Source organism: Enterobacter hormaechei subsp. xiangfangensis, assembly GCF_001729785.1.
In the GTDB taxonomy this organism is placed as follows: domain Bacteria; phylum Pseudomonadota; class Gammaproteobacteria; order Enterobacterales; family Enterobacteriaceae; genus Enterobacter; species Enterobacter hormaechei_C.
Genome location: NZ_CP017183.1, coordinates 1,435,353 through 1,493,023, shown reverse-complemented (window position 1 = coordinate 1,493,023; position 57,671 = coordinate 1,435,353). Strand labels below are relative to the sequence as shown.

The following is a 57,671-nucleotide window of genomic DNA, read 5'->3' as shown; positions in this document are numbered from 1 at the left end:
TCTGCTCAACCATCGGCTGGCGAAATATGTGGCCATTGCCCTGGCCGTCATCGCGCTGGTTTACGGGACTTACAGACGCAATGCCCGGCTGGTGACAGCCGCGCTTCTGATGGGTCTGGGCGCGCTCGTTGTAGGAGCCCTGAAAAGCATGAGCCACCACAGCTGTCCGTGGGATCTGGTGGAGTATGGCGGCAAAGCCGTCTCGTATCCCCTGTTCAGCGCGATTCCGGCAGACAGCGGACCGGGACGCTGCTTTCCCGGCGGCCACGCCTCAAGCGGGTTTATGGTGATGGGGCTGTTTTTTGCCTTCTGGCGTGAACGTCCACGCCTGGCCTGGACCTTTGTCGCGTTGGGCGTTGTTATGGGGCTGCTGATGGGATTCGGGCAGGTCATGCGCGGCGCGCATTTTTTCTCTCACAACCTGTGGGCCGGGTGGTGGGTCTGGTTTTCCCAGGTGCTGGTTTACGGGCTGGTTTCCGCCTGGTTTGCTAAAGAGTAACGAGATTATGTTAGAAAATCTGAACTACGAACTGTTTTACCTGCTCAACGCCACGCCGTCGTCACCGGAATGGATGATCGATCTCGCCACCTTCATTGCGAAAGATGTGATCAGCATCGTACCGGCGCTGGCGGTGATCCTCTGGTTATGGGGACCTCGTACACAGGTCACCGCCCAGCGCCATCTGGTGATCAAAATGGCGATGGCGATCGGCGTCAGCGTGCTGGCAAGCTACGTGCTGGGCCACGCCTTCCCACACGATCGTCCGTTTGTCGATCGCGTCGGCTACAACTTCCTGCACCATGCGCCGGACGACTCGTTCCCGAGCGATCACGGCACGGTGATCTTCACCTTTGCGCTGGCCTTCCTGTTCTGGCATCGCCTGTGGTCCGGCGTAGTGCTGATGGGCGTGGCGGTCGCCATCGCCTGGTCCCGCGTCTACCTGGGCGTGCACTGGCCGCTGGATATGGTCGGCGGTTTCCTGGTGGGACTGATGGGCTGCGTCAGCGCAGCCATCCTGTGGAGCCTCTTTGGTCCGGCGCTTTATCGTGGATTATCACAGGCCTATCGCGTTCTGTTTGCCCTTCCGATCCGCAAAGGCTGGATACGTGACTAACCCCGGTCCGTCAGGTTACACTTGAGCCCCCGCCCTGCGGGGGCTCACTTTTTTAGCCCGAGGATCTATGGAAACACGTCGCGATGACCGCATTGCTCAGCTGCTCCAGGCGCTGAAGCGCAGCGATAAGCTGCATCTTAAGGAAGCCGCTACCCTGCTTGGCGTGTCTGAAATGACCATTCGTCGCGATCTGAACAGCGACAGCGCCCCCGTTGTGCTGCTTGGCGGGTATATTGTTCTGGAGCCGCGTAGCGCCAGCCATTATCTGTTAAGCGATCAAAAAACACGCCTGGTGGAGGAGAAGCGCAAAGCCGCGCGGCTCGCCGCCTCGCTGGTGCAGCCGCATCAAACGCTTTTTTTTGACTGCGGTACGACAACCCCGTGGATCATCGAGGCCATCGACAGCACCGTTCCCTTTACCGCCGTCTGTTATTCGCTAAACACCTTCCTGGCCTTGCAGGAGAAACCGGCGTGCCGGGTGATTTTGTGTGGCGGCGAATTTCATGCCAGCAACGCCATTTTCAAACCGCTGAATATTCAGGACACGCTGAGCAATGTATGCCCGGATATCGCCTTTTACTCTGCGGCGGGCGTGAATGTGAAACAGGGGGCAACCTGTTTTAATCTTGAAGAGTTACCGGTGAAACAGTGGGCGCTCAACGCCGCACAGCAGCATGTGCTGGTGGTTGATCACAGTAAATTTGGCAAGGTCCGTCCGGCAAGAATGGGAGAGCTGTCGCGCTTTGACGCCATCGTCAGTGATTGCCGCCCGGATGACGAGCTGGTGGCATACGCGAAAGCGCAGCAGGTGAAGTTGATGTATTGAGGTTATGCCGGGTAAGGCGAAGCCGCCACCCGGCAAAAACTTAGCTGAACCAGCTGCCAAACCAGCCGTGGAATTTCATTAACACAAAGTCCCATATCCGGCTGAAGAAGCCGCCCTCTTCCACCGCTTCCATTACCACCAGCGGACGCTGCTCAATGGATTTGCCGTTAAGCTGGAAATCTATCGTCCCGACCACCTGGCCTTTTTTTAACGGCGCGGTCAGCTGTGGCTCGGTCAGGGTATAGCTGGCTTTCAGGTTTTTCAGCTGGCCGCGTGGAATGGTGACGGACCCCGCTTCACCTGCCCCCAGGTTTACTTCACTTTTATCACCAAACCAGACGCGCTGGCTGACGAAGGTGGCGTCCGGCTTAATCGGCGTGACGGTTTCAAAGAAGCGGAAACCCCAGGTCAGCAGTTTTTCTGACTCGTTAAAACGAATGCGGTCGGTTTTCGTGCCCAGCACCACCGAGATCAGGCGCATATCGCCCTGCGTCGCAGAAGCCACCAGGTTGTATCCGGCCCCGGCAGTTGTACCGGTTTTCATGCCGTCCACGTTAACGTTACTGCTCCAGAGCAGGCGGTTACGGTTAGGCTGGCGAATATTATTGAAGGTAAACTCTTTCTCTTTATGGATGGCGTACTCATCCGGAACGTCATGGATCAGCGCTTTGCCCAGCAGCGCCATATCGCGCGCGGTACTGAACTGACCCGGCGCATCCAGGCCGTGAACGGTTTTAAAGGTGGTATTGGTCAGACCCAGTTTTTTCGCGTAGCCATTCATCAGCCCAATAAACGAGTCCTGACTGCCCGCGACGTAATCGGCCAGCGCAATACAGGCATCATTTCCCGACTGAATAATGACCCCTTTATTCAGATCGGAAACGGAGACCTGATCACCGGGCTTCAGGAACATCACGGACGAGCCGCGCAGCGCCGGGTTACCGGTCGCCCAGGCATCTTTCCCGACGGTGACCATGTCATTCAGCTTGATCTTGCCTGCTTTTAACGCCTGGCCGACCACATAGCTGGTCATAATTTTCGTCAGGCTCGCCGGGTCGAGTTTTTCGTCGGCGTTACCTTCCGCCAGCACTTTCCCGCTGGCGTAATCCATCAGGATCCAGGCGCGCGCATCAACAGGCGGCGCTTCGGGCGCTGTCTGTTCCGCCGCATGAAGCGTTGGGGCAAAAAGGAAAAGCAGCGCCGAGCCTGCCGCCAGGCTGCGCAGAGAAGAAGTTTTTTGCGTCATAAATGCCACCCGAGTGTCCATTCTAAAAATCACGTCACAATCACCGTGTCGCAAGAAGCGATGAGTAATAGCGCACTACAGCCTTCAAAGAAACCTGTTCCAGGTAAAGTTTTTAAAGTTTATGCAATAACATTCAGATACGCTTTGATTGCGGCGTTTTTTTTAGCATCTGTTGCGTAATTGTTAGGTTTATCTCACCATGGCGAAAAGCTGACTCGGATTCACATCTCATCGGGAGTAAATATGATTACGCTGTGGGGCAGGAACAATTCGACTAACGTGAAGAAAGTGCTCTGGACGCTGGAGGAGCTGGATTTACCGTTCAACCAAATTATGGCTGGCATGGCGTTCGGGGTGAATAAAGACGCCGACTATCTGGCGATGAACCCAAACGGGCTGGTGCCGTTGCTGCGCGATGACGAGACAGACGCCACGCTGTGGGAGTCCAATACCATTGTGCGTTATCTCGCCGCGCAGTACGGCCAGGGTCGCCTGTGGGTTGAAAATCCGGCCCAGCGCGCGCAGGGCGAAAAATGGATGGACTGGGCAAACCAGACGCTTTCCCCCACGCACCGCGTGATCCTGATGGGGCTTATCCGTACGCCGGAAGCCGATCGTGATTATCCCGCCATTCATGCCGCCCAGGATGCGTGCGAGTCGCTGTTTGCGATGATGGACGACGAACTGGCGAAGCATACCTGGTTCTCCGGCGACACGTTCGGCGTGGGCGATATCGCCGTCGCCCCCTTCGTCTGGAACCTCACTAACATAGGTCTCAGCTGGACCCCGCGCCCTCACCTTGAGCGCTGGATCCAGCAGCTCAGCGAGCGCCCGGCGTATCGCAACGTGGTGATGATCCCGGTGACCTGATTACGACCCGGACGGGCTGACTTTCCAAAGCTGCCCGTCCGTCTCGTCGGTCAGCACGTACAGATAACCATCCGGCCCGACGCGCACATCGCGGATACGCTGATCTTTATCCCCAAGAATTCGCCCATCCTCCGTCACGCTATTGCCCTTCACGCTCAGCACGATGACGTCTTTCTCCTTCAGCGCGCCGATAAACAGCTTGTTTTTCCACTGCGGGAAGACGTCGCTGTTGTAGAACGCCATGCCGCTGACGGCGGGCGACACTTTCCAGACAAACAGCGGTTTTTCAGTGCCCTCAACGTGCTCGCCTTTCGCTTCCGGGATTTTCAGGCCGCTGTAATTGATCCCGTGCGTCGCCAGGGGCCAGCCGTAGTTTTTGCCCTTCTCAGGAATGTTAACCTCATCCCCACCGCGTGGTCCGTGTTCGTTGAGCCACAGCGTGTCACTCCACGGGTTCATCGCCATTCCCTGCGGGTTGCGAATGCCATAGGACCAGATTTCCGGGCGCGCACCGGCGGTGTTCACAAACGGATTATCCGGTGGCACTTTTCCGTCCTCCGTCAGGCGCACCACCTTGCCCTGAAGCTTGTCCAGATCCTGCGCCGTCGGGCGCTGGTTGTTTTCACCCAGGCCAATAAAAAGATGGCCTTTGCCGTCGAACACCAGCCGTCCGCCAAAGTGGTTGCCGGTAGAGAGCTTCGGCATCTGTCGGAACACCACCTGGAAGCCCTCAATGCGCGACAGGTCATCGCTCAACCGCCCGTAGCCCACCGCGGTACCCGCTTTGCCATCATTACCTGCCTCGGCGAAGCTGAGCCAGACCCGCCGTGATTGTGCAAAATCCGGGGCCAGCGCGACGTCCAGCAGTCCGCCCTGGCCGCTCGCCCACACTTTCGGCACGCCGACAATCGGATCGGAGAGCCCTTTCCCTGCCTGCCAGTGCTTAAGCTGCCCGTCTTTGAGCGTGATGAGCAGCCCCTTGTTATCTGGCAGAAACGCCAGCGACCAGGGGTGATCCAGTTTTGTCTGTAGCACGTCGACCTTAACCGTCTCAGGCGCTGCAAGCAGTGAAAGCGGGAATAACAAGACTGGAAGGAAAATCAGCGAGGATCGAGGCATAACGCACTCCTTTATCGACATATGGCTTAAAGATTAGCCACTGTTCCCGGGTGCGTTACCACTTTTACAAAAGCTTAATCAGAAGGGGGAGTTGCCTCCCCCGCGTTCAGTGCCGGGCAAGCGTTTCCGGCTTGTTCAGACACATAATGCAAAGCGCGAGCGTGGTCAGGCAGTTTTCAAGCTTCTCCGCGTTAACGGCAATAAAATTCGGGCAGTCGTGACGTCCGTTCATCAAACAGACCCCGGCGATGGAGAGCACCTCGGCAGCGCGGCGCAGCGCCACTAATTCGCTTTCAGCGTAGTGCGCTTTCAGGATGGGTGCTTTTTCACGCATGAAATTGCAAAGTTCAAAGAAGTTATCACGCAGATTTTCGCTTTCGCTGACTGACATATACCCTTTCGCCTTGCGGAGTTGCAGATATGCAGCCAGGTCGATTCGGGCGTTGATCAGCTTGTTAAGCAGATCGCGTTTCAGTCTGTCAACGGACATGCTATTCCTCCTCTGTCAGCCATGTTACCTCATTAAGAATAAGGTCATTTTTTGTACAATGTAATGCCTGGGATCAATAAACGATAACTGATTAACATTCTTTACAATGTTACAACGATTGCCGGCCTCAACTGCGCCATCAAGAGTGTATAAATCCCCTGCGATACGCTGTAAAATCCCGCCCTGATAACTCCATAATTGATGAATTTTTAACCTATGAGCAATGTTACGCACCCGCCGAAAATCGGCTTTGTCTCCCTGGGCTGCCCGAAGAACCTGGTGGACTCCGAACGCATCCTGACTGAACTTCGCACTGAAGGCTATGACGTGGTGCCAAGCTACGACAACGCCGACATGGTGATCGTCAACACCTGCGGCTTTATCGACAGCGCGGTTCAGGAATCCCTGGAAGCCATTGGTGAAGCCCTGACGGAAAACGGCAAAGTGATTGTGACCGGCTGCCTGGGCGCAAAAGAAGACCAGATCCGTGAAGTGCACCCGAAGGTGCTGGAGATCACCGGTCCACACAGCTACGAGCAGGTGCTGGAACATGTTCATCACTACGTCCCCAAACCAAAGCACAACCCGTTCCTGAGCCTGGTGCCGGAACAGGGCGTGAAGCTGACGCCGCGCCACTACGCCTACCTGAAAATTTCCGAAGGCTGCAACCATCGCTGCACCTTCTGCATCATCCCGTCGATGCGTGGCGATCTGGTGAGCCGTCCGATTGGCGAGGTGCTGGCAGAAGCCAAACGCCTGGCCGACGCGGGCGTGAAGGAGCTGCTGGTCATCTCCCAGGACACCTCCGCCTACGGCGTGGACGTTAAACACCGTTCCGGTTTCCACAACGGCGAGCCAGTGAAAACCAGCATGGTCGGCCTGTGCGAGCAGCTGGCTAAGCTCGGGATCTGGACGCGTCTGCACTACGTCTACCCGTACCCGCACGTTGACGATGTGATCCCGCTGATGGCGGAAGGCAAAATCCTGCCGTACCTGGATATCCCGCTACAGCATGCCAGCCCGCGCATTCTGAAGCTGATGAAACGTCCTGGCTCCGTTGACCGCCAGCTGGCGCGCATCAAGCAGTGGCGTGAGATCTGCCCGGATCTTACCCTGCGCTCCACCTTTATTGTCGGCTTCCCGGGTGAAACCGAAGAAGATTTCCAGATGCTGCTCGACTTCCTGAAAGAGGCGCGTCTGGATCGCGTCGGCTGCTTCAAGTACAGCCCGGTTGAAGGCGCAACGGCCAACGAGCTGGCGGACCAGGTACCGGAAGAGGTAAAAGAGGAGCGCTGGAACCGCTTTATGCAGCTGCAACAGCAGATCTCTGCTGAACGCTTGCAGGAGAAAGTGGGCCGCGAAATTCTGGTGATTATCGACGAAGTGGACGAAGAAGGCGCGATTGGCCGCAGCATGGCGGATGCGCCTGAAATCGACGGCGCGGTGTACCTGAACGGCGAAACCAACGTCAAGCCGGGCGATATTATTCGCGTGAAGGTCGAAAACGCCGACGAGTATGATTTGTGGGGCAGCCGGGTTTAATCTCCCCACGCCTCTGTTCCAGGCCGGGTAAGGCGTCGCCGCCACCCGGCACATTCCACAGCACTACCCTTTTATCCGCGGATCCAGCGCGTCGCGCAGCCCATCCCCCAGTAAATTAAACGCCAGCACGGTCAGGAAAATCGCCAGGCTCGGGAAGATCGCCACGTGTGGCGCAATCACCATATCCGCCCGCGCCTCGTTCAGCATCGCGCCCCACTCCGGCGTCGGCGGCTGTGCGCCTAACCCCAGAAACGACAGGCTGGCCGCCGAGATAATCGACACGCCTATGCGCATGGTGAAATAGACCACGATAGACGAGACCGTTCCCGGCAGAATATGGCTGAACAGGATGGTGGCATCGCTGGCTCCCATGCTGCGCGCCGACTCGATAAAGGTCTGCTGCTTCAGCACCAGCGTGTTGCCACGTACCAGACGCGCGAAAGCGGGAATCGAGAATACCGCCACGGCGATGATGACGTTCGCCATGCCGCTGCCCATCACCGCCACCACGGCAATCGCCAGCAGAATACCGGGAAAGGCAAACAGCACATCGCAGATACGCATGATGATGCGGTCCCACCAGCCTTCGTAGTACCCGGCCACCAGCCCCAACACGGTGCCAATTGCTGCGCCCATCAGCACCGCAAAGACCCCGGCCGCCAGCGAGATCTGCGCCCCTACCAGCACGCGGCTGAAAATATCGCGCCCGAGCGAGTCCACGCCAAACCAGTGCATCATCGACGGTCCATCGTTCAGCCGGTCGTAATCGAAGTAGTTTTCCGCATCAAACGGGGCTAACCAGGGGGCGATAATCGCCACCAGGATCAGCAGTAACACAAACAACCCGGCGACCATAGCGACGGGCTGACGACGGAATCGACGCCAGAACTCAATCCACGGGGTGCGAATATGGTCCGGCCTGATCCCCGGCATAGCGTTTAAAATGGCCTGGCGACGCCAGTTCAGTAATCGCATCTTACTTATACCTGATGGCCGGGTTAATGGCGGCGTATAGCACATCCACCACTAAGTTGATAAGAATAAACTCCAGCGAGAAAAGCAGGACTTCAGCCTGAATGACCGGATAGTCACGCATATCGACCGAGTCGACCAGCAGGCGCCCCAGCCCCGGCCAGTTAAAGACCTTCTCAACCACAATAGAGCCGCCCAGCAGGAAGCCGAACTGTAGCCCCATCATCGTGACCACCGGTATCATCGCATTACGAAAACCATGCTTCAGAATGACCCATTTCTCACTCACCCCTTTTGCCCGCGCGGTGCGAATGTAATCTTCGCTCAGCACGTCGACAAACGAGGCGCGGGTAAACCGAGCCATCACCGCCGCAACGGCCGCGCCAAGCGTCATAGAGGGAAGAATGTAGTGCTTCCAGGTGTCGGCCCCGACGGTCGGCAACCAGCCCAGCTCAACGGAGAAAATCTGCATCAGTAGCATGCCCAGCGCAAACGCCGGGAAAGAGATGCCGGTGACCGCCAGCGCCATACCGAGCTTATCCGGCCAGCGGTTGCGCCAGACGGCGGCGACAATCCCCGCTCCCAGGCCAAACACTACCGCCCAGCTCATACTGGCAATCGTTAACCAGAAGGTAGGCATAAAGCGGCTGGCAATCTCCTCCGACACCGGACGACGCGACACCATTGAGATGCCGAAATCGCCCTGAAGGACATTGCCAATGTAACGCAGAAATTGCCTGTACAGCGGCTGGTCAAGACCGAGCTGTTTACGCACCAGTTCAATAACCGTCGCATCCGCTTCCGGTCCGGCAATCAAACGCGCTGGATCGCCGGGCAGCATATGGACAAACAAAAACACCAGCACGGCCACAATCAGCAGCGTCGGGATAAGCCCCAGCAGGCGTTTACACACATAATTCAGCATGAGTTTTATTTTAAATCCGCGTCATCAAAGCTAAAGCCCGTATCCGGCATGATGTAAAAACCGGTCAGCGCTTTGTTGTGGGCTGAGACCAGTTTTTCCACCACCAGCGGCACCCACGGCGACTCTTTCCAGATAATGTCCTGCGCCTCTTTGTACAGGCGCGCTTTCTCTTCCGGTTTGGTGGTTTTCAGGGCATCGGCCAGATCTTTATCCACCTGCGGATTACTGTAGAACGCGGTATTGAACAGCGTTGGCGGCCAGTTCTGGGAAGCAAACAGCGGCGACAGGGACCAGTCCGCTTCACCGGTTGAAGCCGTCCAGCCGGTGTAGAACATCCGTACGCCGCTCTCTTTCTGTCCTTTGCCTTCCACTTCCGCCGCTCGCTGTCCGGCATCCATCGCCGTGACCCTGGCTTTAATGCCCACCTGCGCCAGCTGCTGCTGGGTAAATTGCAGCACCTTCTGCGCGGTACTGTGGTTATGCGACGACCACAGCGTGGTGCTAAAGCCGTTCGGATAGCCCGCCTCTTTCAGCAGCTCCCGCGCTTTCGCCGGATCGTACGGCCACGGCTGGTAGCTCTGCGCATACTCGATGGCTGGCGGCATCACGCCCGTCGCGGGAGTGGCGTAACCGGCAAAGGCCACCTTCACCAGCGCCTGACGGTTAATGGCGTAGTTGATGGCTTCGCGCACCTTCGGGTTATCGAACGGTTTCTGCGTGACGTTCATGCTGATGTAGCGCTGCATAATCGACGGGCTGGCCACCAGCTCCAGCTTACTGTTTTTCGCCAGCAGCGCCGCCTGTTCGTAAGGGATCGGGAAGGCAAACTGCGCTTCGCCGGTTTGCAACATCGCGGCACGGGTATTGTTGTCCACGACCGGACGCCAGGTGATTGTATCCAGCTTCGGCAGCCCCTGCTGCCAGTATCCGGCGAATTTTTTCACCTTCACAAAATCGGTCTGGTTCCAGGTAAGCAGTTCGTACGGCCCGGTTCCCACCGGGTGGAAGCCAATCTCTTTGCCGTATTTTTTCAGGGCGGCGGGCGAAATCATCGCCGTCGCGGGATGCGCCAGAATATTGATAAACGCCGAGAACGGCTCTTTCAGGACGATCTTCACCGTCGCCGGGTCAACCGCCTCGGTGCTGGCGATATTTTTATACAGGTTGTAGCGCTTAAGGCCGTTCTCCGGATTGCTGGCACGGTCCAGGTTGATCTTAACCGCCTCGGCGTTGAAGTCGGTGCCGTCCTGGAACTTCACGCCGGTACGGAGCTTAACGGTATAGACCAGCCCATCGTCCGACACGGTATAGCCTTCCGCCAGCACGTTTTTCAGCTTCATCTCGCGGTCCAGGCCGAACAGCCCCTGGTAGAAAGATTTTGCCACCGCCTGAGAAAGGGTGTCGTTAGCATCATACGGATCCAGCGTCGTGAAGTTAGACCCCACAGCCACCACCACATCTTTCGCCGCGAACGCGGGGGCGGCGGCCAGCGCAGCCGTCACGCTCGCGGCAAGCAGCCATTGACGAGCAACAAAAGGAACCATTGTGTTCTCCTGCCTGTTGTAAGTTATAACCGCGAGAATGCATTGCCCTGACGCGGTGGTGCGACAAAATGACCGGGACCCACCTCACGCAGCGCCACGCGCTCAAGGGTTTCGCCCCGTTTACGAATATTGCTCGGCATTTCGTCCTGCAACAGCACGCGCTGGGCGTGACGATGCTCAGGATCGGCAACCGGTACGGCGGCCATCAGCTTGCGGGTGTACGGGTGCTGCGGGTTTTCAAACACCGCCCGACGGGGGCCGATTTCAACTATTTGCCCCATGTACATCACCGCCACGCGATGGCTGATCCGCTCCACCACCGCCATATCGTGGGAGATAAACAGAAACGCAATGCCTAAATCCCGCTGTAAATCGAGCAGGAGATTGATGATTTGCGCGCGGATGGAGACATCCAGCGCTGACACGGACTCATCCGCAATCACCACCTTCGGATTCAGGGCTAATGCCCGGGCTATGCAGATACGCTGTCGCTGACCGCCAGAAAATTCGTGCGGATAACGCCAGGCATGCTCCGGCTTCAGGCCCACGCGCTCCAGCAGCCACGCGACGCGGCGCTGCGCGTCTTCACCGTCGAGCAGGTTATGCACCCGCAGCGGCTCCATAATCGAGTACCCCACCGTATGGCGCGGATCGAGCGACGCATAAGGATCCTGGAATATAAACTGAATATCCCGGCGTACCGCCTGCAATTTACTGTTAGGGAGCGTGTCGATGCGCTCACCGTTGAAGGTGATGCTCCCCTCCTGCGACGCCACCAGCCTGAGCAGCGCCCGTCCGGTGGTGGATTTACCGCAGCCGGACTCCCCCACCAGCGCCAGCGTTTCGCCCGGCCAGAGATCAAAACTGACGTTTTCAACCGCATGCACTTCGCGCTTCACGCGATTGAGGATCCCGCTACGCAGCGGGAAACGGGTCACCAGGTCACGCACTTCGAGGATTGGCCTGCCGGGAACCACCGTATCCTGCTCGGTTTCGTCTTCCTGCTTACCCTGTTCGGTCTGTGAGATCAGCGGAAAACGGCGCGGAAAATCACTGCCATTCATGGCCCCCAGACGCGGGACCGCCGCCAGCAGCGCTTTGGTATAAGAATGCACCGGCGCATGAAAGACCTGCTCCACCGTGCCGGTTTCCACGGCATTGCCCTGATGCATAACCAGCACCCGATCGGCAATGTCCGCCACCACCCCCATATCGTGGGTGATGAAAATCACCCCCATCTCCATCTCCTGCTGCAACACCTTAATCAGTTGCAGGATCTGGGCCTGAATGGTGACATCAAGCGCCGTGGTGGGTTCGTCCGCAATGAGTACCGCCGGACGGCACGACAGCGCCATCGCAATCATCACCCGCTGGCGCATGCCGCCGGAAAGCTGATGCGGGTAGCGGGACAAAATCGCGTGCGCCTCAGGGATACGCACCAGCTCCAGCATCCGTTTTGCTTCGTTGAGCGCCTCATCACCGCTCAGTCCCTGATGCAGGCGGATAGATTCGGCAATCTGCTCGCCCACCGGGAAAACCGGGTTCAGGGAGGTCATCGGCTCCTGAAAAATCATCGCAATATCTGCCCCGCGCACACCCTGCATCCGGGACGCGCTCAGCTCGTTGAGATCGATAACCTGACGGTTGCGACGGCGCAACAGCATCCGCTCGCTGGTGACCTGCCCGCCCGTCTGCTCAAGCAGACGCATCAGCGCCAGCGCGGTAACGGATTTACCGGAACCTGATTCGCCAACAATCGCCAGCGTCTCGCCGCGCCTGAGCGAAAACGATAAATTCTGTACTGCGGGGATGAACTGCCGCTCTTCCTGAAACGCAATATTCAGTTGGTGGACAGCCAGCACTTCGCAGTTGTCCAGCTCTTCACGGTGCGGCACGCAATGCCCCCTTATTCACGATAAATGCCTGTGCTGGGCGCATCGCCGGCATACCCCCACGCCCGGTACATCCCTTCACTGTTGAACGGCAGAGCCACGTTGCCCTCCCGATCCACCGCAATTAAGCCGCCAATCCCGCCCAGCGCCGGCAGCTTCTCCATCACTACCCGCTCGCAGGCTTCACTCAGGCTTAATCCGCCGTAATCCATTAGTGCGGTAATGTCGTAGGCCGCCAGCGCGCGGATAAACACTTCGCCGGTGCCGGTGCATGACACCGCCGCGGTGGCGTTATTGGCGTAACACCCGGCCCCCGGCAGCGGGCTGTCGCCGACGCGACCGGGAAGTTTGTTGGTCATGCCGCCTGTCGACGTCGCGGCGGCGAGGTTACCGGCTTTATCCAGCGCCACCGCGCCTACCGTGCCCATTTTGCTGCGTTCATCGAGCGGCGCGGCATGGTCCAGCTGCGTCATCCCCGCTGTACGGGCCTCCAGCAGTTGCCGGTAACGCTCCTCGGTGGAAAAAAGCTCGGGCGAGACCGTGTCCATCCCGTGCTCGACGGCAAATTTTTCCGCCCCCGCCCCGGCCAGCAGCACATGCGGGCTTTGTTCCATCACCAGACGCGCGGCCAGCACCGGATTACGCAGACGGCTGACGCCCGCTACCGCGCCCGCTTTCAGGGTGACGCCGTCCATCACGCAGGCATCCAGCTCGTGCGTTTCATCGCGCGTAAAGACCGAGCCAATACCGGCATTAAACAGCGGACACTCCTCCAGCAGGCGCACCGCTTCGGTCACCACGTCCAGCGCGCTGTCGCCCGCTTCCAGCATCCGCTGGCCTGTTTCCACAATGGCGTTCAGCGCATCGATATAACGCTTCTCCTGCTCGGGACTGAGCTGTGCACGGGTGATTGCCCCGGCACCGCCATGAATTGCGATAACCGCTTTACTCATTTCGCATCACCCATCAGCCTGGCTGGCTGCTTTTTCTATAAATATCATTATCGTCGACGAATCTTCAGATGATTTTTGAATATAGAAAGACGCAACTGTGATGTAAAGCGTACACCCATCGGGTCATACAGTTAGCCGCACTTTTCTGCCATAATGAGCGCTTTCGTTGTTACTCCGCAGGAGCCCACCATGGATTTTACCGCCGGACTGATGCCGCTTGAGACGGCACTCTCGCAGATGCTTGATCGTATTACTCCCCTGCACGACGTTGAGACGCTGCCGCTTGTGCGCTGTTTTGGCCGTATTGCCGCGCGCGATATCGTCTCGCCGCTGAACGTGCCGGGGTTCGATAACGCGGCGATGGACGGCTATGCCGTACGTCTGGCGGATCTGCAAACGGGTCAGCCGCTGCCGGTGGCAGGTAAAGCGTTTGCCGGGCAGCCGTTCAACGGTGAGTGGCCAGCGGGCACCTGCGTGCGTATTATGACCGGCGCGCCGGTGCCAAAGGGCTGTGAAGCCGTGGTGATGCAGGAAGAGACCGAACAAACGGACGACGGCGTGCGCTTTACCGCCAGCGTCAAAGCGGGACAAAATATCCGCCACATCGGGGAAGATATTACCCTGGGCGCAACGGTCTTTGCCGCCGGGCAAAAGCTGACGGTCGCCGAACTGCCGGTGCTGGCATCGCTTGGCATCGCGGAGATTGACGTGGTCCGCAAAGTGCGCGTGGCGGTGTTCTCCACGGGAGACGAGCTACAGCTTCCGGGTCAGCCGCTGAACGAGGGGCAGATTTACGACACCAACCGTCTGGCGGTGCACCTGATGCTTGAGCAGCTGGGCTGCGAGGTGATTAACCTCGGTATCATTCCTGACGATCCGCAAAAACTGCGCGCGGCGTTTATCGACGCTGACGCCTCTGCCGACGTGGTGATCAGCTCCGGCGGCGTTTCGGTTGGCGAAGCGGATTACACCAAAACCTTGCTTGAAGAGCTGGGTGAAATCGCCTTCTGGAAGCTGGCGATTAAGCCGGGCAAACCGTTCGCGTTTGGTAAACTTCCGCACAGCTGGTTCTGTGGCCTGCCGGGTAACCCGGTCTCTGCCGCGCTGACCTTCTACCAGCTGGTGATCCCGCTGCTGGCGAAGCTTTCAGGCAACAATGCCAGCCCGCTGCCGGAACGTGTGCGCGTGCGGGCGGCAACGCGCCTCAAAAAATCACCGGGCCGTCTCGATTTCCAGCGCGGCATTCTGGCGCGCAACGCCGACGGCGAGCTGGAGGTGAGCACCACCGGGCATCAGGGTTCGCACATCTTTAGCTCCTTCAGTCAGGGTAACTGCTTTATCGTGCTGGAGCGCGATCGCGGCCACGTTGAGGCGGGCGAATGGGTTGAAGTGGAACGCTTTAACCACCTGTTCGGAGGCTGACATGACGATGGAACTGAGCGACCCGGAGATGATGCGCTATAACCGCCAGATCGTGCTGCGCGGATTTGATTTCGAGGGTCAGGAGGCGCTCAAGGCGGCCAGCGTGCTGGTTGTTGGTCTTGGCGGGCTGGGCTGCGCGGCAGCACAATACCTGGCTGCGGCGGGCGTCGGCAGCATGACGCTGCTGGATTTCGACACCGTGTCGGTGTCCAACCTGCAACGCCAGACGCTGCACAGCGACGCGACGGTCGGTCAGCCTAAAGTGGAATCAGCACGCACGGCGCTGGCGCGCATTAACCCCAACGTTCAGTTCACCCTGATTGACGCGATGCTGGATGACGACGCGCTGTTTGCGCAGATTGCACGGCATGACCTGGTGCTGGACTGCACCGATAACGTCGCCATTCGCAACCAGCTCAATGCGGGCTGCTTTGCCCATAAAACGCCGCTGATTTCCGGCGCGGCCATCCGCATGGAGGGGCAAATCACCGTCTTCACCTACGCTGAAGGAGAGCCCTGCTACCGCTGCCTGAGCCGTCTGTTTGGCGAGAATGCCCTCACCTGCGTCGAGGCGGGCGTAATGGCGCCGCTGGTTGGCGTTATCGGTTCCTTGCAGGCCATGGAGGCGATCAAAGTGCTGGCGCACTATGGCACGCCCGCCGCGGGTAAAATCGTGATGTATGACGCGATGACCTGCCAGTTTCGCGAGATGAAGCTAATGCGTAATCCCGGGTGTGAGGTATGCGGAGGTTAAAGCAAACGGCAACCTTGAGGTTGCCGTTTTAGTGTTTGCTCCCTCTCCCTGTGGGAGAGGGTTGGGGTGAGGGCATCAGGCCACACCCATCAAATAGACGTCCGCCCAAACGCCCCCTGCCAGTCCTGCTCAAACTTCACAATTGCCGCATCCACCGCCGGAGAGGTAATAAACTGCTGCGCCACGTCCAGCGGCAGCGTGATGGACTCGCACCCTGCCAGCAGGCAGTCCAGCGCCTGGCGCGGGGTTTTAAAGCTCGCCGCCAGCACTTTTGACTGCGGCGCGTGCAGGGTCAGCAACTGTTGCAGTTCCACCACCGTCTGGATCCCGTCCCCGCCCTGCGCGTCCACGCGGTTCACGTAAGGGGCCACATACTCAGCCCCCGCCAGTGCGGACAACATCCCCTGCGCGGCACCGTACACCGCCGTGCCCAGCGTCGGGATCCCTTCCGCTTTCAGCATCTTGATCGCCGCCAGCCCTTCAGCGGTCACGGGCACTTTCACCACCAGGTCATTGATTATCGCGCGCAGCTTACGTGCGTCTTCCACCATCCCCTCGGCAGTCTTCGCCATCACCTGAGCGAACAGCCGGCCCTTGCCGCCCAGCGCGTCGTGCAGCGCGGGCAGCAGCTCTTCCAGGGGGGTTTTACCCGCCGCCACAATGCTTGGGTTAGTGGTCACGCCCGCCAGCGGGAAGATACGCGCCAGCTTTTTGACTGCCGCAACGTCAGATGTGTCGAGATAAAGTTCCATGATGTCACCCTCAAATTTAGCCTGCACTTACCCTATCACAGCAAAACCTGCTCAGGAATTGACCCACATCAAGATAACTTTCATTCGAAAGTAATTTAATCTTCATATGTAATCAGAGGGCAAAAAAATGATCTTCAATATACAGCGTTACTCCACCCACGACGGCCCAGGTATTCGAACCGTGGTATTCCTGAAAGGCTGCTCGCTGGGCTGTCGCTGGTGTCAGAACCCGGAAAGCCGCTTCCGCAGCCGGGATGTGCTGTTTGATGCGCGTCTGTGCCTGGACGGCTGTGAACTGTGTCAGCAGGCCGCGCCGGGGTGTGTTGAACGCGCGCTGAACGGGCTGGTCATTCATCGTGAGAAGCTTAACGACGAGACGCTCACTGCCCTCACCGACTGCTGTCCGACCCAGGCGCTTACCGTCTGCGGTGAAGAGAAGCAGGTGGAGGAGATTATGGCCACCGTGCTGCGAGACAAGCCCTTCTACGACCGCAGCGGCGGCGGGATCACCCTTTCCGGCGGCGAGCCGTTTATGAATCCTGACCTGGCGCACGCCCTGTTTAAAGCCAGCCATGAACAAGGCATTCATACCGCCGTTGAAACCTGCCTTCACGTGCCCTGGCACTATATCGAGCCGTCATTACCGTACGTCGATCTGTTCCTCGCCGACCTGAAGCATGTCGACGGAGATGTTTTCAAGCAGTGGACGGACGGTTCGGCTAAGCGCATCCTGGACAACCTGAAACGCCTGGCCGCCGCCGGGAAAACGATCACCATCCGCGTGCCGCTGATCCAGGGCTTTAACGCCGATGAAGCGTCCGTTACCGCCATTACCAATTTCGCCGCCGATGAACTCGGCGTCCACGATATTCATTTTCTGCCGTATCACACGCTGGGCATGAACAAATACACCCTGCTCGGCCAACCCTACTCTGCCCCTGACAAACCGCTGGATAACCCTGCCCTGCTGGACTTCGCGCAGCAGTACGCCTGCCAGAAAGGGTTAACCGCGACATTACGAGGATAAACTTATGACCACCCTGAATCTCAACACCCTCAGCGAGCGCATTAAGGCGCACAAAACGGCCCTAGTGCATATCGTGAAGCCGCCGGTCTGTACCGAGCGCGCCCAGCATTACACCGAAATGTACCAGCAGCACATGGACAAGCCGATCCCGGTGCGCCGCGCCCTGGCGCTGGCGCATCACCTGGCCAAGCGTACCATCTGGATCAAGCACGACGAGCTGATCATCGGGAACCAGGCAAGCGAAGTGCGCGCCGCGCCGATCTTCCCGGAATATACCGTCTCCTGGATTGAGAAAGAGATTGACGACCTGGCGGACCGTCCGGGCGCGGGCTTTGCGGTGAGCGAAGAGAACAAGCGCGTGCTGCATGCGATCTGCCCGTGGTGGCGCGGCCAGACGGTGCAGGATCGCTGCTACGGCATGTTCACCGACGAGCAGAAAGGCCTGCTGGAAACCGGCATCATCAAAGCCGAAGGCAACATGACCTCCGGCGACGCGCACCTGGCGGTGAACTTCCCGCTGGTGCTGGAGAAAGGGCTGGACGGCCTGCGCGCCAAAGTGGCCGAGCGCCGCTCACGCATCAACCTGACGGTGCTGGAAGACCTGCACGGCGATCAGTTCCTGAAAGCCATTGATATTGTGCTGGAAGCCGTCAGCCTGCACATCAAACGCTTCGCCGATCTGGCGCGCGAGATGGCCTCCAGCGAAACCCGCGAAAGCCGCCGCGACGAGCTGCTGGCAATGGCGGAAAACTGTGACGTAATCGCCCACGAGCCGCCAAAAACCTTCTGGCAGGCGCTGCAGCTGTGCTACTTCATTCAGCTAATCCTGCAAATTGAGTCCAACGGTCACTCCGTATCCTTTGCCCGTATGGACCAGTATCTCTATCCGTACTACCGCCGCGACGTGGAGCTGGGCCAGAGCCTGGACCGCGAGCACGCCATCGAGCTGCTGCACAGCTGCTGGCTGAAGCTGCTGGAGGTGAACAAAATCCGCTCCGGCTCGCACTCCAAAGCCTCTGCGGGCAGCCCGCTGTATCAGAACGTCACCATCGGCGGCCAGAAGCTGGTCAACGGCGAGCCAATGGACGCGGTCAACCCGCTCTCCTACGCGATTCTGGAATCCTGCGGTCGCCTGCGTTCCACCCAGCCTAACCTGAGCGTGCGCTACCACGCGGGCATGAGCAACGACTTCCTCGACGCCTGCGTGCAGGTGATCCGCTGCGGCTTCGGGATGCCGGCGTTCAACAACGATGAAATCGTCATTCCGGAATTCATCAAGCTCGGCGTTGAACGCGACGACGCCTACGACTACGCGGCCATTGGCTGTATCGAAACCGCGGTGGGCGGCAAATGGGGCTACCGCTGCACCGGTATGAGCTTTATCAACTTCGCCCGCGTGATGCTGGCCGCGCTGGAAGGCGGCCGCGACGCCACCAGCGGCAAGGTGTTCCTGCCGCAGGAGAAAGCCCTCTCTGCCGGTAACTTCGATAACTTCGAGGAGGTGATGGCGGCGTGGGACACCCAGATCCGCTACTACACCCGCAAATCCATCGAAATTGAATACGTGGTGGACACTATGCTGGAAGAGAACGTCCACGATATTCTCTGCTCGGCGCTGGTTGACGACTGCATCGAGCGCGCGAAAAGCATTAAGCAAGGCGGCGCGAAGTATGACTGGGTTTCCGGCCTACAGGTGGGGATCGCCAACCTCGGCAACAGCCTGGCGGCGGTGAAGAAGCTGGTGTTTGACCAGGGTGTTATCGGTCAGCAACAGCTGGCGGCGGCGCTGGCGGATGACTTCGAGGGGCTAACCCACGAGCAGCTGCGCCAGCGCCTGATCAACGGCGCGCCGAAGTACGGCAACGACGACGACAGCGTGGACCTGCTGCTGACCCGCGCCTACGAAACCTACATTGAAGAGCTGAAGCAGTATCACAACCCACGCTACGGCCGCGGCCCGATTGGGGGTAACTACTACGCGGGCACGTCGTCTATCTCAGCAAACGTGCCGTTTGGCGCAGCGACCATGGCGACGCCGGACGGGCGTAAGGCGCATACCCCTCTGGCGGAAGGGGCCAGCCCGGCTTCCGGTACCGACCACCTCGGGCCGACGGCGGTGATTGGCTCCGTGGGTAAACTGCCGACGGAAGCGATTCTCGGCGGCGTGCTGCTTAACCAGAAGCTGAACCCGTCGACGCTGGAAAACGACAGCGATCGCCAGAAGCTGATGGTGCTGCTGCGCACCTTCTTCGAGGTGCATAAGGGCTGGCATATTCAGTACAACATCGTCTCGCGCGAAACGCTGCTGGAAGCGAAGAAACACCCGGACCAGTACCGCGACCTGGTAGTGCGCGTCGCGGGCTACTCGGCGTTCTTCACCGCCCTGTCACCGGATGCGCAGGACGATATTATCGCCCGTACTGAGCATACGCTGTAATAGTGTATCCCCTCTCCCTTGAGGGAGAGGGAGAAAACACTAAAAACGGCAACCTCGGTTGCCGTTTTGCTTTTACTTTCGAATGAAATTAAATTTGTGCTCCCCGTCACCTTGTTATTAGAATGTTTCAAAACGCAGTGACCCAGGAGCATAGTATGACCGTAAAAGTTATCGTCACCGATATGGACGGAACTTTCCTTGATGATGCCAAGCAGTACGATCGTGACCGCTTCCAGGCACAGTTTAAACAGCTTAAAGCCCGCAACATTGAATTTGTTGTCGCCAGCGGCAACCAGTATTACCAGCTCATCTCGTTTTTCCCGGAACTGAAGGATCAAATCTCCTTCGTGGCGGAAAACGGCGCGCTGGTCTTCGATCACGGCGAACAGATTTTCCACGGCGAACTGACCCGCCATGAGTCGCAGATCGTGATTGGCGAACTGCTGAAAGACAAAGGGCTGAACTTTGTGGCCTGCGGGCTGGAGAGTGCCTACGTCAGCGACCAGGCCCCTGACGCGTTCGTGGCGCTGATGTCAAAGCACTATCACCGCTTAAAGCGCATCAGCGATTACCGCGAAATTGACGACGTGCTGTTTAAGTTCTCCCTGAACCTGCCGGACAGCGATATTCCTAATCTGGTGGATAAACTCCACGTCTCCCTGGACGGCATCATGAAGCCGGTCACCAGCGGCTTTGGCTTTGTCGATTTAATTATCCCCGGCCTGCACAAAGCCAACGGCATCAGCCGCCTGCTGAAGCGCTGGAAAATCTCTCCGCAAGAGTGCGTGGCCATTGGCGACAGCGGCAACGATGCCGAGATGCTGAAGCTGGTGAAATATTCCTTTGCGATGGGCAACGCGGCGGAAAGCATCAAAGAAATCAGCCGCTACAGCACTGACGACAACAACCATCAGGGCGCGCTGAACGTCATTCAGGCCGTGCTCGACAACCACTCTCCTTTCGACGTCTGATCCTTTCCTCGCCGGAGTCCTGCTCCGGCACCCTCACTCATTTTCCCGTCCTGTGGCGCAGGTCAAGTTTTTAAACTTGCATTAACTTATTTTTAACTTAAAGTATCGCTTGTAGACATTTTTACTTTCGAATGAAAGATGCGAGGCAGTTATGACCTTTACCAGTGAAACCTTGCCGGCGGATCACAAAGCGGCAATCCGTCAGTTGAAACGTGAGTTACGCGCGCAGATCGGCGACGTGCAGGCGGTGTTCGACAAGCTCAGCGACAGCATTGCCACCCGCGTGGCGGAAATTAACGCCCTTAAAAATAAAGGTGAATCCGTCTGGCCGGTGATCCCGTTTAACGATGTGAAAAACGGCACGATTACCGACGCACAGCGCGAGGCCGTTAAGCGCCGCGGCTGCGCGGTGATCAAAGGTCACTTCCCGCGCGAGCAGGCGCTGGCGTGGGATCAGTCGATGCTCGACTACCTCGATCTGAACAAGTTTGATGAGGTGTACAAAGGGCCAGGCGATAACTTCTTCGGCACCTTGACCGCCTCCCGTCCGGAGATTTACCCGATCTACTGGTCGCAGGCGCAAATGCAGGCGCGCCAGAGCGAAGAAATGGCGCAGGTGCAGTCGTTCCTGAACCGCTTATGGACGTTCGAGAGCAACGGCAAGCAGTGGTTCGACCCGGACGTGAGCGTGATTTACCCGGATCGTATTCGCCGCCGTCCGCCGGGAACCACCTCGAAGGGACTTGGCGCACACACTGATTCTGGCGCGCTGGAGCGCTGGCTGCTGCCCGCTTATCAGCAGGTCTTTGCCCGCGTGTTTGACGGCAACGTTGAGAAATACGATCCGTGGAACGCCGCGCATCGTACCGAAGTGGAAGAGTATACCGTCGATAACACCACCAAATGCTCGGTGTTCCGCACCTTCCAGGGCTGGACGGCGCTGTCGGACATGATCCCCGGCCAGGGGCTGCTGCACGTGGTGCCGATCCCGGAAGCAATGGCCTATATTCTGCTGCGTCCGCTGCTGGACGACGTGCCGGAGGACGAGCTGTGCGGCGTGGCGCCGGGGCGCGTGCTGCCGGTTTCCGAGAAGTGGCACCCGCTGCTTATCGAGGCGCTGACCAGCATTCCTGCGCTGGAGGCGGGTGATTCGGTGTGGTGGCACTGCGATGTGATCCACTCCGTCGCGCCGGTGGAAGATCAGCAGGGCTGGGGCAACGTGATGTACATCCCCGCCGCACCGATGTGCGAGAAAAACCTCGCCTATGCGAAGAAGGTCAAGGAAGCGCTGGAAACCGGCGCGTCGCCGGGAGACTTTCCGCGCGAGGATTATGAAAAAACCTGGCAGGACCGCTTTACCGTGAACGATCTCAACATCCACGGCAAACGCGCGCTGGGCATGGTCTAGCTGTCATACAGCCCTTCCCGCTCCACGGCGGTGCGTCGTTTCCCCTGACGTATCCGCCGTACCGATTCCCGCACGGCCAGCGTGCCGTTCAGCAGCAATGTGCCTACCGGCGCGTCCAGGCGCATGAGCCGCTGCTGGAGCATGTGTACCGCTTCCGTTCCCAGCTCATCGCGGGGAACATGCACGGCCGTTAATGGAACATCCTGAATCGCCGCCAGGTTAAAGCCGTCGATGCTCATCACCGAGACGTCCTGCGGCACGCGCAGGCCGTGGTTTTGTAAGGCGCTGATGGTGCCCGCCGCCATAAAGTCGCCGCCAACCAGGAACGCCGTCGGCAGGTCTTTTCCCTGCTGCTGATTTAGCCAATCGCTCACCAGCTGCTCCGTCTCTCTGGCGCTGAAGCTCGGCACCACCAGCAGATCGCGCTTGTCGTTGAACGCCAGGTTGTGGGACTGCCACGCGTCGCGGATCCCCGACAGGCGCAGCTCCATCGTGTAGCGACGCAGGCACAGCACGTTCATCACCTCGCGGTGTCCCATCTCGAACAGGTACTCCGCCGCCCGCTCGCCGATGGCGCGGTGATCCGGCGCAACGGCAGGCAGACGCATGTGCCGGTCGCGGCAGTTAATCAGCATGCAGGGTTTGCCCACGTCCACCGCCAGATCGTGGATATGCGGATCGTCAATACCGAGAAGAATGGCCGCCTGCGTGTCCGGCTCGTTCATCCGCGCCAGAAACAGCTGGGCGTCGCTGTCGTTCTCCTCCAGCGCGCAGTAGCGCAACCGGACCTCGTGGGAGGCAAGTGCTTTGCTCACGCTCTGGATCACGCGGTAGTAAAAGATGTCGGACCGCTCGTCGAAAGCGCGCTGCGGGGCAAAAACCACCAGGCTGTTAAGCAGCAGACGCCCTGCCGCCATGCCGTCCATTACCCCCAGCTCGCGCGCGCACGCCAGCACCTTTGCACGCGCTTTTTCGCTGGTATTCGCTTTCCCCGCCAGCACCCGCGAAACGGTGCTGATGGAGAGCTGCGTACGGGCCGCGATTTCGGTGATTTTTAGCCTTTTGTCCATTTTGTGATCTGGCTCCATTTGCGAAATGAAAAAATTTTCATAGCGTGTGTGTCAGGCAATAACTGACGTGAATGCCATCATGCCAGAGTGTTTTCGTCGGTTATGAGAAATTTTGCACAAAATCCACTTTTGCCCACTCATTTTCTTCCTTAAGGTGAACTTGTCACACAACTTCCATACTAGTTGTATAGCAACTTAAGCATTATAAGCGGATTGAAATCAAAGGCATAACAATCTGTGTGACACCTGAACCTCCGTCCCCTTACCGTCCGTCTTGTGGAGAGTAAAATGAGTCAGGACATCAATAACACCATTGCGACAAGCAAAACCCGTCGCGTCATCAAGAACCTGCGCTGGTACGTGCTGCTGCTGTTTTTGCTGGGCGTCACCGTTAACTACATCACCCGAAATTCCTTAGGTATTCTCGCTCCGGAACTGAAAGAGAGCCTCGGGATCACCACCGAGCAATACTCCTGGATCGTCGGCGCGTTCCAGATCGCCTATACCATTTTCCAGCCCCTGTGCGGCTGGCTGATTGACGTCATTGGCCTGAAGATTGGCTTTATGGTCTGCGCCGGGATCTGGGCGCTGATGTGTATTTTCCACGCGGGCGCCGGAAGCTGGCTGCACCTGGCCATACTGCGCTTCTTTATGGGGGCTTCAGAAGCCGCTGCCACCCCGGCGAACGCCAAAACCATCGGCGAATGGTTCCCGAAATCAGAGCGTCCCGTTGCTGCTGGCTGGGCGGGCGTGGGCTTCTCCATCGGCGCGATGCTGGCTCCGCCTATCATCTACTTTGCTCACGCCTCGTTCGGCTGGCAGGGCGCGTTTATGTTTACCGGCGTGCTGGCGCTGCTGTGGGTGATCCTCTGGTGGGCGTTCTACCACAACCCCGAGCAGCACCCGAACCTGAGCAAGGACGAGCTGGCGTTTATCAAGCAGGATAACGAACCAGCGCCGGTCAAATTGCCCTTCCTGACCGCGCTGAAAACCGTTTCAAAAAACAAACGTTTCTACGGTATCGCCATTCCGGCCTTTATGGCAGAACCCGCCTGGGCGGTGCTGAGCTTCTGGGTGCCGCTGTACCTCGCCAAAGAGCACGGCATGGACCTGAAGCAGATTGCGATGTTTGCCTGGCTGCCGTTCCTCGCCGCCGACCTCGGCAGCGTGGCGAGCGGCTACCTGACGCGTCTGTATACCCGCCTGTTCGGCTGCTCCCGCGTGAACTCGGTTGTCGCCAGCTCCGTGACCGGCGCGTTCCTGATGATCTCGCTGGCCATCGTGGCCATTACCCGCGACCCGTATATCACCATCGTGCTGATCTCCATCGGCGGCTTCGGGCACCAGATCATCTCCTGCATGCTCAGCGCCCTGGTCGTGGAGTCATTCGACAAAGGCCAGATGGCGACCGTCAACGGCATGCGCGGCTCGGCGGCGTGGATCGCCAGCTTCCTGTTCTCGCTGTTAATCGGTGTGACCGCCGACAAAATCGGCTTTAACCCGCTCTTTATCGCCATGGGGTTCTTTGACCTGATTGGCGCTCTCTTCCTGGTAGCATTTATTGCTGAACGTCGCGCGAAGCGCGCCTGATAGTGGATGTATTGCATATGAAAACCCTGAAAAACTGGACCCTTGATACGCAGTCGGCAAACCATCTGGAACTGCTGGTCGATAGCCAGCACCGCCTGTGCCTGTATGTGCTGGAAGAGAACCTGTTCCGCGTGCTGATCAAGCGTAAAGGCGAGCTGGCGCTGGACCGCACCTGGAGCATCGCACCGGAAAAAGACGTGCCGTGGGAAGGTCGCCGTCGTGACGATATCAGCGGCTTCTCCTGCCCCGCCTGGACGCTGACGCAGCAGGACGATACGTTAACCGTGGCAACCGAGCAGCTGCGCGTCACCGTCCACCAGCCGCTGTGGCTGGAGTGGCACTACCGCAATGACGCGGGCGAGTGGCAGCCGCTGGTCAATGACCGCCCGACCAGCGCCTACCTGCTGAACGCCCACGGTGACGGCGTGGCGCACTATCTCAGCCGCCGTAAGGATGAACGTTTTTACGGTCTGGGTGAGAAAGCGGGCGATTTACAGCGCAACGGCAAACGCTACGAGATGCGTAACCTGGACGCGATGGGCTATAACGCAGCCAGCACCGATCCGCTGTACAAGCACATCCCGTTCACCCTCACCCGTCGCGACGACGTGAGCTACGGTCTGTTCTACGATAACCTGAGCAGCTGCTGGCTGGATCTGGGTAACGAGATCGACAACTATCACACCGCCTACCGCCGCTGGCAGGCGGAAGCGGGCGATATTGACTACTACCTCTTTACCGGCAAGCGCGTGCTGGACGTCACTAAAGCCTTTGTTCGCCTGACCGGAAAAACGCTGTTCGGACCGAAATGGAGCCTGGGCTACAGCGGCTCAACCATGCACTACACCGACGCGCCGGACGCGCAGAATCAGCTGATGAACTTCATCCGCCTGTGCGAGGAGCATGCCATTCCGTGCGACTCGTTCCAGCTCTCCTCCGGCTATACCTCGATTAACGGCAAGCGCTACGTCTTTAACTGGAACTACGACAAAGTGCCGCAGCCAAAGGTGATGAGCCAGGCGTTCCACGACGCGGGGCTGCGGCTTGCGGCCAACATCAAGCCGTGTCTGTTGCAGGATCATCCCCGCTACGGCGAAGTGGCGGAACGCGGCCTGTTCATTCGCGATTCAGAAACCGATGCGCCTGAACGTTCCAGCTTCTGGGATGACGAAGGATCGCACCTCGACTTCACCAACCCGCAGACGGTGCAGTGGTGGCAGAACGGCGTGACCACGCAGCTGCTGGAGATGGGCATCGACTCCACCTGGAACGACAACAACGAGTATGAAGTGTGGGACGGGGAAGCGCGCTGCTATGGCTTCGGCAAGGAGATCGCCATCAAGCACATTCGCCCGGTGATGCCGCTGCTGATGATGCGCGCCTCGCTGGAAGCGCAGCAGCGCTTTGCGCCGGAAAAGCGTCCGTATCTGATCTCCCGCTCCGGCTGCGCCGGGATGCAGCGCTACGTCCAGACCTGGAGCGGCGACAACCGCACCAACTGGGACACCCTGCGTTATAACATCCGTATGGGGCTGGGCATGAGCCTGTCCGGGCTGTTCAACGTCGGGCACGACGTCGGCGGTTTCTCCGGCGACAAGCCGGACGCCGAGCTGTTCGTGCGCTGGGTGCAGAACGGCGTGATGCACCCGCGCTTTACCATTCACTCGTGGAACGATGACCACACGGTGAACGAGCCGTGGATGTATCCGGGCGTCACGCCTGCCATCCGCGGCGCGATTGAGCTGCGCTACCGCCTGCTGCCGTATCTTTACACCCTGCTCTGGCAGGCGCACGCCGACGACGAACCGATGCTGCGCCCGACCTTCCTCGACCACGAGCACGATGCGCAAACCTTCAAAGAATGCGACGACTTCCTGCTGGGCCGCGACCTGCTGGTTGCCAGCGTCGTCGAAGCCGGGCAGCGCGAGCGCCGCGTCTGGCTGCCGGATAACGAAACCGGCTGGTACGATTTTTACACCCACGCGTGGTATGCGGGCGGGCAAGCGATCGTCCTTGATGCGCCGCTGGAAAAACTGCCGCTGCTGGTGCGCGCCGGGGCCGGTCTGCCGCTCAGCGAGCGCATCCGTCACGTGAGCGCCGATAAAGACGATACCCGTGAGCTGAAGCTGTTCCCGGTGAAAGGCGTCGGCACAACCTCGGGGCTGCTGTTTGAAGACGACGGTGAAAGCTGGGGCTACCTGAACGGCAATGCGCTGTGGGTGGAATGGGAAATGGTGTGCGATGGCGCAACCATCAACCTGAAGGTGAACGCTCGCGGCGACTATCGTCCGGCATGGAAGGCGCTGAAGGTATCATTACCGGCGGGGGAAAAACGTACGCTGCGGGTGAATGGAGTTGAAGGGGGCGAGTGGGTGGTGTAGTGCGGCCTGTAGCCCTCACCCTAACCCTCTCCCACAGGGAGAGGGGATAAAATGTAGGCCGGGTAAGGCGAAGCCGCCACCCGGCTATTTTTTAACTCTCGATACCTTTACTGCGCAGGTAATCTTCGTAGTTACCGGTGAAGTCCACCACGCGCTCTGGCGTAATTTCGATCACGCGGGTCGCCAGCGAGCTGACGAACTCACGGTCGTGAGAGACGAAGATCAGGGTGCCCTGATACATCTCCAGCGCCATGTTCAGGGATTCGATCGATTCCATATCCAGGTGGTTAGTCGGTTCGTCCATCACCAGAATATTCGGTTTTTCCATCATCAGCTTGCCGAACAACATACGGCCCTTTTCACCACCGGAGAGCACTTTGGCGGGCTTTTTGATGTCGTCCTGGCTGAACAGCAGACGCCCCAGAATGCTGCGTACCGCCTGCTCATCGTCGCCTTCCTGCTTCCACTGGCTCATCCAGTCGAAGACAGTCAGATCGTTTTCGAATTCATATTCATGGTCCTGCGCGTAGTAACCAATCTGCGCGTTTTCAGACCATTTCACGGTTCCGTTGTCCGGTTGCAGTTCACCCACCAGGGTTTTCAGCATAGTGGATTTACCCACGCCGTTGGCGCCGAGGATGGCAATCTTCTCGCCCACTTCCAGCAGCAGGTTGAAGTTTTTGAACAGCGGGCCTTCATCGAAGCCTTTGGTGAGGGCTTCCACTTCCAGCGCGTTACGGAACAGCTTCTTGTCCTGCTCGAAGCGGATGAACGGGTTCTGACGGCTGGAGGCTTTAACCTCTTCCAGCTTGATTTTGTCGATCTGACGCGCACGCGAGGTCGCCTGACGCGACTTAGAGGCGTTGGCGCTGAAGCGGCTGACGAAGGATTGCAGGTCCGCAATCTGCGCTTTCTTCTTGGCGTTGTCGGCCAGCAGACGTTCACGTGCCTGGGTTGCCGCCGTCATGTACTCATCGTAGTTGCCCGGATAAACGCGCAGCTCGCCGTAGTCCAGATCCGCCATGTGGGTACACACCATGTTCAGGAAATGACGGTCGTGCGAAATGATGATCATGGTGCTGTCGCGATCGTTCAGCGTCTGCTCCAGCCAGCGGATGGTGTCGATGTCCAGGTTGTTGGTCGGTTCGTCGAGCAGCAGGATGTCCGGGTTAGAGAACAGCGCCTGCGCCAGCAGCACACGTAGCTTCCAGCCTGGCGCAACTTCGCTCATCGGACCATAATGCTGTTCAACAGGAATGCCGACGCCCAGCAGCAGTTCGCCCGCACGCGCTTCCGCAGAGTAGCCGTCCATTTCGCCGTATTGCGTTTCCAGGTCGGCCACTTTGTAACCGTCTTCTTCGCTCATCTCAGCGAGACCGTATATACGATCGCGCTCCTGCTTCACTTCCCACAGCTCCGCATGCCCCATGATCACGGTGTCGAGCACGGTGAACTCTTCGAAGGCGAACTGATCCTGACGCAGCTTACCGATGCGCTCGTTAGGGTCGAGCGACACGTTACCGAGCGTTGGCTCCAGGTCACCGCCGAGGATCTTCATAAAGGTGGATTTTCCGCTACCGTTGGCACCAATCAGGCCGTAACGGTTGCCGCCGCCAAATTTGACGGAAATATTTTCGAACAGCGGCTTACTGCCAAACTGCATAGTGACGTTGCTGGTAACTAACACGGAGAGATTCCTGCGAAAAGTGTGATAAACGCGGCATTATGCCACAATTCCGAATTGAGATCCCGTGTTGCAGTAATCCACTAAACTTTAACAAAATCGAAAAAAATGTGATTTCGTACACATCTGAATTCCCAGTTAACGGGAATGCACATATAATGCGCTCCCATTACTGATTCAGACTTATCAACTCATCGCCAGAATGGCTTAGATACCTCGCATAACATGAACATGAAATTAACAACGCTTTTTGCGGCGGCGTTAGCCGTAGTAGGTTTTTGTAAGACCGCGTCTGCGGTGACGTATCCCCTGCCGACAGACGGAAGCCGTCTGGTGGGTGAAAACCAGGTGGTGACGGTGCCGGAAGGTAACACTCAGCCGCTGGAATACTTCGCGGCGCAGTATCAGCTCGGCCTGTCTAACATGCTGGAAGCGAACCCGGGCGTTGACCCGTATCTGCCGAAAGCGGGTACCGTACTCAACATTCCACAGCAGCTGATCCTGCCGGATACCGTGCACGAAGGTATCGTGATTAACAGCGCCGAAATGCGTCTGTATTACTACCCGAAAGGCACCAACACCGTGATCGTTCTGCCTATCGGTATCGGTCAGCTGGGTAAAGACACCCCGCTGAACTGGACCACCAAAGTGGAGCGTAAGAAAGCGGGCCCAACCTGGACGCCGACCGCCAAAATGCACGCTGAGTACATTGCTGCCGGTGAACCGCTGCCAGCCGTTGTGCCTGCCGGCCCGGATAACCCGATGGGTCTGTACGCGCTGTACATTGGTCGTCTGTATGCCATCCACGGTACAAACGCCAACTTCGGTATCGGCCTGCGCGTAAGCCACGGCTGCGTGCGTCTGCGTAATGAAGACATCAAATTCCTGTTCGATAACGTGCCGGTTGGTACGCGCGTGCAGTTCATTAACGAACCGGTGAAAGCGACGTCAGAGCCGGACGGCAGCCGTTACATTGAAGTGCATAACCCGCTGTCCACCAGCGAAGATCAGATCAACAACAACGAAATCGTACCGATTAAGCTGACCAGCGCGGTGCAGTCCGTTACCTCTCAGGCGGATGTTGACACGACCATCGTTGACCAGGCGATTCAGAACCGTTCCGGTATGCCGGTGCGTTTAAACTAATCGTGATAATTAAAAAAGCGGACCTTGAAGTCCGCTTTTTTTTATCCGTTATTCACGATAACGATGCCGCCATGGTCATAGCGATAGTGACAATGGGCGTACTCCAGCGGCGTACCATCTTCCAGATAGATCACCTGCTCTACCTCCAGCACCGGGTCGGTTGGCTCGCAGACAAGGTGCTGCATATCCAGCGCACTGGGCTTCAGCGCCCGCACCACCCGATACGATCCCATGATCTTCAGCCCCAGCGTCTCCTGCACATACCGGAATACCGAACTTTCAAGATGGGTTTTGTTCAGACCGGGGACCAGATTGAGCGGCATTACCGTGGCGTCCAGAGACATCGGCTCACCGTTTAGTAAACGCAGACGGATAAAGTCATAGATCGGCGTATCCGGATTTATCATCAGCGATGCCTGCTCTTTCTCGTTCGGGAAACGCAGTTCGAAGTGCACAACCTGGCTCGTCACCGTGCCTAAATGTTCCCAGGTTTTGGTCGCCCCGAAGTAGTCGCTGCCGGAGAGATCCCACTGGGAAAGCTGGAGGAAATTTTTGCGGATGAACGTGCCCTGCCCCTGTCGGGTATAGACCAGCCCTTCGACAATCAGCTGACGCATCGCCTGCTGAATGGTCATCCGGCTGGTGCTGAACTCCGCCGCCAGCGCGAACTGGTCCGGCAGCGGTTCATTGGCGGCGTACTGCTGGGTGATAATGCGTTTCTTAATTTCCCGCGCTATGGTGATGTACTTCGCCGCCATCGTTCTTCCTTAAATTAGTGTTCTGTCCCGCTGTTTTTTAAAGCCACTCGCTCGGCAACTTTGAGGAAAGGCAGGTAGAAGAATACACCAAATACGATGATTGCCAACTGCACCACCACCGCGCGCCAGTCCCCCGCCGTCGCCAGCCAGGCGCTGAGAATTGGCGGCGTGGTCCACGGGATCATCACCACGCAGCGCGACATTAATCCCAGCGTGGTACAGAGCCAGGCGAAGTAAATGCCGATGGCGGGCAGCAGCACAAACGGGATCATCAGCGGCAGGTTAAACACGATCGGCAGGCCGAAAATCACCGGCTCGTTGATGTTAAACAGACCCGGCGCCAGCGACAGACGCGCCACCTGCTTCGCCGACTTTTGTCGGGAGAAGATAAAGATGGCGATCAGCAGCGAGATGGTGCTGCCCGTGCCGCCCACCATGCCAAACGTCGGCACGAAGATGTTGTTGATGATATGCGGGATCGGCTGACCGTTGGCGAAGGCCAGCATGTTCTCGTTGGTGTTGATCAGCAGGAACGGCTCCAGCACCACGCTGTTAACGACTGACTGATGAATACCGAGGGTGAACAGAAAGTTACCGAAGCTGTAGATGAAAATCGTCCCCGGCAGGCTGGTGTTGATCAGCCGCAGCGGCTGCTGGATAAAGGTCGTAATGAGATGGATCAGGTCCGTGTGCAGAACGTTTGCCAGTATGGCCGCCAGCACCGCAAACAGGGAGAGCGTGAGGATCGTCGGGATCAGCGCAGTAAAGGATTTGCTCACCGCTGGCGGTACGTTCTCCCCGAGCGAAATGTGCAGTGCTCTGAGCCGTGAAATGGCGATAAACAGCTCGGTTGAGAGCAGCCCAATCAGCACCCCGGCGAAAATCCCGGTGGAGCCAATGTTGGCGAACGTCAGCACCTGGGTGACGTTTACCGTGGCGTCGCTGCCGACGGGGGTAATCTGTAAGCGCATCGGCATCATGATAATGAAACTGCTGACGGCGATAACCACTGCCGAGACCGGATTGTCGAAATCTTTGTTACGCGCCAGCGACCAGGCGATCATCGGGGCCAGCAGCAGCGCGGCGATGTTCAGCGTGCCGTTGATAATCGCCTCGCCCCACACCTTAAACTGCGTAAGCGTGTCGCCCGCAAAAATCCACGGGAACACCACGTTATTCACCAGCACCGCCAGACCGGCAAGGATGAAAATCGGCATTACCGTGGCGAAGGCATCGCGCAGGGAGCGAAGATGCACCTGGTTTGCCAGGCGCGCCGAGAACTCTACAAATTTATCGACAAAAGACTGCATGTGCGGTGTTATTTTTGTTTCAGACATAGCGGAGTGTTCCCATTAATCAGTCACAAAAACGGCCCGGCAGCGTACGGCTTACATCTCGCGTCCGTTGGTATGGATAACCTGTTTTAACCACGCGTAGCTCTTCTTCGGCACGCGCTTCAGGTCTTTCAGGTCGTGATTTTCACGGTTGACGTAGACCACGCCGTAGCGCTTGCGCATGTCACCCTGCGAGCTGAGAATGTCAATCAACCCCCAGCCGAGATAGCCCATCACCTCTGCCCCATCCTCGAATATTGCCGCTTTCATCGCCTCGATGTGCGCCCGGTGGTAGTCGATGCGGTAGGTGTCCTCAATCGGATTCACGCCATCCCAGGACTCAATCACCCCAATACCGTTCTCAATCGGGAATACCGGCATCCGCCAGTCGTTGGCGTAGCGGGTGATGATGGTGCGAAAGCCCAGCGGATCGATCTGCCAGTTCCACTCGGTGGCCTTCAGGTACGGATTGTTTTTCTCGCCGTGCAGCAGGTAATAGTTAACCGGCGTGCCTTCCGGGATGGCATCGCTGTCCAGCGTTTTGCTGGCGTAGTAGCTGAAGGCCATAAAGTCGTTCTTCGTGCGCGCAAACAGCGCGAGATCGTCTGCGCGGTAGATATCGCCGAAGCCCTCCTGCTCCACCACCGCCATTACCGCCGGGCTGTAGCCCTGGCCCGCGAAGACGCGCAGCAGGTTCTGGTTGAGGAATTCGTCGTACTGCTGGGCGCAGAAGATATCGCGCGGTTTGCAGGTGGCCGGATAAATCAGCTGGTGCGCCAGCATGCCGCCCATCAGCTTGCCCGGCTTAGTCTGGTGCAGGTATTCGGTCAGAGTCATGTGCGCCACCATCGCATGGTGCTGAAGCTCATACAGCTCGCGCAGGGTTTGCTCACCTTTCATGTAACCGGAAATGCGAAAAGCTTCCGGCATATGGAAAATGTTCTGCTCGTTGAAGGTCAGCCAGTACTTCACCCGGTCACCGAAGCAGTCGATCATCTTTTTGCCGTAGCGGATAAAGGCGTCCACCACGCGGCGATCGTTGAAGCCGTTGTACTCCTGCGCCAGCGCCAGCGGCATATCGAAGTGGTAGAGACAGACCATCGGCTCGATACCGCGGGCGAGCAAATCGTCAATAAAGCGGTCGTAAAAGGCGATGCCCTCGTCGTTGAACTCGCCGTCACCCTGCGGGCAGATGCGGCTCCAGGAGATCTGGAAGCGGTAGCAGTTCATGCCCAGATCCTGCATCAGGTCGAAATCTTCCCGGTACCGGTGGTAGGAATCCGTGGCAACTTTCCAGTCGGAGATGTTTTCTCCCGCCTCGCGGATGTCGTAGACCGACATCCCCTTTCCGCCCTCATTCCAGGCCCCTTCCGTCTGCATGCTGGATACCGAGTTGCCCCATAAAAAGTTGGCTGGCAGTGATTTGTTCATGGTTGCTCCCTTTATGACTAGTCATTTAAATTTCATGACTAGTCATATAGGCGAAGATGAAATATCGATCAAAGGTGTGGATCGTTTTTTGTGAGGTTGATGGAAATAAAAAGCCCCGGCAGTTGCCGAGGCTAAGTTCCTGTTTAACGTTTAAAGCCCGCTTTCGGCTGCAATTTTTGCCTGGGCAATTGCTCCGGCATTGAATATGGGATGCTCGTGATTGTTCGTTAAGTCACGAACGCGGTAGATTTTCCATGCATCATCTTCACGACGAAGAAATACTTCAAGGTGAATGCTCCTCCCGCCACCTGCCCCTTCCATCACCTGGACTACTTCCCCGTTTAAAAATGGCCTTGCGTTTTCCACCCGTAACGCAGGTATCCATTCGCGGGCGTAATCCTGGGTATACGTAAAATAGTCAGACTCTATTAATTCTTGTTCCGGGATTTCCTTAATAGCACCAATGCGAGCAATAGTATCAGCAGAAACATATTTACGCAGTTCGTCGGCAGGATAGGGCCTGGCTTCATTACTGCCGAATGCACAAAGATAGGATTTATAAAATGATTCGGTAGTATCTTTCGCACTCTGATCTTGACTGGCAGCAGAACTACATCCCACCAGCAACATAGCGACTGATAAAAATATCCTTTTCATCAATGCATCCTGTAAATTTTAAATGATGGTTGCATTTTGCGGTACCAAGGCCCCGGATACATGCTTTTTTGAACAAAATCAGAAATCCACTGCGTGCCGTCATACATAGTCATGTGACCTATGCCGTTTCCTCCGGGATATGGCTGTATCACAGCCACATCGCCAGCTATTAAAGTCGAACCGGGCGGCAGCTCACGGAATCCAGCACGTAATAATTCCGCCCCATAATCTTTTGCATAATCTGTATTAGGCACCTTAACACTTCCAGCCAGAATCGCCAGACGGGTAAACTTAGCACATTCACTATAAGAGTGCCTCAGCGCGTGTGAACGGAGATACGAAACAGCAACATCTTTATTCCAACTCATTCTTAGTTCCCTTAAGTAAGTAAGAACGGAATTATTGTGCCAGTCATTAACCTGATGTTGGTTAAATAATGCTTAAATTTGTCCGGCCAAAATATTACTTTCGCGCCCAATAAAAAGGCCGGATTCGCTGCGCGGATCCGGCCAGAGTCATCGCTGTTAAAAGATTATCCGCGCGGGGCGTCGCCAAAGACGCTGTAGTCTGGCAGCCGCACCTGCTGATATGGCTCCCAGCCGCCGCCGAGGGCTTTGTAGAGCGCCACCAGATCAAGCGCGCTCTGCACCTGCGCCTGCGCCCGCTGCTGTTCGGCCTGAGCGAGCTGACGCTGGGCGTCCAGCACATCAATAAAGCTGGCGATCCCCTGCCGGTAGCTGTCGCTGGCGAGATCAAAGGCGTTTTGCAGCGCGTCGATGGTTTTCGCCAGGCCCGCTTCACGCTGCTGGTCGGTGCGATAGCTCACCAGCGCGTTTTCAACGTCGCCGAGCGCCGTCAGCACCGTCTGACGATAGTCCAGCACCGCCGCCCCCTGCTGCGCGCGCGCCACCTTAACGCTGGAGACCAGCCGACCGCCCTGGAAAATCGGTATGGAAACCTGCGGGCCAAAGCTGTAGAAGTGGCTGCTCCAGTCGGTTAGCCAGTTGGATTCGCTGTTGCGCAAGCCAAACTGCCCGGAGAGGGTAAAGCTCGGGAACAGCTCTGCCACCGAGACGCCAATCTGCGCCGTGGCGGCATGGAGATTCGCCTCCGCTTCGCGCACGTCCGGGCGACGGCGCGCCAGGGTGGACGGAATACCGGTCTGCACAATATCCGGCAAGGCAGGCATCGGCTGCACGGATTGCAGTTCGGCATCCAGCGCCCCCGGCGGTTTGCCAAGGAGGATCGCCAGCCCGTTCATCGCCTGGCGTTCCTGCGCCTGATACTGCGGCAACTGAGCTTCAAGATTGCCCAGCTGCGCCCGGGCGTTCTCCACGTCCATCTGCGGCGACAGCCCGCCCCGCTGGCGGCTTTCGGTCAGATCCAGCGTCTGCTGTGCGCTTTCAATTTGCGTATTAAGCGTGGCAATGATGCTCTGCGCTCCACGCAGCTGTAGCCACGCCCGCGCCACTTCGGCTTCCAGCGAGACCAGCGCATCGTTACGCTGCTCGATCGCTGCCCGCTGCTGCGCCTCGGCCGCTTCTACCTGACGGCGCACCTTGCCCCACAGGTCGATTTCCCACTGGGCGTCGAAGCTGCCCTGATAGAGGTTAATCGGCTGCGTCAGCGGGCCTAACGCGCCCCGCAGTTCAGGATCGACATTATTCAACTGGTCGTACACACCGTGGGATTTTAGCTCCCCTTCCAGCCCAAGCTGCTGGCGCGTCGCCTGCACATTGCCATTCACCGACGGGAAAAACGCCCCGCCGGCCTGGTTAATCTGTTCGCGCGCCCCGGCAATGCGTAATACGGTTTGCTGTAGCGTCAGATTTCCGGCGATGGCGCGTTCAATCAGGCTGTCGAGCTGCGGCGAGCCGAAGGTTTTCCACCAGCGCGGGTTAGTGGCGGCGGAGGAAGTTTGCGATTTCACCGCGCTGTCGCCCTTATCGTTCCAGTGCGTGGTGGCGAGCGGTGCAGGCTGTTGGTAGTCCGGCCCGACGGCGCAACCCACCAGCAGCATCATTATCATCAGGGGGTGTAAACGTCTGTGTATCATCAGTGTGCTCCTGCACTCCCCTCGCTCTTAACCGGCGAGAGCAACAAACAAAACGGAATCAGTAATAAGGCCACCGCGCTCAGAATGGTGAAGACGTCGATGTAGGCCAGAAAGCGCGACTGCTCGATCATCGTCTGGTACATCCGCCCGGTGGCAATGCCGGTCGGATCGCCCACCTGAGTGGTGAAGTTCTGGATCGCCTGGGCGCTTTCGCGTATCGCCAGCTGGAACTGCTCATTAAACGGCGAAGCGTGGTAGGCCAGATGCGCGCTGTGCGCCTGCGAGCGCTCGGTGATCGCCGCCGTCGAGAGCGAAATCCCAATCGAGCCGGCCACGTTGCGGAACATGGTAAACAGCGCCGCCGCGTCGGCGTTAAGCCGCCTCGGGATCGAGATAAAGGCGATGGTGGTCAGAGGCACAAACAGGAACCCCAGTCCAATCGACTGGGCGCTGCGGAACAGCACCAGCGTTTCGAAATCGATATCCGGCGTCAGCGTGCGGGACCAGAAGAACGACACCGCCAGGCAGGTAAAGCCGAAGGCGATGATCCAGCGCGTCTGCACCACCGGCATTAGCTTCAGCACCAGCGGGATGGTCAGCACAATCAGCACCGCGCCGGGCGAGAGCACCAGCCCGGACCAGGTGGCGGTATAGCCCAAATCCTGCTGCGCCAGCTGAGGAATAACCACCGAACTGCCGTACAGGATCATCGCCATCCCCGCCATCAGCAGGCTGGAGATCGCAAAGTTGCGGTCCTTCATACAGTGCAGATCCACCACCGGCTTTCTGGCATACATCAGCCAGTAGATCGCGCCGATAATACCGACCAGCGTCAGTACTGCGAAGGTGCGGATAAAGTTCGAATAAAACCAGTCATCATCTTCGCCCCGGTCGAGCATCACCTGCAAACAGCCAAGACCGAGGGCGATCAGGCCGATCCCCGTCCAGTCGACGGTGAGCTTCTCTTCCGACTTTTTCTCCCACGGCGGATCTTCCAGCAGCTGATAGATGGCCAGCACCGTCACAATCCCTACCGGGATATTGATAAAGAACACCCAGCGCCAGGAGTAGTTATCGGTGATCCAGCCCCCCAGCGTGGGGCCGAGTACCGGCGCGACGATAATGGCAATGGATGAAAGGCCAAAGGCTTTGCCCCTGTCCTCCGGCTTAAAGTAGTCGAGTAGCACCGACTGCTGGGTAGGCTGCAACCCGCCGCCAAAGAACCCCTGCATCACGCGGAACAGGATGATTTGCCATAGCTCGGTGGCGATACCGCACAGGAACGAGCAGATGGTGAACATCACAATGCAGATCAGGAAGAACTGTTTGCGGCCAAACAGGCGGCTGAGAAAGGCCGAAATCGGCAGCACGATGCCGTTCGCCACCAGGTAGCTGGTGAGCACCCAGGTGGATTCGTCATAGCTGGCCGAGAGCGACCCCGCGACGTGGGGCAGCGCCACGTTGACGATGGTGGTGTCCAGAATTTCCATAAACACCGCCAGGGTGACCACAATCGCCACCGCCCACGGGTTACTGGCGGGCTTCCAGTTATCGTGGCTGTGATCCGTCATTCCACGGTGACCTTCGGTTCAACCGACAGCCCCAGCGGCAGCGGCTTGTTCGGATCCAGCCCTTTATCAATCACGATTTTCACCGGTACGCGCTGAACGATCTTCACAAAGTTACCGGTGGCGTTTTCCGACGGGAAGGCGGAGAAGCGCGAGCCGCTGCCCTGCTGGATGCTGTCGATATGGCCTTCCAGCTCCATATCCGGCCAGGCATCGACGGACACGGTCACTTTGTCGCCCGGCTTCATGCGCTCAAGCTGCGACTCCTTGAAATTCGCCACCACCCACACGTTCGGGGAAACCAGCGAGAACAGCGCCGTGCCGGCCTGCACCAGCGTACCGGGCTGGACGTTGCGTTTAGTGACGAAACCGTCGAACGGGGCGCGGACTTCGGTATAAGAGAGGTTCAGGTTGGCGGTTTCCAGCTGCGCTCTGGCCTGATCGACCTGGCGTTCGCGGGCTTCGACGTTGGTCTCCTGCTGGCGGATTTGCAGCTGGACCTGCTCCGCCACCTCCAGCTGCGCCTGGGCGCTGGCCAGCCCCGCCTGCGCGCTGCGCAGCTGAGCGTTCGCGGCATCGATACTTTGTTGCGTGGTCGCGCGCGGGTCAACGCCGCGCTGACGGCGGTACTCCGCCTGCGCGTTGGCCATATCCGCCTGGGCTTTAAGTACCTGGGCTTTGGCTTCATCACGCTGGGCGGGATATTGCACCTTCGAGAGCGCCAGCTGCGCCTGGGCCTGATGCAGCTGCGCCAGCGCCAGCCCAAGCTGGGCCTGAGCCTGATCGCGCTGGGCGGTGGTATCACGCGGATCGATCACCACCAGCACATCCCCTTTCTTCACGCGCTGGTTATCCCGTACGCGAAGTTCTGTGACGTAGCCTGCCGTTTTTGGGGCAATGGTCACTACGTCGCCGTCGGTGAAGGCGTCGTCGGTGGTCTCTTCGTTACGGGTTAAAAACCACCAGACCAGCGCCACAATCACCATCACGATGACCACGATACCAAGGATAATTAACGGTTTTTTCCCCGGGCGCTTGCGCTCGTTATTGTTTTGATCCTGCTCGTCAGCAGGTGGGTTTTGATCTTCTGCCATAGTTCAGCAACGGTCCTGTCAGTGAGCGGCATCACACTATGCCGTTCACTAAAGCTAGGACGTTGCTATACATTTGCCAGGAAAAACTGACAAATTGCGCACTATATGAGAAGGAATAGTCCGAAACCGACCGCCGCTGACCAGAGCAGCATCGGGATTGACCATAAATGGAAGCGCCACCAGATGCGGCGATCGTTGGCCATCCGCAGGGCGATGAGGTTAGCCAGCGAGCCGGGCAGCAGCCCAAAGCCGCCGACGTTGACCGCCCACGCCAGCAGTACCGTAGGGGGAACATAGTTAAGCAGCAAAATGGTGGACGGCACGTTACTGATCACCTGCGAGAGACCAATCGCCGTCAGCCATAATCCCGGCTGCGACAGACCGCCAACGCTATGGAGAACGTTCTGCAATACCGGGAGCTGGATCAGCAGATGGACGTCAATAAACATCGCCATAAACACCAGCAGCAGCGTCCAGTCAACGCTCACCAGCACCCGCCGGGCGAGGAACAGGAAGCCACACGCCACCAGCAGCGCGCCAGCCAGCGCCTGGTTTAACTCCAGCGCGATAAGAAAAACGATATACAGCCCCAGGCAGCTCCAGACGAGACGCGGCTGCCACTGGGGCCCGGTTGTACCGCTGTGGTACTGCAACGATTTATTCGGGAAAGCAAACCAGCCCACCGCCAGCAGCGACGCCACGATCGCCAGCGCCAACGGCGCCATCTGCCCGGTAAATGCGGTAAACGACAGGCCGGAGCGTCCCCACAGCAGAATGTTCTGCGGGTTACCGATCGGCGTGAGCAGCGAGCCCGCATTGACGGCCAGCGCTTCAAAGATAATCAGACGGGTAACCGGTATTTCGCACAGCTTACGCAGCGTGAGCGTAAGCGGCACCACGATAAACAACGCCACGTCATTAGTGAGAAACGTCGACAGCAGCGCCGCCGAAAAGACCATGAACAGGGCCAGCTTGCGCTCGGTGGCGAAGCGGCGCACCATTTTGCGCCCCAGCACGTCAAAATAGCCGCTCAGCTCCACGCCTTTGGTGAGCATCATCAAACCGCTCAGGGTAATTATGGTGCGCCAGTCTATGGCCGCCGGCCAGGTGTGCGGCGTGAAGGGCACAAAGACGCTGAGCCCAACGCCAGTGATAAGTAAAAGATGGAAAAAGCGATCGCGTTTCAGGGCCTGCAAGCCGGGGATGTTCATTCAGCGGAGGGACCGTATTTGAGCGTAAATTCGCGGAACTTCACCAGCGTCTCTTCGCTAACGTGGTGTTCCATACCTTCGGCATCCCGACGGGCAATTTCCGGGCTGACGCCCAGTACCAGTAAAAAATTCTCGACGATCTGATGGCGCTCGCGGCTCTCCTGCGCCAGTTTTTCGCCTTCAGCGGTGAGAAACACCCCGCGCCAGGGGATCATCTCGATCAGCCCGACCGACGCCAGACGTTTTAACATTTTGGCAACGGTTGGCTGCGACACCCCAAGGCGTGCGGCCATATCCACCTGGCGCGCTTCTCCAACCTCACGAATCAGATCAGAGATCAGTTCGACATAATCATCAATCAGCTCCCGGCGATGCGCCTCGCGCACCTGGCGGAAGCCTTCCACATGCTCTTCAACGTTCACCAGTTGCGTCGTTTTTTTTGTTGTTGGCTTACCTGCGCGACGGTTCATTGTGCTTCCTCAATGGGGTTGACGCTTCCAGCGCCCTGTAACGGAGCGCACATTGTAAACCATAGCTCTACAAGCACAAAAAATTAACGAATTAGCCATAGCTATACAATATAGCCTGTGCTATATCTGTATGTAATGCAGTCACCCTTCACGGATCGAAGGGATCATGAATCAGGAGGTCTTATGAATGAATTCAAGAGGTGTATGAACGTGTTTACCCACTCTCCTTTTAAAGTGCGCCTGATGCTGTTGAACATGCTGTGCGATATGTTTAACGCCAAACCCCAGCAGGACGACAACTCTTCCCACTAAGCGGCGTCGCGGTACGCCGCTTCATTTTCCTGTCACACTTTCGCTGTAAGCTGGCCTGTTCCCGATTATTTTTGCGTATTTGCAGCCCCCTTCGCAAAACATCTGTTTAGCAACTGTTGACCTTAATTCACGCTCGCACTATCTTCTTGCAGCCCTGCACAATTTGCGGCTCGCTGAAGCGGACCTCTCATTCCCTTTCCACGCACTGTCCGGCAGGCTTTGACCCTTGACGCCAGGGTGAGCACATGGCGTTTTCGTGATAGTGATCTATGAACGTAACCCTGATTGATACACTTGTTACCCGCAGCCGGGGCTTAAGCCCGTGGACGGGATTCTATTTTTTGCAATCGCTGTTGATTAACTTTGCTCTTGGCTACCCCTTTAGCCTGCTTTATGCCGTCGGGTTCACCTGTATTCTTCACCTTCTCTGGCGAAGCGCACCGCGCATGCAGAAGGTGCTTATCGGGATCTGTTCTCTGGTTGCTGCCGCCTATTTCCCGTTTGGCCAGGCCTATGGCGCGCCAAACTTTAATACCCTGCTGGCGCTCCACTCCACCAATATGGAAGAGTCCACAGAGATCCTGACGATCTTTCCGTGGTACAACTACGTGGTTGGCCTTTTCATTTTTGCCCTCGGCGTGATTGCGGTTCGCCGTAAGCCCGTCGGGAAAAAGGCATGGGGTAAAATTGAAAGCCTGTGTCTGGCCTTTAGCGTGGTGACGTTTTTTGTTGCGCCGGTACAAAATCTGGCCTGGGGCGGCGTGTTTAAGCTTAAAGATACCGGGTATCCGGTGTTTCGCTTCGTCAAAGACGTGGTGGTGAATAACGAGGAAGTGCTCGACGAGCAGGCACGTATGGCCGAGCTTTCCACCATGAAAGACACCTGGAACGTGCTGGCGGTGAAACCGAAGTATCACACCTACGTGGTGGTGATCGGAGAAAGCGCGCGTCGCGATGCGCTCGGCGCGTTTGGCGGTCACTGGGATAACACGCCGTTTGCCAGCGCCGTTAACGGTACGCTGTTTACCGACTACGTGGCGGCCAGCGGCTCGACGCAGAAATCACTCGGTCTGACGCTCAACCGCGTGGTGGATGGAAAACCGCAGTTTCAGGATAATTTTGTCACCCTGGCCAACCGGGCAGGTTTTCAGACATGGTGGTTCTCTAACCAGGGACAGATCGGCGAATATGATACCGCCATCGCCAGCATCGCGAAGCGTGCCGACGAGGTACAGTTCCTGAAAAGCGGTGATTTCGAAGCCGATAAAAACACAAAAGATGAAGCGTTGCTAAAAATGACGGCGCAGGTCTTTGCTACTCAGCGCACCCAGCCGCAGCTGATTGTCCTGCACCTGATGGGGTCACACCCGCAGGCATGCGATCGTACCGGGGGAAAATATGCGGAGTTTGTGCAATCCAAAGAGACGTCCTGCTACCTCTACACCATGACGCAAACCGACGATCTCCTCAGCAAGCTGTACGGGCAGTTGCGCAACAGCGGCGACAGCTTCTCGATGGTCTATTTCTCTGACCACGGCCTGGCGTTTAAGGAGCGCGGTAAAGAGGTGCAGTATCTGGCCCACGATGACAAGTTCCAGCAGAACTTCCAGGTACCGTTTATGGTGCTGTCGAGTGATGACAAAACGCATCGCATTATAAAAGCGCGCCGTTCCGCGAACGATTTCCTGAAATTCTTCTCACAATGGACGGGGATTAAGGCGAAAGAGATAAAAAATGATTACCCGTTTATCTCCGGGAAGAAGGGCCCGCCAGTTTACATTACCAACTTTAAGTTACAGAAAGTCGACTATAACCATCTTGGGACGGATATTTTCGATATTAAGAGTAAGTAATTTCTGCCGTTTCGTGCGGGCTAATGCCCTCACCCTGGCCCTCTCCCACGGGGAGAGGGTACAAACAAAAAAATCCGCCTCAAAGGGCGGATTTTTTACTGGCTCACCGAAGTGATTAGAAGCGGTAACCTACGCCCGCGATCCAGGTGCCAACGTCAACGTTGCGGATACGGCTCTGCTCATAGGAGAAGTCCAGAGCAACGTTTTCGATTGGGTTGAACTGCATACCTGCGCCATAGGAGAAACCATAGTCGCTGTTGCTTGCAGTACGGTTCAGACCCTGGTTTTCGGTCTGCTGGAATTTACCGTAGCCAACACCTACAACACCGTAGATGCTTGCCCAGTCATTCAGGCGGTAAGCAGGACCCGCGGTGATGCCGTAGTACTGACCTTTATTGTAAGAGCCATTTTCAGTACGATCTTTCTCGGTGTAAGTGAAAGAACCGATCACACCCAGCGGGTTGTTGTCTTGCTCGTAACGGTACTTCAGGTTGAAACCGTTGGTTTTGTTCATCACGCCCTGCATATCGCTCTGAGCGTAACCACCAGTTACAGTAGAAGTTGCCGCTACAGCGGTACCTGCGGAAACAGCCAGAACAGCTGCCAGTGCTGAAAGACATGCAATTTTTTTCATAACCACCTCAAATGTGCTTCAAGTAAGTCCGTAAGTTTTAAATATATCAAAAAAATCTGTGAAACTCTTTGTCATTCACGATGTCTAATGCGACCTTTCCTGTAACAGAACATTTCCAGCACCAGCTATCTTGTTAAAATAACTCCAGATTTTCACCTTCAAACGCTAATAGTGCGCGTCATCGCCAGAAAGTTCATCCAGATTATTCCTAATCTTTCAGGCGATAAAAGCATCAACCTTTCCTCATTTTACGGATTTTCCCTGGATTTTTTTCAACAGTAGCTCAACCGTCGCAGCTTATTTCCATTACACTGCGACTTTTACCTCTTTTGACAAAAATTGACAGGAGAAAGGATGCCAGGTTTACCCCGTAAATCGTCGGTCTGGATGCCGGTGGCAGTTATACTTATCGCGATGATGTCCATACAAAGCGGCGCGTCGCTGGCAAAATCGCTGTTTCCGCTGGTTGGTGCGCCCGGCGTCACGGCGCTGCGTATCGCATTAGGCACCCTGATCCTCGTGGTTATCTTTAAACCCTGGCGGCTACGGTTTAAAAAGGAGCAGCGACTGCCTTTGCTTTTTTATGGGCTGGCACTGGGAGGGATGAACTACATGTTCTATCTCTCTATTCAGACTATCCCGCTGGGGATCGCGGTCGCGCTTGAATTTACCGGCCCGCTGGCGGTTGCCCTCTTCTCTTCTCGTCGTCCGGTAGATTTTATCTGGGTCATACTGGCCGTGCTGGGGCTATGGTTCCTGCTGCCGCTCGGGCAAAGCGTTTCACAAATCGATTTGACAGGGGCAGCTCTGGCGCTGGGCGCGGGGGCATGCTGGGCGGTGTATATTCTCACTGGCCAGCGTGCGGGCGAAGAGCACGGCCCCGCGACGGTCGCCTTAGGCTCACTAATTGCCGCCGTAATCTTTGTCCCAATCGGAATGGCACAAGCGACAGACTCAATATGGCAGTGGTCAATCCTGCCGGTTGGTCTGGCGGTTGCCATTCTCTCTACGGCCCTGCCCTACTCTCTGGAGATGATCGCCCTGACGCGCCTGCCCACACGCATTTTTGGTACGCTCATGAGCATGGAGCCCGCGCTGGCCGCCATCTCAGGAATGATTTTCCTCGGTGAAACCCTGACCCTGGTACAAACGCTGGCGCTCTGTTCCATTATCGCGGCGTCAATGGGCTCCACCCTGACCATGCGCCCGGAACCTAAAGTGCAAAAAATCGATCTCAACTAGGCCTTAAATTCTGCATGGCTAACCCGCCATGCAGAATATACGCCTCGTCAGTACTTCAAATAATTTCTTACAAACTATCTTGTATTGCCAAAATATTTCACCTGCCCGGCTTCCCGAAGAATGAATTAAGATTGATCTGTATCAACTTTAATAAACTACTTATTTTTCAATCAGTTGATAATACAATCTTACTTTCACTATTAAACCAATAGGCAGAGCCAAACCGCAGAGAAAAAATCCGGTGCTATACTTAGTCCCGTAATTACCTGGGACACAAACATCAAGAGGATATGAGATTATGAGTACCGCTAAACTGGTGAAAACGAAAGCGTCTAATCTGCTTTATACCCGTAACGATGTATCGGATAGCGATAAAAAAGCGACCATTGAGCTGCTGAATCGCCAGGTGGTCCAGTTCATCGATCTTTCGCTGATCACCAAACAGGCTCACTGGAATATGCGCGGTGCAAACTTTATTGCCGTTCATGAAATGCTGGATGGCTTCCGCACAGCACTGGTGACTCACCTGGATACCATGGCCGAACGTGCCGTACAGCTGGGTGGCGTGGCACTGGGTACCACACAGGTGATCAACAGCAAAACGCCATTGAAAAGCTATCCGCTGGATATCCATACCGTTCAGGATCACCTGAAAGAGCTGGCGGACCGCTACGCGATTGTGGCGAATGATGTTCGTAAAGCGATTGGCGAAGCCAAAGATGAAGATACTGCTGATATCTTCACTGCCGCATCACGCGACCTGGATCAGTTCCTGTGGTTCATTGAGTCCAACATCGAATAATCCCTGCGGATTTTCCGAATAACCCTCGCCCCTGGCGGGGGTTTTGCACATTTATGGTGCGCACTTTTGCCCGCAACGGCCGCAAAAGTGAATAAAATGTAATAATCACCTCACACAACCGTTAACGGAAGATTGTTTTTTCGTCAGATTCTGCGCTAAATATCCCCCTGTCAGAAGACCTTAACGAAGCGCACCAAAACGGTGCTCCATTCTGGTGCAACCTGGCAGGATTGCCACGCTTTTCGTGCAATGCGTGACATCATCCCCTTTGCAAAACAACAGCTTGTAAAACTGGCATGATTTTTTCATTGTGCCTGAGGTTCTCGCAGGGGATCGCCCCGTGGATATAAAAGGAAATGCTATGAAGTCTGTATTAAAAGTTTCACTGGCTGCACTTACCCTGGCGTTTGCGGTGTCCTCGCAGGCTGCCGACAAACTGGTTGTGGCGACGGACACGGCGTTCGTACCGTTTGAATTTAAACAGGGTGATAAATACGTTGGTTTTGACGTGGATCTGTGGGCCGCTGTCGCAAAAGAACTCAAACTGGATTACACCCTGAAGCCAATGGACTTCAGCGGCATTATCCCGGCACTGCAAACCAAAAACGTTGACCTGGCGCTGGCAGGCATCACCATTACCGAAGAGCGTAAAAAGGCCATCGATTTCTCTGACGGCTACTACAAAAGCGGCCTGCTGGTGATGGTGAAAGCGGATAACAACGATGTGAAAAGCGTGAAAGATCTTGACGGTAAAGTGGTTGCCGTGAAGAGCGGTACCGGCTCCGTGGATTACGCGAAAGCCAACATCAAAACCAAAGACCTGCGTCAGTTCCCGAACATCGACAACGCGTATATGGAACTGGGCACCAACCGCGCGGATGCGGTGCTGCACGATACGCCTAACATCCTTTACTTCATCAAAACTGCCGGTAACGGCAAGTTCAAAGCGGTAGGTGATTCTCTGGAAGCTCAGCAGTACGGTATTGCATTCCCGAAAGGCAGCGACGACCTGCGTAACAAAGTTAACGGCGCGCTGAAAACCCTGAAAGAGAACGGCACCTATAACGAAATCTACAAAAAATGGTTCGGTACCGAGCCTAAATAATTTCACCTGACTTCAGGTTTGTAACGCCCGGTGGCGCTTAAGCTTACCGGGCCTACGTTTTTTCGTTTTTCACCACGGTATACAGGAATACATCATGCAGTTTGACTGGAGCGCCATCTGGCCTGCCATTCCACTCTTGCTTGAAGGCGCTAAAATGACCCTGTGGATTTCGGTCCTCGGTCTGGTTGGCGGGTTGATTATCGGTCTTGTCGCCGGTTTCGCTCGTACCTACGGCGGCTGGATTGCAAACCACATCGCACTGGTTTTCATCGAAGTGATCCGCGGCACACCCATTGTGGTGCAGGTCATGTTTATCTACTTCGCCCTGCCGATGGCCTTCACCGACCTGCGCATTGACCCGTTCAGCGCAGCCGTTGTCACCATCATGATCAACTCCGGCGCCTACATTGCGGAAATTACCCGCGGTGCGGTGCTGTCGATTCATAAAGGGTTCAGTGAAGCTGGCCTGGCGTTAGGTCTTTCCCGTCGCGAAACGATCCGCCACGTTATTCTGCCGCTGGCGCTGCGCCGCATGCTGCCGCCGCTGGGTAACCAGTGGATCATCAGCATCAAAGACACCTCGCTGTTTATTGTTATCGGCGTGGCCGAGCTGACCCGTCAGGGCCAGGAGATCATCGCGGGTAACTTCCGCGCCCTGGAAATCTGGAGTGCGGTCGCCGTTGTCTACCTGATTATCACGCTTGTCCTGAGCTTTGTTCTGCGTCGTCTTGAAAGAAGGATGAAAATCCTGTGATTGAATTTAAAAACGTTTCCAAGCACTTTGGCCCAACCCAGGTGTTGCACAATATCGATTTGAACATCAGGCAGGGCGAAGTGGTGGTGATCATCGGGCCGTCGGGTTCCGGAAAATCCACCCTGCTGCGCTGCATTAACAAGCTTGAGGAGATCACCAGCGGCGATTTGATCGTTGATGGTCTGAAGGTTAACGATCCGAAAGTGGACGAGCGCATGATCCGCCAGGAAGCGGGCATGGTGTTCCAGCAGTTCTACCTGTTCCCGCACCTCACGGCGCTGGAAAACGTGATGTTTGGTCCTCTGCGCGTGCGCGGGGCCAGCAAAGCGGCAGCGGAAGCGCTGGCAAAAGATCTGCTGGCGAAGGTTGGTCTGGCGGAGCGTGCCCACCACTATCCTTCCGAGCTGTCCGGCGGCCAGCAGCAGCGCGTGGCCATTGCCCGTGCGCTGGCGGTGAAGCCAAAGATGATGCTGTTCGATGAGCCAACGTCGGCACTCGACCCGGAGCTGCGTCACGAAGTGCTGAAAGTTATGCAGGATCTGGCGGAAGAAGGCATGACGATGGTCATCGTTACCCACGAAATCGGCTTTGCCGAAAAAGTGGCGTCCCGTCTGATCTTCATTGATAAGGGCCGCATCGCGGAAGACGGTAATCCGCAGACGCTGATTGCGAACCCACCAAGCCAGCGCCTTCAGGAGTTCCTGCAACACGTCTCCTGATAACCACACACAGAGCCGGGCATGCCCGGCTTTTTTATGCCGGATTGTTCCCAAAAACTCCCCTCCGCTCCGCGCGCTCTATACTTATCATTTTGCACGATATTTTTGTCGGAGGACGCCGTGCCGTGGATCCTGTTACTCCTGTTTAGCCTGTTTAGCGCGCCGTCGCTCGCCGTAACCCTTCCCGGCGTCACCACCGGAGCCACCGCCACCCAGCAAAATGCGCCGCCAGAACCGGATGCTGAAAAGAAAAAAGCTGCCTACAGCGCGCTTGCCGACGTGCTTGAGAACGACACGTCCCGGCAGGAGCTGATCGATCAGCTGAGGAAGGTGGCCGCCACGCCGCCTCAAGATCCGGTTCCTGCTATTGCGCCGCCGGAAGCCGAAGAAGAAAAAACGGTGCTGGAAAACGTCACCGACATCAGTCGCCGCTACGGGGAAGCCCTGTCGTCGCGTTTTGCCCAGCTCTATCGCAACCTGGTTGGCACCTCACATAAGCCTTTTAATCCTCACACCTTTTCCGCCGCCGCCACCCAGTTTGCTATTCTGGCTGGTGCCGTCTTCATTTTTTACTGGCTGTTGCGCCTGTCTGTCTGGCCGCTTTACCGGAAAATGGGACAGTGGGGACGCAAAAAGAATCAGCATAAAAGCAGCTGGCTGCATCTTCCGGCAATGATTACCGGGGCGTTTGTCATCGATTTGCTGCTGCTGGCCCTGACGCTGTTTGTCGGTCAGCTGCTGGCTGACCGCCTTAATACCGGAAACAAAACCATCGCGTTTCAGCAGGGACTGTTCCTCAATGCGTTTGCCCTGATTGAGTTCTTTAAAGCCCTCCTGCGGTTGATCTTCTGCCCACGCGTGCCGGACCTTCGCCCCTTCGCCATTTCGGATCAGAGCGCCAAATACTGGGCGGTGCGGCTTAGCGTGCTGAGCGGGTTGATCGGTTATGGCTTGTTGGTTGCCGTGCCGATTATTTCCAACCAGGTTAACGTGCAGTTCGGGGCGCTGGCGAACGTGCTGATCATGCTGTGCATTACCGTCTGGGCGCTGTACCTCATCTTCCACAATAAAAAAGCGATCACCGACAGCCTGCTGCACCTGGCCGATCGCTCCCTCTCCTTTTTCAGCCTCTTTATTCGCGCCTTTGCGCTGGTGTGGCACTGGCTGGCCAGCGCCTATTTTATTGTGCTCTGTTTCTTCTCCCTGTTCGACCCGGGCAATAGCCTGAAATTTATGATGGGGGCGACGTTCAAAAGCCTGGCGATTATCGGCATTGCGGCCTTTGTCTCTGGCCTGCTTTCCCGCTGGCTGTCGAAAACGATCACCCTGTCGCCGCAGGTTCAGCGTAACTACCCGGAACTGCAAAAGCGGGTGAATGGCTGGATGACCGTATCCCTGAAGGTGGCGCGTATTCTGACGGTCTGCGTGGCAATTATGCTGCTGCTGAACGCGTGGGGGCTGTTTGATTTCTGGAACTGGCTGCATAACGGCGCGGGGGAAAAGACCGTTGATATTCTTATTCGTATCGCGCTGATCCTGTTTTTCTCCGCCGTCGGCTGGACGCTGCTGGCAAGCCTTATCGAAAACCGTCTGGTGTCGGATGTCCACGGCAGGCCGCTACCGAGCGCCCGCGCCCGCACGCTGCTAACCCTGTGCCGCAACGCGCTGGCGGTGATCATCAGTACCATCACCATCATGATTGTGCTGTCGGAAATCGGCGTGAATATCGCCCCGCTGCTGGCGGGTGCCGGTGCGCTGGGGCTGGCGATCTCCTTCGGTTCTCAGACGCTGGTGAAGGATATTATCACCGGCATTTTTATCCAGTTTGAGAACGGGATGAATACCGGGGATCTGGTGACCATCGGTCCGCTCACCGGCACGGTCGAGAGGATGTCCATTCGCTCCGTCGGCGTGCGTCAGGATACCGGCGCGTACCACATTATTCCGTGGTCATCGATCACCACCTTTGCCAACTTTGTGCGCGGCATTGGTTCGGTGGTGGCGAATTATGATGTCGATCGTCACGAAGATGCAGATAAGGCGAAGCAGGCGCTGCGGGATGCGGTGAACGAACTGATGGAGATGGAGGATATTCGCGGGCTGGTGATTGGTGAACCATCGTTCGCGGGCATCGTCGGGCTGACGAACACTGCCTTTACCCTGCGCGTGTCGTTCACCACCCAGCCGCTGAAGCAGTGGACGGTGCGCTTCGCCCTCGACAGCATGGTGAAAAAACACTTCGATCTGGCGAACGTGAGAGCGCCGGTGCAGACGTATCAGGTATTGTCGCCGCCCGCTTCGCCGCTCCCTCCGCAGGAGCCGACGCTGTAAACGAGCCGGGTGGCGGCTTCGCCTTACCCGGCCCGAGAAACGATTATTTGCGGCGTTTGTTATCGTCCATAAAGGACCAGGCAATAAAGCGGCTCTGCTTCTGGCCCTGCGCCATCTCTTTTTTAACCACTTTCACCGCGCCGACGTCGGTCAGCGCGCGGTAAAGCGGCGGCAGGTTATCGCCACGGGAGACCAGCGTGGTAAACCATTTCACCTGACGACCGAAGCCCTTACTCTCGGCAATCATGCGCAGAATAAATGCCACTTCCCCGCCCTCGCACCACAGCTCCTGCTGCTGGCCGCCAAAGTTCAGCGCGCCATCTTCAGCCTGGCCCAGGTTACGCCGCTTGCGTTCACTTCCCGCACGAGCGGAGGCGGCGGAGTCGTGGAATGGCGGGTTGCACAGGGTGGCATCATATTGTTCGTTCTTATGAATAATGCCGTTGAAAATAGCAGCGGCATCCTTCTGACGACGCAGACGAACGGCCCGGCTTAACCCCGGGTTAGCGTTGATAATGGCCTGCGCGCTGGCGAAGGCCTCGGCACCGATCTCGCTACCGGTAAACCGCCACTGATATTCATGTGCGCCTATCAGGGGGTAGATCAGGTTCGCGCCCGTACCGATATCAAGCACGGTGGCCTGTTTTGGCACCACGCCGCCATTGTCATCCGCCAGCAGATCGGCAAGATGATGGACGTAATCCGCACGTCCTGGCACCGGTGGGCAGAGAAAGCCATCCGGGATGTCCCAGTGCGTAACGCCATAAAAATGGGCCAGCAGCGCTTTGTTCAGCGTCTTAACCGCCAGCGGATCGGCAAAGTTTACCGACGGTTCACCGGCTGGTGTCTGAACAATAAAATCCTGCAATTCGGGGCAGCTCAGGCACAGGGCTTTCATGTCGTAGCGGCTACGGTGGCGGTTACGCGGGTGCAATCCCGGCTTTTGGGAAGTCATGGCATTCTCCTTTAAACAGCCGCGTAAGATACCCTGTGACGGCGCGGGGGTAAATAACTGTCTGAGACGCACAAAAAAACGACAAAAATCAGCGACCTGTATGTCTATGATCTGTCAACAAATTGTCAGAATTTATCGTTCAAAAAATAAGCAGATCATCATCAAATTTTTGCGCTAAATCACACGCGTCAGGCTTCTAAACTTAAGAGGAATCACCTGTTGTTTCCCCTGAGGATGTGATTATGAAAAAATATCTGACCTTTATTATTGCGGGTGCGCTGGCAGGCGCATCGTTCTCAGCCTGGTCCGTTCAACCTCTGACAGACAGCAACGATACCAGCCAGCTACGTGCGGCGGGGACGGTCTCTGTCAGCCGGGCAAGCAACCTTGATGACCTTCAGGACAAGCTGGCCGAAAAAGCGCGTCAGGAAGGGGCTAAAGGCTTCGTGGTGAACGCTGCCGGTGGCGATAACCATATGTACGGCACCGCGACCATCTATAAATAATCGATTTCCTTCCCACACTGCATCTGCCAGGCAGATGCAGTTCTCATTCCCTTCCTTCGCCTTGACTGTGCGTTTTTTAACCCCATATTAAGATGAATGGCTTAAACAGATCAGGAGAACATGATGGCTTACGGCTGGGCGAATGACGACGCCGTTAACGAACAGATCAACAGTACTATTGAAGATGCGGTCGCGCGTGCTCGCGGTGAAATTCCACGCGGCGAAAGTTTGACGGAATGCGAAGAGTGCGGAGATCCGATTCCTGAGGCACGGCGTAAAGCCATTCCTGGCGTACGGCTATGTATTGCCTGTCAGCAGGAGAAAGATTCGAAAAATGCGACACATTCAGGATATAATCGCAGAGGATCGAAAGACAGCCAGTTACGTTGACTTTCCTTTACCGAAGTTAACCGCGCCAGCCGTTTACTTTACGCTCACGACTTTTAGCGATACGCGTAGCAAATCGTGCCCTTCCGATGGCTTCTGTAAAGCGCATCCACAAGAAGTGTCAATTCCGCTTCTGAATTTATTAATAATCAATAAGTTATTTGTCATTCAATTTTTTTGATCAACCACGTCAATTCTCTTCGATTTTATCTTCCGCTAAAAACCGTGATACTTATCACATCGACGGAACATCGTCCCTTTAACAGAATAACCTGCGAGAATTGACCTATGAAAACCATCAAATATGCTGTTGCCGCTGTTGCCCTGTCCGCTCTCTCTTTCGGCGCTTTCGCCGTAGAGCCAGTCTCCTCTACGCAGGCACAGGATCTGAACAAAATCGGGGTGGTGAGTGCTGAAGGCGCGACCACGCTGGACGGTCTGGAAGCTAAACTGGCGGAAAAAGCAGCCGCTGCCGGCGCAAGTGGATACACCATCACGTCCACTAACGGTAATAACAAACTGAGCGGTACTGCGGTTATCTACAAGTAATCGAACGAATTATGCTCCACCCTCACCATACCCTCTGGTGAGATGCTCCAACCCTCATTGACCCTGTTGTTGTTACCCTTGTTTGCCCGTCCGCCACTGGACGGGCTTTTTTTTGCTTAAAACGACTGTGCCACGCGCTGCAATCCGGCTTCCACGGATGCCACTTCCCCTGCCGCCAGCAGGCAGCAGGCCATTTGCAGCTTGATCGACTGAGGAACCGGCACCTTTCCGGCCAGACACTGTACGATCCAGTGCGCGGTGACCTGCGGATCTTTTGACTCGGGCAAGATCACATCGCAGTTCTCTTCCCCACGTTCCAGTACGACCCGCGTCCCGGCAGGCTCAATCAGCATCAGCTGTGGACAACGCTGCGGGTTGGCATAAATCTCCCCTTCCGTCCCGTGCATCAGCAGCGCCCGCCCGCCGATTTCGGCAAAAAATTGTCCGACCCGCGTCACGTACTCCGGATGGGAGACGCTGGAAAGACGTAGCGCGGCGTCTTCGGCAAACGGCGTCGCCAGCTTCGCCAGGGTGTGGGCGCTGTTACGTACTCCCATTCGCCATCGCATGTCCAGCTGCTTTTCCAGCGGCGGGCAGAGCGCGCGCACGGGAATATAGACCGGCTGGTTCCCCTCCAGTTTGGCCTGCGCCTGGCCAGCATGGAGAGTAGGTTCGATGCCTAATAATTCCAGAATGGTTTCTGTCAGCACGCGCGTTGGATCTTCGCTCACGCCATGCACCACCACCGGGAAACCGAGTTTCTGCAACAGAATAGCCAGCAGCGGCGTGAGGTTTGCCTGCTTACGCGCGCCATTGTAGGTCGGGATCACTATCGGCATCGGCTTCGTGACGGGCGGGGTTAAACGCATCGTCTGCGACTGCATGGCCTCATAAAAACCCCGCATCTCCGCCTCACCTTCCCCTTTGATGCGCAGCGCAATCAGAATGCCGCCCATTTCCAGCTCCGGCACGTCGCCATTCAGCATATGCGTGTACAACGCACGGGCCGTTTCCTGGTCCAGATCGCGAGCATGGTTTTTCCCACGCCCTACCTCTTTGATAATTTTGCGGTAATCCACGACATTTCTCCTGACAGCATCATCTTGTTAACAATATAGCCCGATGGACACGCACCCGATAGTGTTTTGTGATCATTATCAACCTGCTGTTTTCAGATAAAAAAATAAACTCAAGCATTATTTGCAATATTTGTGATTGGGACAAAAGATTCGTCTCTGTCCTTTTTTTGATTAAATAAACATCGAAAAGTCATTAAAGGTCAACGGAGAAAACGTCCAGGCAACGTTTTTGCCAGAAACACATCGGGATTTACTATGAACAAGGTTGCATTAGGGTTGTTTATCGCCGCAACGGTGGGATGTTCTGCATCTGCATTTGCGGCAACCAACGGTGAAGGGCAGATTAATTTCACCGGAGAAATTATCGATTCTGCTTGCCAGGTCGTGAATGGATTAAGTAATCCATTAGATGTTCAGTTGGGAAAAGTATCTAAAACGGTATTTACCGGTGCAGGCTCTACCAGCACATTAACGAAGTTTGATATTAAGTTAACCAATTGTCCGGAAACCGTAACCTCGGCAGCGATTAACTTCGGTGGTACCCCGGATGCGGATAATAATGCTGCGCTGGCGTTAACGCCCGATACCGATGCGGCTACCGGTGTGGCTATTCAGCTGGTTGACACGTCCGGGCAGCCTGTCAGCCTATATACCCCTTCGAAGCAATATCCTTTAGCCTCCGGCACGGCGGTTAACGATCTGGAGTTCGGTGCGCGTTATATTCAAACCCAGGCGGCAGTCACCGCGGGCCCTGCTAACTCTGTATCAACCTTCACCGTTATTTATAACTGATCTTATCAATCCTGAGATATTAATGCTTTTGCGAGCATTAATATCTCATCTTTTTATTGAGAAATCTTTATGCGCCACGGTTATTTGCTGAGCACTCTTTTACTGGTAGCAGCCTCGGCACAGGCGGGGGTCGTGATTAATGGCACCCGGCTGGTCTATCAGGGAGATAAAAAGGAATCATCTCTCGGTCTTTCAAACCCGGATACCACGGATTATCTGGTGCAGTCCTGGGTCGATTCTGGCGGTAAAAACCAGGCCAAAGCCCCGTTCCTGATCACCCCGCCGCTTTTTCGACTGGATGCGAAAGAGGATAACGTCCTGCGCGTAGTCCGTACGGGAGGAAATTTACCGGAAGACAGGGAATCTCTGTACTGGCTGAATATTAAAGCGATCCCGTCCTCCAAGCATGTCGAAGGGGTAAATACGCTGCAAATTGCCATTAATACCCGCATTAAATTGCTCTATCGCCCGTCAGCGGTAAAAGGCAGACCAGAAGATGTGGCCGATAAACTTGAATGGCATCGCGAAGGGAATGATTTAGTGGTGAATAATCCCACACCTTTCTTTATGAATTTTCAGACCGTCACCCTGAATGGTCAGAAAGTCAAAAAAGCCACCTGGGCTGTGCCGAAAACTGAAACGCATTTTGCTTTACCTGGCAACGTCGGAGGTTCTACCGTCGCGTATTCCATTATTACCGATTACGGCAGCATCAGTCAGACATGGTCTAAACCCGTTCATTAATCGTATTACCCGGTAATAAAATCATCATGTACAGCCATAAAAAGCCGTTCACCTGCCGATTTTCGTCATTGCTGATGGCTATTTGTTGCCTGGCAATGGCGATCTTTGCGCAGCAGGTTTTGGCTGATGATTATTTTAACCCTGCCCTGCTGGACATTGATAACCCGCAGCAGGGAAAGACCGATCTGTCTGTCTATGAAAAAGGTCCCGGCCAGGCGCCAGGTAAATATCAGGTCGCGATCTTTATCAATAACAATAAAATTGATACCCGCGACGTGACCTTCAACTTAGTTAAAGATCCACAGGGCACCAGCACGCTCCAGCCTTGTTTTACACTGGACGAATTAAAGAGCCTCGGGATCAAAACGCAAAAATATCCGCAGCTGAGGGCAGAAGGTCAGTGCGCCGATCTACACGCCATCCCTTCGGCATCCGCGACCTTTCGCGTGCGCAATCAGCAGCTGCTGCTGAGCATTCCGCAAAAGGCGCTCGGTCAGGTTCCTCGCGGTTACATCGACCCGAAAGAGTTTGACGAAGGGATCAACGCGGGCCTGCTTAATTACAGCGTCAACGCCAGCCAGAGCCATGCGCGCCAGCAGGGTGAAGAGAATAGCAGCAGCCAGTACGTTAACCTGCGTCCCGGCTTCAACATCGGGGCATGGCGCGTTCGTAACTACTCCACCTGGAATCGCAGCACCACGGGTCATGAGGAGGAACAGAAATTCACCTCCGTTTATACCTATGCGCAACGCGATATTGTGGCGATGAAAAGTGACGTGACGGTGGGCCAAAGCACCTCACCTTCCGACGTTTTTGACAGCGTGCCCTATACCGGCGTGGAGCTAAAATCCGACAGCGACATGCTGCCGGACAGCGAGAAAGGCTATGCCCCTATTATTCGCGGCAGCGCCCACAGCAATGCGCTGGTGATGGTCCGCCAGAACGGGTACGTAATTTATCAGAATACGGTCGCGCCGGGTGCGTTCGAGATTAACGACCTCTACCCCACCGGCAGCAGCGGCGACCTCCAGGTCACGGTGAAAGAAACAGACGGCAGCGAAAGCCACTTCGTGGTGCCGTTTGCCTCCGTGCCGGTATTGCAGCGTGAAAAAAACCTGCGCTACAGCGTAACCGCCGGGCGTTATCGCTCTTATGACAAAGACGTTGAAAAGACCCCGTTTGCCCAGGGAAGCGCCATCTACGGTTTACCCTTCGGCTTCACGGTCTACGGCGGCGTGCAGCAGAGTAACCATTATCAGTCACAGGCGATTGGCGCCGGGAAAAACATGGGCGATCTGGGGGCGTTCTCCATTGACGTAACCCGCGCCAGAGCTCTGTTGAAAAAACAGCAGTCCAGCAAGGGCCAGTCATGGCGCATCCGTTACAGCAAAGATTTCGCCGGTTCGGGCACCAACTTTACCCTTGCGGGCTATCGCTATAACAGCAAAGGGTTTTACACCCTGGACAACACCATGGAGTCATATACCCGCTCCGACAACTGGTCTGCACCGCAGCAGCGCCGCGCCCGAACCGAAGCCACCATCGACCAGACGCTGCCGGAAGGCTGGGGATCCGTCACCCTGAGCATGGTGAAAGAGACGTACTGGAGTCAGAGCCAGAACATGACCTCGATGAGCGTCAGCTACAACAATAGCTGGCACGGGGTGAGCTACAGCCTCAGCTACAGCATGAACAAAAACACCCAGGACAGCGATGAAGACGGTAACGAGGTGACAAACGACAACCAGTTCTCGCTGAGCGTCTCGGTGCCGCTGGACCGCTGGATGCATAACACCTGGGCCACCTACAACCTGAACAACACCAAAGACGGCACGACGCAGAACATCGGCCTGAACGGCACGGCGCTGAAAGAGGACAACCTGAACTGGAACATCCAGGAAGGGCTGAGCAGCACCGGCAGCGGTAACTCCACCAGCATCAACGCCGATTACAAAGCGACCTATGGCGAAGTGAGCGCAGGCGTCAGTCAGGATAAGTATCAGCAGACCCTGAACGTCGGTTTGCAGGGCGGCGTGGTTGCCCATGCGAACGGAATAACCCTGAGCCAGCCGCTCGGTGACACCATCGCGCTGGTGAAAGCGCCGGGCACGCACGGAACCCATATCACGAACCAGACGGGCGTCGAGACCGACTTCCGCGGCTACACCGTCGTGCCGTTTGTTACCGCGTAT

The 57,671-nt window shown here is 56.6% G+C and carries 52 protein-coding genes (2 of these 52 cut by a window edge); 28 read left to right on the top strand and 24 right to left on the bottom strand.

Annotated features, from left to right (window positions below; all coding sequences use genetic code 11):
* The 3 genes from BFV63_RS07035 to deoR all read left to right on the top strand — a co-directional run.
* On the top strand, positions 1-499 hold the 3' portion of the coding sequence (locus BFV63_RS07035; protein WP_032657833.1) for a phosphatase PAP2 family protein. The gene continues 230 nt to the left of window position 1, outside the view; only the last 499 of its 729 coding nucleotides appear in the window; its start codon lies off the left edge, out of view; the stop codon is at positions 497-499.
* 7 nt (positions 500-506) lie between these two features.
* Entirely contained in the window at positions 507-1,115 is a 609-nt protein-coding gene (ybjG, locus tag BFV63_RS07030; protein WP_003858405.1) for an undecaprenyl-diphosphate phosphatase, read from the top strand.
* 67 nt (positions 1,116-1,182) lie between these two features.
* Positions 1,183-1,941 carry a DNA-binding transcriptional repressor DeoR gene (gene deoR, locus BFV63_RS07025; protein ID WP_022650678.1) on the top strand — a complete coding sequence of 253 codons (759 nt, stop codon included), beginning with the start codon at positions 1,183-1,185 and terminating at the stop codon, positions 1,939-1,941.
* A gap of 40 nt (positions 1,942-1,981) precedes the next feature.
* Here the strand turns inward: deoR and dacC are convergent, their stop codons facing one another.
* Positions 1,982-3,187: a serine-type D-Ala-D-Ala carboxypeptidase gene (gene dacC / locus BFV63_RS07020; RefSeq protein ID WP_022650677.1), complete on the bottom strand. Its 1,206-nt coding sequence runs from the start codon at positions 3,185-3,187 to the stop codon at positions 1,982-1,984.
* A 243-nt stretch (positions 3,188-3,430) separates the two neighbouring features.
* Here dacC and BFV63_RS07015 point away from each other — a divergent pair, with 243 nt between their 5' ends.
* A complete protein-coding gene (locus BFV63_RS07015) occupies positions 3,431-4,057 on the top strand; it encodes a glutathione S-transferase family protein (RefSeq protein WP_069597471.1) in 627 nt (208 codons plus the stop codon).
* Here the strand turns inward: BFV63_RS07015 and BFV63_RS07010 are convergent, their stop codons facing one another.
* On the bottom strand, positions 4,058-5,176 hold the full coding sequence (locus BFV63_RS07010; RefSeq protein ID WP_032608921.1) for a PQQ-dependent sugar dehydrogenase: 1,119 nt from the start codon (positions 5,174-5,176) through the stop codon (positions 4,058-4,060).
* 106 nt (positions 5,177-5,282) lie between these two features.
* On the bottom strand, positions 5,283-5,666 hold the full coding sequence (bssR, locus tag BFV63_RS07005; RefSeq protein WP_003858412.1) for a biofilm formation regulator BssR: 384 nt from the start codon (positions 5,664-5,666) through the stop codon (positions 5,283-5,285).
* Positions 5,667-5,882: 216 nt separating this feature from the next.
* Here bssR and rimO point away from each other — a divergent pair, with 216 nt between their 5' ends.
* Positions 5,883-7,208 carry a 30S ribosomal protein S12 methylthiotransferase RimO gene (gene rimO / locus BFV63_RS07000; protein ID WP_022650675.1) on the top strand — a complete coding sequence of 442 codons (1,326 nt, stop codon included), beginning with the start codon at positions 5,883-5,885 and terminating at the stop codon, positions 7,206-7,208.
* Positions 7,209-7,271: 63 nt separating this feature from the next.
* Here rimO and gsiD read toward each other — a convergent pair whose 3' ends face one another.
* Genes gsiD through iaaA form a run of 5 tightly spaced genes read right to left on the bottom strand, consistent with a single transcriptional unit; the run spans position 7,272 to position 13,494 of the window.
* Entirely contained in the window at positions 7,272-8,183 is a 912-nt protein-coding gene (gene gsiD, locus BFV63_RS06995; protein ID WP_003858425.1) for a glutathione ABC transporter permease GsiD, read from the bottom strand.
* A gap of 1 nt (position 8,184) precedes the next feature.
* Positions 8,185-9,105: a glutathione ABC transporter permease GsiC gene (gsiC, locus tag BFV63_RS06990; protein WP_006809475.1), complete on the bottom strand. Its 921-nt coding sequence runs from the start codon at positions 9,103-9,105 to the stop codon at positions 8,185-8,187.
* A gap of 5 nt (positions 9,106-9,110) precedes the next feature.
* Positions 9,111-10,649, bottom strand: coding sequence for a glutathione ABC transporter substrate-binding protein GsiB (gsiB, locus tag BFV63_RS06985; RefSeq protein WP_023324374.1), 1,539 nt, complete (start codon positions 10,647-10,649; stop codon positions 9,111-9,113).
* Positions 10,650-10,672: 23 nt separating this feature from the next.
* Positions 10,673-12,544, bottom strand: a complete 1,872-nt coding sequence (gene gsiA, locus BFV63_RS06980; protein WP_023324373.1) for a glutathione ABC transporter ATP-binding protein GsiA — start codon at positions 12,542-12,544, stop codon at positions 10,673-10,675.
* A gap of 11 nt (positions 12,545-12,555) precedes the next feature.
* Positions 12,556-13,494 (bottom strand): beta-aspartyl-peptidase, encoded by a 939-nt coding sequence (iaaA, locus tag BFV63_RS06975; protein WP_023315701.1) that lies wholly within the window; start codon positions 13,492-13,494, stop codon positions 12,556-12,558.
* A 189-nt stretch (positions 13,495-13,683) separates the two neighbouring features.
* Here iaaA and moeA point away from each other — a divergent pair, with 189 nt between their 5' ends.
* Together moeA and moeB are read left to right on the top strand one after the other, a co-directional pair.
* The gene (moeA, locus tag BFV63_RS06970; RefSeq protein ID WP_022650670.1) at positions 13,684-14,916 is read left to right on the top strand and encodes a molybdopterin molybdotransferase MoeA; all 1,233 of its coding nucleotides are present in this window, start codon (positions 13,684-13,686) and stop codon (positions 14,914-14,916) included.
* A gap of 1 nt (position 14,917) precedes the next feature.
* Complete coding sequence (gene moeB, locus BFV63_RS06965) at positions 14,918-15,670, top strand: molybdopterin-synthase adenylyltransferase MoeB (RefSeq protein ID WP_023324372.1); 753 nt, start codon at positions 14,918-14,920, stop codon at positions 15,668-15,670.
* Between the two features lie 89 nt (positions 15,671-15,759).
* On the opposite strand, the gene fsa is transcribed toward moeB, so the two are convergent.
* Entirely contained in the window at positions 15,760-16,422 is a 663-nt protein-coding gene (fsa, locus tag BFV63_RS06960; RefSeq protein WP_017384896.1) for a fructose-6-phosphate aldolase, read from the bottom strand.
* A gap of 127 nt (positions 16,423-16,549) precedes the next feature.
* On the opposite strand from fsa, the gene BFV63_RS06955 reads away from it, so the two are divergent.
* The 4 genes from BFV63_RS06955 to BFV63_RS06940 all read left to right on the top strand — a co-directional run bounded on the left by BFV63_RS06955 (position 16,550) and on the right by BFV63_RS06940 (position 22,265).
* Positions 16,550-17,449: a glycyl-radical enzyme activating protein gene (locus tag BFV63_RS06955; RefSeq protein ID WP_057059395.1), complete on the top strand. Its 900-nt coding sequence runs from the start codon at positions 16,550-16,552 to the stop codon at positions 17,447-17,449.
* Positions 17,450-17,453: 4 nt separating this feature from the next.
* Entirely contained in the window at positions 17,454-19,886 is a 2,433-nt protein-coding gene (locus BFV63_RS06950) for a formate C-acetyltransferase/glycerol dehydratase family glycyl radical enzyme (protein WP_048241097.1), read from the top strand.
* Between the two features lie 155 nt (positions 19,887-20,041).
* A complete protein-coding gene (locus tag BFV63_RS06945) occupies positions 20,042-20,857 on the top strand; it encodes a Cof-type HAD-IIB family hydrolase (protein ID WP_045346766.1) in 816 nt (271 codons plus the stop codon).
* Between the two features lie 151 nt (positions 20,858-21,008).
* Positions 21,009-22,265 (top strand): DUF1479 domain-containing protein, encoded by a 1,257-nt coding sequence (locus BFV63_RS06940; RefSeq protein ID WP_045333975.1) that lies wholly within the window; start codon positions 21,009-21,011, stop codon positions 22,263-22,265.
* Here the strand turns inward: BFV63_RS06940 and BFV63_RS06935 are convergent.
* Entirely contained in the window at positions 22,262-23,335 is a 1,074-nt protein-coding gene (locus BFV63_RS06935) for a LacI family DNA-binding transcriptional regulator (protein ID WP_008501190.1), read from the bottom strand. The genes BFV63_RS06940 and BFV63_RS06935 overlap by 4 nt on opposite strands.
* A 288-nt stretch (positions 23,336-23,623) precedes the next feature.
* Here BFV63_RS06935 and BFV63_RS06930 point away from each other — a divergent pair, with 288 nt between their 5' ends.
* Complete coding sequence (locus BFV63_RS06930) at positions 23,624-24,925, top strand: MFS transporter (protein ID WP_045331556.1); 1,302 nt, start codon at positions 23,624-23,626, stop codon at positions 24,923-24,925.
* A gap of 17 nt (positions 24,926-24,942) precedes the next feature.
* Positions 24,943-27,306 (top strand): glycoside hydrolase family 31 protein, encoded by a 2,364-nt coding sequence (locus BFV63_RS06925; protein WP_045331558.1) that lies wholly within the window; start codon positions 24,943-24,945, stop codon positions 27,304-27,306.
* Between the two features lie 91 nt (positions 27,307-27,397).
* On the opposite strand, the gene BFV63_RS06920 is transcribed toward BFV63_RS06925, so the two are convergent.
* Positions 27,398-28,993 (bottom strand): ABC-F family ATPase, encoded by a 1,596-nt coding sequence (locus BFV63_RS06920; protein ID WP_003858434.1) that lies wholly within the window; start codon positions 28,991-28,993, stop codon positions 27,398-27,400.
* Positions 28,994-29,215: 222 nt separating this feature from the next.
* Here BFV63_RS06920 and ldtB point away from each other — a divergent pair, with 222 nt between their 5' ends.
* A complete protein-coding gene (gene ldtB, locus BFV63_RS06915) occupies positions 29,216-30,136 on the top strand; it encodes a L,D-transpeptidase (RefSeq protein ID WP_003858435.1) in 921 nt (306 codons plus the stop codon).
* A gap of 41 nt (positions 30,137-30,177) precedes the next feature.
* On the opposite strand, the gene BFV63_RS06910 is transcribed toward ldtB, so the two are convergent.
* From BFV63_RS06910 to mntR, 10 genes are all read right to left on the bottom strand, one after another.
* A complete protein-coding gene (locus BFV63_RS06910) occupies positions 30,178-30,894 on the bottom strand; it encodes a GntR family transcriptional regulator (RefSeq protein ID WP_015571043.1) in 717 nt (238 codons plus the stop codon).
* Positions 30,895-30,908: 14 nt separating this feature from the next.
* On the bottom strand, positions 30,909-32,231 hold the full coding sequence (locus BFV63_RS06905; RefSeq protein ID WP_045331560.1) for a PTS sugar transporter subunit IIC: 1,323 nt from the start codon (positions 32,229-32,231) through the stop codon (positions 30,909-30,911).
* Between the two features lie 51 nt (positions 32,232-32,282).
* Positions 32,283-33,659 (bottom strand): glycoside hydrolase family 1 protein, encoded by a 1,377-nt coding sequence (locus tag BFV63_RS06900; RefSeq protein WP_048241102.1) that lies wholly within the window; start codon positions 33,657-33,659, stop codon positions 32,283-32,285.
* A gap of 150 nt (positions 33,660-33,809) precedes the next feature.
* Positions 33,810-34,316, bottom strand: coding sequence for a YqhG/Tai3 family protein (locus BFV63_RS06895; RefSeq protein WP_045336966.1), 507 nt, complete (start codon positions 34,314-34,316; stop codon positions 33,810-33,812).
* Positions 34,316-34,684 carry a hypothetical protein gene (locus BFV63_RS06890; RefSeq protein ID WP_069597470.1) on the bottom strand — a complete coding sequence of 123 codons (369 nt, stop codon included), beginning with the start codon at positions 34,682-34,684 and terminating at the stop codon, positions 34,316-34,318. The genes BFV63_RS06895 and BFV63_RS06890 overlap by 1 nt, the downstream gene beginning before the upstream one ends.
* Positions 34,685-34,848: 164 nt before the next feature.
* A complete protein-coding gene (locus BFV63_RS06885) occupies positions 34,849-36,372 on the bottom strand; it encodes an efflux transporter outer membrane subunit (protein ID WP_045343620.1) in 1,524 nt (507 codons plus the stop codon).
* The gene (locus tag BFV63_RS06880) at positions 36,372-37,943 is read right to left on the bottom strand and encodes a DHA2 family efflux MFS transporter permease subunit (protein ID WP_015571056.1); all 1,572 of its coding nucleotides are present in this window, start codon (positions 37,941-37,943) and stop codon (positions 36,372-36,374) included. The genes BFV63_RS06885 and BFV63_RS06880 overlap by 1 nt, the downstream gene beginning before the upstream one ends.
* Complete coding sequence (locus tag BFV63_RS06875; RefSeq protein WP_023324361.1) at positions 37,940-39,034, bottom strand: HlyD family secretion protein; 1,095 nt, start codon at positions 39,032-39,034, stop codon at positions 37,940-37,942. The genes BFV63_RS06880 and BFV63_RS06875 overlap by 4 nt, the downstream gene beginning before the upstream one ends.
* Positions 39,035-39,135: 101 nt before the next feature.
* Positions 39,136-40,245 (bottom strand): anion transporter, encoded by a 1,110-nt coding sequence (locus BFV63_RS06870; RefSeq protein WP_023315683.1) that lies wholly within the window; start codon positions 40,243-40,245, stop codon positions 39,136-39,138.
* On the bottom strand, positions 40,242-40,715 hold the full coding sequence (gene mntR, locus BFV63_RS06865; RefSeq protein WP_022650657.1) for a manganese-binding transcriptional regulator MntR: 474 nt from the start codon (positions 40,713-40,715) through the stop codon (positions 40,242-40,244). Before mntR ends, BFV63_RS06870 begins: the two co-directional genes overlap by 4 nt.
* Positions 40,716-40,898: 183 nt before the next feature.
* Here mntR and mntS point away from each other — a divergent pair, with 183 nt between their 5' ends.
* Both mntS and BFV63_RS06855 read left to right on the top strand, forming a co-directional pair.
* Entirely contained in the window at positions 40,899-41,027 is a 129-nt protein-coding gene (gene mntS / locus BFV63_RS06860) for a manganase accumulation protein MntS (RefSeq protein ID WP_017384915.1), read from the top strand.
* Positions 41,028-41,296: 269 nt separating this feature from the next.
* Complete coding sequence (locus BFV63_RS06855) at positions 41,297-42,880, top strand: phosphoethanolamine transferase (protein WP_032608903.1); 1,584 nt, start codon at positions 41,297-41,299, stop codon at positions 42,878-42,880.
* 115 nt (positions 42,881-42,995) lie between these two features.
* Here the strand turns inward: BFV63_RS06855 and ompX are convergent, their stop codons facing one another.
* On the bottom strand, positions 42,996-43,514 hold the full coding sequence (gene ompX, locus BFV63_RS06850) for an outer membrane protein OmpX (protein ID WP_003858450.1): 519 nt from the start codon (positions 43,512-43,514) through the stop codon (positions 42,996-42,998).
* 354 nt (positions 43,515-43,868) lie between these two features.
* On the opposite strand from ompX, the gene rhtA reads away from it, so the two are divergent.
* The 6 genes from rhtA to ybiO all read left to right on the top strand — a co-directional run bounded on the left by rhtA (position 43,869) and on the right by ybiO (position 50,467).
* Positions 43,869-44,756, top strand: a complete 888-nt coding sequence (gene rhtA, locus BFV63_RS06845) for a threonine/homoserine exporter RhtA (protein WP_022650655.1) — start codon at positions 43,869-43,871, stop codon at positions 44,754-44,756.
* 298 nt (positions 44,757-45,054) lie between these two features.
* Entirely contained in the window at positions 45,055-45,558 is a 504-nt protein-coding gene (dps, locus tag BFV63_RS06840; protein WP_000100801.1) for a DNA starvation/stationary phase protection protein Dps, read from the top strand.
* Between the two features lie 361 nt (positions 45,559-45,919).
* The gene (glnH, locus tag BFV63_RS06835; protein WP_003858455.1) at positions 45,920-46,663 is read left to right on the top strand and encodes a glutamine ABC transporter substrate-binding protein GlnH; all 744 of its coding nucleotides are present in this window, start codon (positions 45,920-45,922) and stop codon (positions 46,661-46,663) included.
* Positions 46,664-46,757: 94 nt separating this feature from the next.
* A complete protein-coding gene (gene glnP, locus BFV63_RS06830) occupies positions 46,758-47,417 on the top strand; it encodes a glutamine ABC transporter permease GlnP (RefSeq protein ID WP_003858462.1) in 660 nt (219 codons plus the stop codon).
* Positions 47,414-48,136, top strand: coding sequence for a glutamine ABC transporter ATP-binding protein GlnQ (gene glnQ / locus BFV63_RS06825; protein ID WP_048241107.1), 723 nt, complete (start codon positions 47,414-47,416; stop codon positions 48,134-48,136). The genes glnP and glnQ overlap by 4 nt, the downstream gene beginning before the upstream one ends.
* A 120-nt stretch (positions 48,137-48,256) precedes the next feature.
* A complete protein-coding gene (ybiO, locus tag BFV63_RS06820) occupies positions 48,257-50,467 on the top strand; it encodes a mechanosensitive channel protein (protein ID WP_023315681.1) in 2,211 nt (736 codons plus the stop codon).
* Positions 50,468-50,510: 43 nt separating this feature from the next.
* On the opposite strand, the gene rlmF is transcribed toward ybiO, so the two are convergent.
* Entirely contained in the window at positions 50,511-51,422 is a 912-nt protein-coding gene (gene rlmF / locus BFV63_RS06815; RefSeq protein ID WP_023315680.1) for a 23S rRNA (adenine(1618)-N(6))-methyltransferase RlmF, read from the bottom strand.
* 242 nt (positions 51,423-51,664) lie between these two features.
* Here rlmF and mcbA point away from each other — a divergent pair, with 242 nt between their 5' ends.
* From mcbA to ybiJ, 3 genes are all read left to right on the top strand, one after another.
* The gene (gene mcbA / locus BFV63_RS06805) at positions 51,665-51,928 is read left to right on the top strand and encodes a DUF1471 family periplasmic protein McbA (RefSeq protein ID WP_003858470.1); all 264 of its coding nucleotides are present in this window, start codon (positions 51,665-51,667) and stop codon (positions 51,926-51,928) included.
* A gap of 123 nt (positions 51,929-52,051) precedes the next feature.
* On the top strand, positions 52,052-52,318 hold the full coding sequence (locus BFV63_RS06800) for a DksA/TraR family C4-type zinc finger protein (protein WP_069597469.1): 267 nt from the start codon (positions 52,052-52,054) through the stop codon (positions 52,316-52,318).
* A gap of 285 nt (positions 52,319-52,603) precedes the next feature.
* Positions 52,604-52,864: a DUF1471 family protein YbiJ gene (ybiJ, locus tag BFV63_RS06795; RefSeq protein WP_003858474.1), complete on the top strand. Its 261-nt coding sequence runs from the start codon at positions 52,604-52,606 to the stop codon at positions 52,862-52,864.
* 116 nt (positions 52,865-52,980) lie between these two features.
* On the opposite strand, the gene ybiB is transcribed toward ybiJ, so the two are convergent.
* Positions 52,981-53,943 carry a DNA-binding protein YbiB gene (gene ybiB / locus BFV63_RS06790; RefSeq protein WP_048241110.1) on the bottom strand — a complete coding sequence of 321 codons (963 nt, stop codon included), beginning with the start codon at positions 53,941-53,943 and terminating at the stop codon, positions 52,981-52,983.
* Positions 53,944-54,198: 255 nt separating this feature from the next.
* Between ybiB and BFV63_RS06785 the strand changes: the two genes are divergently transcribed.
* The 3 genes from BFV63_RS06785 to BFV63_RS06775 all read left to right on the top strand — a co-directional run.
* A complete protein-coding gene (locus tag BFV63_RS06785; RefSeq protein WP_003858476.1) occupies positions 54,199-54,735 on the top strand; it encodes a fimbrial protein in 537 nt (178 codons plus the stop codon).
* Positions 54,736-54,804: 69 nt separating this feature from the next.
* A complete protein-coding gene (locus BFV63_RS06780) occupies positions 54,805-55,479 on the top strand; it encodes a fimbrial biogenesis chaperone (protein ID WP_023315677.1) in 675 nt (224 codons plus the stop codon).
* A 26-nt stretch (positions 55,480-55,505) separates the two neighbouring features.
* Positions 55,506-57,671: the 5' portion of a fimbria/pilus outer membrane usher protein gene (locus tag BFV63_RS06775; protein WP_072203111.1), read on the top strand. The gene runs 378 nt beyond the window's last position; 2,166 of the gene's 2,544 nt are visible here — the first part of the coding sequence; it begins with the start codon at positions 55,506-55,508; the stop codon falls past the right edge of the window.

What these genes read in the sequence shown, in the direction of transcription:
- ybjG (WP_003858405.1), top strand. Translation starts at nt 507, where the DNA reads ATGTTAGAAAATCTGAACTACGAACTGTTTTACCTGCTCAACGCCACG.
- deoR (WP_022650678.1), top strand. Translation starts at nt 1,183, where the DNA reads ATGGAAACACGTCGCGATGACCGCATTGCTCAGCTGCTCCAGGCGCTG.
- dacC (WP_022650677.1), bottom strand. Translation starts at nt 3,187, where the DNA reads ATGACGCAAAAAACTTCTTCTCTGCGCAGCCTGGCGGCAGGCTCGGCG.
- BFV63_RS07015 (WP_069597471.1), top strand. Translation starts at nt 3,431, where the DNA reads ATGATTACGCTGTGGGGCAGGAACAATTCGACTAACGTGAAGAAAGTG.
- BFV63_RS07010 (WP_032608921.1), bottom strand. Translation starts at nt 5,176, where the DNA reads ATGCCTCGATCCTCGCTGATTTTCCTTCCAGTCTTGTTATTCCCGCTT.
- bssR (WP_003858412.1), bottom strand. Translation starts at nt 5,666, where the DNA reads ATGTCCGTTGACAGACTGAAACGCGATCTGCTTAACAAGCTGATCAAC.
- rimO (WP_022650675.1), top strand. Translation starts at nt 5,883, where the DNA reads ATGAGCAATGTTACGCACCCGCCGAAAATCGGCTTTGTCTCCCTGGGC.
- gsiD (WP_003858425.1), bottom strand. Translation starts at nt 8,183, where the DNA reads ATGCGATTACTGAACTGGCGTCGCCAGGCCATTTTAAACGCTATGCCG.
- gsiC (WP_006809475.1), bottom strand. Translation starts at nt 9,105, where the DNA reads ATGCTGAATTATGTGTGTAAACGCCTGCTGGGGCTTATCCCGACGCTG.
- gsiB (WP_023324374.1), bottom strand. Translation starts at nt 10,649, where the DNA reads ATGGTTCCTTTTGTTGCTCGTCAATGGCTGCTTGCCGCGAGCGTGACG.
- iaaA (WP_023315701.1), bottom strand. Translation starts at nt 13,494, where the DNA reads ATGAGTAAAGCGGTTATCGCAATTCATGGCGGTGCCGGGGCAATCACC.
- moeA (WP_022650670.1), top strand. Translation starts at nt 13,684, where the DNA reads ATGGATTTTACCGCCGGACTGATGCCGCTTGAGACGGCACTCTCGCAG.
- moeB (WP_023324372.1), top strand. Translation starts at nt 14,918, where the DNA reads ATGACGATGGAACTGAGCGACCCGGAGATGATGCGCTATAACCGCCAG.
- fsa (WP_017384896.1), bottom strand. Translation starts at nt 16,422, where the DNA reads ATGGAACTTTATCTCGACACATCTGACGTTGCGGCAGTCAAAAAGCTG.
- BFV63_RS06955 (WP_057059395.1), top strand. Translation starts at nt 16,550, where the DNA reads ATGATCTTCAATATACAGCGTTACTCCACCCACGACGGCCCAGGTATT.
- BFV63_RS06950 (WP_048241097.1), top strand. Translation starts at nt 17,454, where the DNA reads ATGACCACCCTGAATCTCAACACCCTCAGCGAGCGCATTAAGGCGCAC.
- BFV63_RS06945 (WP_045346766.1), top strand. Translation starts at nt 20,042, where the DNA reads ATGACCGTAAAAGTTATCGTCACCGATATGGACGGAACTTTCCTTGAT.
- BFV63_RS06940 (WP_045333975.1), top strand. Translation starts at nt 21,009, where the DNA reads ATGACCTTTACCAGTGAAACCTTGCCGGCGGATCACAAAGCGGCAATC.
- BFV63_RS06935 (WP_008501190.1), bottom strand. Translation starts at nt 23,335, where the DNA reads ATGGACAAAAGGCTAAAAATCACCGAAATCGCGGCCCGTACGCAGCTC.
- BFV63_RS06930 (WP_045331556.1), top strand. Translation starts at nt 23,624, where the DNA reads ATGAGTCAGGACATCAATAACACCATTGCGACAAGCAAAACCCGTCGC.
- BFV63_RS06925 (WP_045331558.1), top strand. Translation starts at nt 24,943, where the DNA reads ATGAAAACCCTGAAAAACTGGACCCTTGATACGCAGTCGGCAAACCAT.
- ldtB (WP_003858435.1), top strand. Translation starts at nt 29,216, where the DNA reads ATGAACATGAAATTAACAACGCTTTTTGCGGCGGCGTTAGCCGTAGTA.
- BFV63_RS06910 (WP_015571043.1), bottom strand. Translation starts at nt 30,894, where the DNA reads ATGGCGGCGAAGTACATCACCATAGCGCGGGAAATTAAGAAACGCATT.
- BFV63_RS06905 (WP_045331560.1), bottom strand. Translation starts at nt 32,231, where the DNA reads ATGTCTGAAACAAAAATAACACCGCACATGCAGTCTTTTGTCGATAAA.
- BFV63_RS06900 (WP_048241102.1), bottom strand. Translation starts at nt 33,659, where the DNA reads ATGAACAAATCACTGCCAGCCAACTTTTTATGGGGCAACTCGGTATCC.
- BFV63_RS06895 (WP_045336966.1), bottom strand. Translation starts at nt 34,316, where the DNA reads ATGAAAAGGATATTTTTATCAGTCGCTATGTTGCTGGTGGGATGTAGT.
- BFV63_RS06890 (WP_069597470.1), bottom strand. Translation starts at nt 34,684, where the DNA reads ATGAGTTGGAATAAAGATGTTGCTGTTTCGTATCTCCGTTCACACGCG.
- BFV63_RS06885 (WP_045343620.1), bottom strand. Translation starts at nt 36,372, where the DNA reads ATGATACACAGACGTTTACACCCCCTGATGATAATGATGCTGCTGGTG.
- BFV63_RS06880 (WP_015571056.1), bottom strand. Translation starts at nt 37,943, where the DNA reads ATGACGGATCACAGCCACGATAACTGGAAGCCCGCCAGTAACCCGTGG.
- BFV63_RS06875 (WP_023324361.1), bottom strand. Translation starts at nt 39,034, where the DNA reads ATGGCAGAAGATCAAAACCCACCTGCTGACGAGCAGGATCAAAACAAT.
- BFV63_RS06870 (WP_023315683.1), bottom strand. Translation starts at nt 40,245, where the DNA reads ATGAACATCCCCGGCTTGCAGGCCCTGAAACGCGATCGCTTTTTCCAT.
- mntR (WP_022650657.1), bottom strand. Translation starts at nt 40,715, where the DNA reads ATGAACCGTCGCGCAGGTAAGCCAACAACAAAAAAAACGACGCAACTG.
- mntS (WP_017384915.1), top strand. Translation starts at nt 40,899, where the DNA reads ATGAATGAATTCAAGAGGTGTATGAACGTGTTTACCCACTCTCCTTTT.
- BFV63_RS06855 (WP_032608903.1), top strand. Translation starts at nt 41,297, where the DNA reads ATGAACGTAACCCTGATTGATACACTTGTTACCCGCAGCCGGGGCTTA.
- ompX (WP_003858450.1), bottom strand. Translation starts at nt 43,514, where the DNA reads ATGAAAAAAATTGCATGTCTTTCAGCACTGGCAGCTGTTCTGGCTGTT.
- rhtA (WP_022650655.1), top strand. Translation starts at nt 43,869, where the DNA reads ATGCCAGGTTTACCCCGTAAATCGTCGGTCTGGATGCCGGTGGCAGTT.
- dps (WP_000100801.1), top strand. Translation starts at nt 45,055, where the DNA reads ATGAGTACCGCTAAACTGGTGAAAACGAAAGCGTCTAATCTGCTTTAT.
- glnH (WP_003858455.1), top strand. Translation starts at nt 45,920, where the DNA reads ATGAAGTCTGTATTAAAAGTTTCACTGGCTGCACTTACCCTGGCGTTT.
- glnP (WP_003858462.1), top strand. Translation starts at nt 46,758, where the DNA reads ATGCAGTTTGACTGGAGCGCCATCTGGCCTGCCATTCCACTCTTGCTT.
- rlmF (WP_023315680.1), bottom strand. Translation starts at nt 51,422, where the DNA reads ATGACTTCCCAAAAGCCGGGATTGCACCCGCGTAACCGCCACCGTAGC.
- mcbA (WP_003858470.1), top strand. Translation starts at nt 51,665, where the DNA reads ATGAAAAAATATCTGACCTTTATTATTGCGGGTGCGCTGGCAGGCGCA.
- BFV63_RS06800 (WP_069597469.1), top strand. Translation starts at nt 52,052, where the DNA reads ATGGCTTACGGCTGGGCGAATGACGACGCCGTTAACGAACAGATCAAC.
- ybiJ (WP_003858474.1), top strand. Translation starts at nt 52,604, where the DNA reads ATGAAAACCATCAAATATGCTGTTGCCGCTGTTGCCCTGTCCGCTCTC.
- BFV63_RS06785 (WP_003858476.1), top strand. Translation starts at nt 54,199, where the DNA reads ATGAACAAGGTTGCATTAGGGTTGTTTATCGCCGCAACGGTGGGATGT.
- BFV63_RS06780 (WP_023315677.1), top strand. Translation starts at nt 54,805, where the DNA reads ATGCGCCACGGTTATTTGCTGAGCACTCTTTTACTGGTAGCAGCCTCG.